48 protein-coding genes and 1 riboswitch (1 of these 49 only partly in view) are annotated in these 55,821 nt (G+C 74.9%); of the genes, 18 read left to right on the top strand and 30 right to left on the bottom strand.

The annotated features are described in order from the left end of the window. The first annotated feature begins 569 nt into the window (after nt 1–569). On the top strand, nt 570–1,019 hold the full coding sequence (locus ACIA5F_RS16490; RefSeq protein WP_399353406.1) for a PTS glucose transporter subunit IIA: 450 nt from the start codon (nt 570–572) through the stop codon (nt 1,017–1,019). 74 nt (nt 1,020–1,093) lie between these two features. Next, nucleotides 1,094–2,764, top strand: a complete 1,671-nt coding sequence (ptsP, locus tag ACIA5F_RS16495) for a phosphoenolpyruvate--protein phosphotransferase (protein WP_399353408.1) — start codon at nt 1,094–1,096, stop codon at nt 2,762–2,764. An 87-nt stretch (nt 2,765–2,851) separates the two neighbouring features. On the opposite strand, the gene ACIA5F_RS16500 is transcribed toward ptsP, so the two are convergent. Then, nucleotides 2,852–3,763 (bottom strand): hypothetical protein, encoded by a 912-nt coding sequence (locus ACIA5F_RS16500; protein WP_399353410.1) that lies wholly within the window; start codon nt 3,761–3,763, stop codon nt 2,852–2,854. A 63-nt stretch (nt 3,764–3,826) separates the two neighbouring features. Next, nucleotides 3,827–5,803: an acetoacetate--CoA ligase gene (locus tag ACIA5F_RS16505; RefSeq protein ID WP_399353413.1), complete on the bottom strand. Its 1,977-nt coding sequence runs from the start codon at nt 5,801–5,803 to the stop codon at nt 3,827–3,829. Nucleotides 5,804–6,024: 221 nt separating this feature from the next. Here ACIA5F_RS16505 and ACIA5F_RS16510 point away from each other — a divergent pair, with 221 nt between their 5' ends. The 4 genes from ACIA5F_RS16510 to ACIA5F_RS16525 all read left to right on the top strand — a co-directional run bounded on the left by ACIA5F_RS16510 (nt 6,025) and on the right by ACIA5F_RS16525 (nt 11,012). Next, entirely contained in the window at nt 6,025–8,424 is a 2,400-nt protein-coding gene (locus ACIA5F_RS16510; RefSeq protein WP_399353415.1) for a glycoside hydrolase family 31 protein, read from the top strand. Nucleotides 8,425–8,484: 60 nt separating this feature from the next. After that, on the top strand, nt 8,485–9,249 hold the full coding sequence (locus ACIA5F_RS16515; RefSeq protein ID WP_399353704.1) for a M15 family metallopeptidase: 765 nt from the start codon (nt 8,485–8,487) through the stop codon (nt 9,247–9,249). A 66-nt stretch (nt 9,250–9,315) separates the two neighbouring features. Further along, nucleotides 9,316–9,825 (top strand): Zn-ribbon domain-containing OB-fold protein, encoded by a 510-nt coding sequence (locus tag ACIA5F_RS16520; protein ID WP_399353417.1) that lies wholly within the window; start codon nt 9,316–9,318, stop codon nt 9,823–9,825. After that, nucleotides 9,822–11,012, top strand: a complete 1,191-nt coding sequence (locus tag ACIA5F_RS16525) for a lipid-transfer protein (protein WP_399353419.1) — start codon at nt 9,822–9,824, stop codon at nt 11,010–11,012. The genes ACIA5F_RS16520 and ACIA5F_RS16525 overlap by 4 nt, the downstream gene beginning before the upstream one ends. Nucleotides 11,013–11,123: 111 nt before the next feature. Here ACIA5F_RS16525 and ACIA5F_RS16530 read toward each other — a convergent pair whose 3' ends face one another. From ACIA5F_RS16530 to ACIA5F_RS16545, 4 genes are read right to left on the bottom strand one after another with little or no spacing between them, the layout of a single operon-like run. Then, the gene (locus tag ACIA5F_RS16530) at nt 11,124–11,750 is read right to left on the bottom strand and encodes a GTP-binding protein (RefSeq protein WP_399353421.1); all 627 of its coding nucleotides are present in this window, start codon (nt 11,748–11,750) and stop codon (nt 11,124–11,126) included. After that, entirely contained in the window at nt 11,731–12,177 is a 447-nt protein-coding gene (locus ACIA5F_RS16535; RefSeq protein WP_399353423.1) for a DUF742 domain-containing protein, read from the bottom strand. Before ACIA5F_RS16535 ends, ACIA5F_RS16530 begins: the two co-directional genes overlap by 20 nt. A gap of 10 nt (nt 12,178–12,187) precedes the next feature. Beyond that, a complete protein-coding gene (locus tag ACIA5F_RS16540; protein WP_399353425.1) occupies nt 12,188–12,625 on the bottom strand; it encodes a roadblock/LC7 domain-containing protein in 438 nt (145 codons plus the stop codon). After that, the gene (locus ACIA5F_RS16545; RefSeq protein WP_399353427.1) at nt 12,622–15,360 is read right to left on the bottom strand and encodes a nitrate- and nitrite sensing domain-containing protein; all 2,739 of its coding nucleotides are present in this window, start codon (nt 15,358–15,360) and stop codon (nt 12,622–12,624) included. The genes ACIA5F_RS16540 and ACIA5F_RS16545 overlap by 4 nt, the downstream gene beginning before the upstream one ends. 427 nt (nt 15,361–15,787) lie before the next feature. Between ACIA5F_RS16545 and ACIA5F_RS16550 the strand changes: the two genes are divergently transcribed. Next, the gene (locus tag ACIA5F_RS16550) at nt 15,788–16,255 is read left to right on the top strand and encodes a hypothetical protein (protein WP_399353429.1); all 468 of its coding nucleotides are present in this window, start codon (nt 15,788–15,790) and stop codon (nt 16,253–16,255) included. A 44-nt stretch (nt 16,256–16,299) separates the two neighbouring features. Here ACIA5F_RS16550 and ACIA5F_RS16555 read toward each other — a convergent pair whose 3' ends face one another. The 4 genes from ACIA5F_RS16555 to ACIA5F_RS16570 all read right to left on the bottom strand — a co-directional run bounded on the left by ACIA5F_RS16555 (nt 16,300) and on the right by ACIA5F_RS16570 (nt 23,752). Then, on the bottom strand, nt 16,300–20,988 hold the full coding sequence (locus tag ACIA5F_RS16555; protein ID WP_399353431.1) for a hypothetical protein: 4,689 nt from the start codon (nt 20,986–20,988) through the stop codon (nt 16,300–16,302). Nucleotides 20,989–21,096: 108 nt separating this feature from the next. After that, on the bottom strand, nt 21,097–22,005 hold the full coding sequence (locus tag ACIA5F_RS16560; protein WP_399353434.1) for a hypothetical protein: 909 nt from the start codon (nt 22,003–22,005) through the stop codon (nt 21,097–21,099). Continuing rightward, nucleotides 22,002–22,247: a hypothetical protein gene (locus ACIA5F_RS16565; RefSeq protein ID WP_399353436.1), complete on the bottom strand. Its 246-nt coding sequence runs from the start codon at nt 22,245–22,247 to the stop codon at nt 22,002–22,004. The genes ACIA5F_RS16560 and ACIA5F_RS16565 overlap by 4 nt, the downstream gene beginning before the upstream one ends. Continuing rightward, nucleotides 22,244–23,752 carry a hypothetical protein gene (locus ACIA5F_RS16570; protein ID WP_399353438.1) on the bottom strand — a complete coding sequence of 503 codons (1,509 nt, stop codon included), beginning with the start codon at nt 23,750–23,752 and terminating at the stop codon, nt 22,244–22,246. Before ACIA5F_RS16570 ends, ACIA5F_RS16565 begins: the two co-directional genes overlap by 4 nt. 117 nt (nt 23,753–23,869) lie before the next feature. Between ACIA5F_RS16570 and ACIA5F_RS16575 the strand changes: the two genes are divergently transcribed. The 3 genes from ACIA5F_RS16575 to ACIA5F_RS16585 are packed head-to-tail and all read left to right on the top strand — an operon-like array spanning nt 23,870 to nt 26,171. After that, complete coding sequence (locus ACIA5F_RS16575; protein WP_399353706.1) at nt 23,870–24,664, top strand: LamB/YcsF family protein; 795 nt, start codon at nt 23,870–23,872, stop codon at nt 24,662–24,664. Beyond that, nucleotides 24,661–25,284 (top strand): allophanate hydrolase subunit 1, encoded by a 624-nt coding sequence (locus ACIA5F_RS16580; protein WP_399353440.1) that lies wholly within the window; start codon nt 24,661–24,663, stop codon nt 25,282–25,284. The genes ACIA5F_RS16575 and ACIA5F_RS16580 overlap by 4 nt, the downstream gene beginning before the upstream one ends. Further along, a complete protein-coding gene (locus ACIA5F_RS16585; RefSeq protein ID WP_399353442.1) occupies nt 25,281–26,171 on the top strand; it encodes a biotin-dependent carboxyltransferase family protein in 891 nt (296 codons plus the stop codon). The genes ACIA5F_RS16580 and ACIA5F_RS16585 overlap by 4 nt, the downstream gene beginning before the upstream one ends. A 510-nt stretch (nt 26,172–26,681) precedes the next feature. Here the strand turns inward: ACIA5F_RS16585 and ACIA5F_RS16590 are convergent. Then, a complete protein-coding gene (locus ACIA5F_RS16590; RefSeq protein ID WP_399353444.1) occupies nt 26,682–28,079 on the bottom strand; it encodes a HEAT repeat domain-containing protein in 1,398 nt (465 codons plus the stop codon). A 320-nt stretch (nt 28,080–28,399) separates the two neighbouring features. After that, a complete protein-coding gene (locus tag ACIA5F_RS16595; RefSeq protein ID WP_399353447.1) occupies nt 28,400–28,822 on the bottom strand; it encodes an ankyrin repeat domain-containing protein in 423 nt (140 codons plus the stop codon). Between the two features lie 300 nt (nt 28,823–29,122). Between ACIA5F_RS16595 and ACIA5F_RS16600 the strand changes: the two genes are divergently transcribed. Both ACIA5F_RS16600 and ACIA5F_RS16605 read left to right on the top strand, forming a co-directional pair. Further along, nucleotides 29,123–29,317: a hypothetical protein gene (locus ACIA5F_RS16600; protein ID WP_399353449.1), complete on the top strand. Its 195-nt coding sequence runs from the start codon at nt 29,123–29,125 to the stop codon at nt 29,315–29,317. Between the two features lie 117 nt (nt 29,318–29,434). Next, entirely contained in the window at nt 29,435–31,072 is a 1,638-nt protein-coding gene (locus ACIA5F_RS16605) for a hypothetical protein (protein WP_399353450.1), read from the top strand. A gap of 28 nt (nt 31,073–31,100) precedes the next feature. On the opposite strand, the gene ACIA5F_RS16610 is transcribed toward ACIA5F_RS16605, so the two are convergent. Further along, the gene (locus ACIA5F_RS16610) at nt 31,101–32,603 is read right to left on the bottom strand and encodes a PLP-dependent aminotransferase family protein (RefSeq protein ID WP_399353452.1); all 1,503 of its coding nucleotides are present in this window, start codon (nt 32,601–32,603) and stop codon (nt 31,101–31,103) included. 182 nt (nt 32,604–32,785) lie between these two features. Here ACIA5F_RS16610 and ACIA5F_RS16615 point away from each other — a divergent pair, with 182 nt between their 5' ends. Then, complete coding sequence (locus tag ACIA5F_RS16615; protein ID WP_399353454.1) at nt 32,786–33,556, top strand: glycerophosphodiester phosphodiesterase family protein; 771 nt, start codon at nt 32,786–32,788, stop codon at nt 33,554–33,556. Nucleotides 33,557–33,997: 441 nt separating this feature from the next. Further along, nucleotides 33,998–34,372 (top strand): RNA polymerase-binding protein RbpA, encoded by a 375-nt coding sequence (locus tag ACIA5F_RS16620; RefSeq protein WP_007262928.1) that lies wholly within the window; start codon nt 33,998–34,000, stop codon nt 34,370–34,372. A 119-nt stretch (nt 34,373–34,491) separates the two neighbouring features. On the opposite strand, the gene fxsA is transcribed toward ACIA5F_RS16620, so the two are convergent. From fxsA to ACIA5F_RS16640, 4 genes are all read right to left on the bottom strand, one after another. Beyond that, nucleotides 34,492–35,067 carry an FxsA family membrane protein gene (fxsA, locus tag ACIA5F_RS16625; RefSeq protein WP_399353456.1) on the bottom strand — a complete coding sequence of 192 codons (576 nt, stop codon included), beginning with the start codon at nt 35,065–35,067 and terminating at the stop codon, nt 34,492–34,494. A gap of 144 nt (nt 35,068–35,211) precedes the next feature. After that, nucleotides 35,212–36,030 (bottom strand): polyprenol monophosphomannose synthase, encoded by an 819-nt coding sequence (locus ACIA5F_RS16630; RefSeq protein WP_399353458.1) that lies wholly within the window; start codon nt 36,028–36,030, stop codon nt 35,212–35,214. A gap of 331 nt (nt 36,031–36,361) precedes the next feature. After that, entirely contained in the window at nt 36,362–37,981 is a 1,620-nt protein-coding gene (locus tag ACIA5F_RS16635) for an amidohydrolase (RefSeq protein WP_399353460.1), read from the bottom strand. Between the two features lie 135 nt (nt 37,982–38,116). Further along, nucleotides 38,117–38,557, bottom strand: a complete 441-nt coding sequence (locus tag ACIA5F_RS16640; protein WP_399353708.1) for an Lrp/AsnC family transcriptional regulator — start codon at nt 38,555–38,557, stop codon at nt 38,117–38,119. 216 nt (nt 38,558–38,773) lie between these two features. Between ACIA5F_RS16640 and ACIA5F_RS16645 the strand changes: the two genes are divergently transcribed. Further along, nucleotides 38,774–39,220 carry a hypothetical protein gene (locus ACIA5F_RS16645; protein WP_399353462.1) on the top strand — a complete coding sequence of 149 codons (447 nt, stop codon included), beginning with the start codon at nt 38,774–38,776 and terminating at the stop codon, nt 39,218–39,220. An 89-nt stretch (nt 39,221–39,309) separates the two neighbouring features. Here ACIA5F_RS16645 and ACIA5F_RS16650 read toward each other — a convergent pair whose 3' ends face one another. The 3 genes from ACIA5F_RS16650 to ACIA5F_RS16660 all read right to left on the bottom strand — a co-directional run bounded on the left by ACIA5F_RS16650 (nt 39,310) and on the right by ACIA5F_RS16660 (nt 42,732). Then, nucleotides 39,310–40,485, bottom strand: coding sequence for an acyl-CoA dehydrogenase family protein (locus ACIA5F_RS16650; RefSeq protein WP_399353464.1), 1,176 nt, complete (start codon nt 40,483–40,485; stop codon nt 39,310–39,312). A 324-nt stretch (nt 40,486–40,809) separates the two neighbouring features. Further along, nucleotides 40,810–41,244 carry an SPW repeat protein gene (locus ACIA5F_RS16655; protein WP_399353466.1) on the bottom strand — a complete coding sequence of 145 codons (435 nt, stop codon included), beginning with the start codon at nt 41,242–41,244 and terminating at the stop codon, nt 40,810–40,812. Between the two features lie 123 nt (nt 41,245–41,367). Further along, nucleotides 41,368–42,732, bottom strand: coding sequence for a C39 family peptidase (locus ACIA5F_RS16660; RefSeq protein ID WP_399353468.1), 1,365 nt, complete (start codon nt 42,730–42,732; stop codon nt 41,368–41,370). A gap of 124 nt (nt 42,733–42,856) precedes the next feature. Here ACIA5F_RS16660 and ACIA5F_RS16665 point away from each other — a divergent pair, with 124 nt between their 5' ends. Further along, nucleotides 42,857–43,492: a uridine kinase gene (locus tag ACIA5F_RS16665; protein ID WP_399353470.1), complete on the top strand. Its 636-nt coding sequence runs from the start codon at nt 42,857–42,859 to the stop codon at nt 43,490–43,492. 380 nt (nt 43,493–43,872) lie between these two features. Then, nucleotides 43,873–45,819 carry an AAA family ATPase gene (locus ACIA5F_RS16670; protein ID WP_399353472.1) on the top strand — a complete coding sequence of 649 codons (1,947 nt, stop codon included), beginning with the start codon at nt 43,873–43,875 and terminating at the stop codon, nt 45,817–45,819. A gap of 43 nt (nt 45,820–45,862) precedes the next feature. Here ACIA5F_RS16670 and ACIA5F_RS16675 read toward each other — a convergent pair whose 3' ends face one another. The 10 genes from ACIA5F_RS16675 to ribD form a co-directional block, all read right to left on the bottom strand. Beyond that, nucleotides 45,863–46,939 carry a hemolysin family protein gene (locus ACIA5F_RS16675; protein ID WP_399353474.1) on the bottom strand — a complete coding sequence of 359 codons (1,077 nt, stop codon included), beginning with the start codon at nt 46,937–46,939 and terminating at the stop codon, nt 45,863–45,865. Next, nucleotides 46,936–48,285, bottom strand: coding sequence for a hemolysin family protein (locus ACIA5F_RS16680; RefSeq protein WP_399353476.1), 1,350 nt, complete (start codon nt 48,283–48,285; stop codon nt 46,936–46,938). The genes ACIA5F_RS16675 and ACIA5F_RS16680 overlap by 4 nt, the downstream gene beginning before the upstream one ends. Before the next feature lie 239 nt (nt 48,286–48,524). Continuing rightward, nucleotides 48,525–48,998: a PH domain-containing protein gene (locus ACIA5F_RS16685; protein ID WP_399353478.1), complete on the bottom strand. Its 474-nt coding sequence runs from the start codon at nt 48,996–48,998 to the stop codon at nt 48,525–48,527. 52 nt (nt 48,999–49,050) lie between these two features. Next, nucleotides 49,051–49,899, bottom strand: a complete 849-nt coding sequence (gene hisG, locus ACIA5F_RS16690; RefSeq protein ID WP_399353480.1) for an ATP phosphoribosyltransferase — start codon at nt 49,897–49,899, stop codon at nt 49,051–49,053. 56 nt (nt 49,900–49,955) lie between these two features. Beyond that, nucleotides 49,956–50,237 carry a phosphoribosyl-ATP diphosphatase gene (locus ACIA5F_RS16695; protein WP_399353482.1) on the bottom strand — a complete coding sequence of 94 codons (282 nt, stop codon included), beginning with the start codon at nt 50,235–50,237 and terminating at the stop codon, nt 49,956–49,958. A gap of 82 nt (nt 50,238–50,319) precedes the next feature. Beyond that, nucleotides 50,320–50,805 carry a 6,7-dimethyl-8-ribityllumazine synthase gene (gene ribH / locus ACIA5F_RS16700; protein WP_399353484.1) on the bottom strand — a complete coding sequence of 162 codons (486 nt, stop codon included), beginning with the start codon at nt 50,803–50,805 and terminating at the stop codon, nt 50,320–50,322. A 116-nt stretch (nt 50,806–50,921) separates the two neighbouring features. Then, on the bottom strand, nt 50,922–52,274 hold the full coding sequence (locus ACIA5F_RS16705) for a bifunctional 3,4-dihydroxy-2-butanone-4-phosphate synthase/GTP cyclohydrolase II (RefSeq protein ID WP_399353486.1): 1,353 nt from the start codon (nt 52,272–52,274) through the stop codon (nt 50,922–50,924). After that, nucleotides 52,271–52,924: a nicotinamide riboside transporter PnuC gene (locus tag ACIA5F_RS16710; protein ID WP_399353488.1), complete on the bottom strand. Its 654-nt coding sequence runs from the start codon at nt 52,922–52,924 to the stop codon at nt 52,271–52,273. The genes ACIA5F_RS16705 and ACIA5F_RS16710 overlap by 4 nt, the downstream gene beginning before the upstream one ends. Next, nucleotides 52,921–53,580 carry a riboflavin synthase gene (locus tag ACIA5F_RS16715; RefSeq protein ID WP_399353490.1) on the bottom strand — a complete coding sequence of 220 codons (660 nt, stop codon included), beginning with the start codon at nt 53,578–53,580 and terminating at the stop codon, nt 52,921–52,923. The genes ACIA5F_RS16710 and ACIA5F_RS16715 overlap by 4 nt, the downstream gene beginning before the upstream one ends. After that, nucleotides 53,581–54,738: a bifunctional diaminohydroxyphosphoribosylaminopyrimidine deaminase/5-amino-6-(5-phosphoribosylamino)uracil reductase RibD gene (gene ribD, locus ACIA5F_RS16720; RefSeq protein ID WP_399353492.1), complete on the bottom strand. Its 1,158-nt coding sequence runs from the start codon at nt 54,736–54,738 to the stop codon at nt 53,581–53,583. Nucleotides 54,739–54,891: 153 nt separating this feature from the next. After that, nucleotides 54,892–55,022, bottom strand: a riboswitch (FMN riboswitch). 278 nt (nt 55,023–55,300) lie between these two features. Between ribD and ACIA5F_RS16725 the strand changes: the two genes are divergently transcribed. After that, nucleotides 55,301–55,821, top strand: the start of a protein-coding gene (locus ACIA5F_RS16725) for a chitinase C-terminal domain-containing protein (RefSeq protein WP_399353494.1). It continues 1,792 nt past the right edge of the window; 521 of the gene's 2,313 nt are visible here — the first part of the coding sequence; the start codon lies at nt 55,301–55,303; its stop codon lies beyond the right edge, outside the window.

The raw sequence follows: 55,821 nt of genomic DNA on the forward strand, positions 1-55,821 counted from the left end.
GTTGATTTTTGGCACGCTGTTGAGTTCTCAAGGAACGGACGCTTCCTTTGTACTCACCCTCTCGGGCTTTCCTCCGGGCTTTTCGTTCAGTTCTTGCTGTTTCCTGCTGTTCCTGCGTTTCCGACTCTATCAGACTCTTTCGTGTCCGACTTCCCCGGCGCTTTCCAGATCCAGCACTTCCGCGCTTTCCCTTTCCGGCGAGTCCGACTCTACCAGTCCTTTTCCGTCTCCCTGACCACTCGCCGTTCTGCCGAAAGGCAGACGGAAGCACGCAGGAATCAAGATCAGTAATGAAGAGGAGGAGGTGCCCGTCACGAGCTGTTCGCGAGATGTTCACGCGGTGCGTCCTGGCGGGAGTCACGACAGTACAGGCCGACCGGTGCCCAGGCAAATCGTTTCAGGCGTATGGTCTAGTCCACTACGTCGTCGCGGGCGCGCGTCGCGACCTTCCCAAAGAGGTCTACTTCGTGCGGAACCGGGACGTGTCATGACTTACCCTTCTCAAAGTACGCCGTCCAGGACAGGTAGTGACGGCGACACGAAGAAGCCCCACCCCTGGGAGGCCCCCCATGACCAGCGTGACGTCCCCACTTGCCGGGCGTGCCATCGGACTCGCGGCAGTGCCCGATCCCGTGTTCTCCGGCGCGATGGTAGGACCGGGCACCGCTATTGACCCCGTGCGCGAACCCTCGGAGGCCGTGGCCCCCGTCGACGGTGTGATCGTCTCTCTGCACCCGCACGCGTACGTCGTCGTCGACGGTGAAGGCCACGGGGTGCTCACGCACCTCGGGATCGACACCGTCCAGCTCAACGGCGAGGGCTTCGAGCTGCTCGTCAACAAGGGCGACACCGTGACCCGCGGCCAGGCCGTCATCCGGTGGAACCCCGCCGCGGTCGAGGCCGCCGGCAAGTCCCCCGTCTGCCCCGTCGTGGCACTTGAGGCGACTCCCGACTCCCTCTCCGACGTTGTCGAGTCCGGTGACGTCAAGGTCGACGACGCCCTCTTCAGCTGGCAGTGACGTGTCCGCCTGCAAAGGCGAGTCGGACATCCATCGCGGCGGCTGGGCCCGCCGCTCAATCGGAGACGGGTGAAATGGAGACAACGCTGCGAGGCGTCGGCGTGAGCCACGGTGTGGCGATCGGCGAAGTCCGGCACATGGGTACGGCGGTTCTCGAACCGCCGGCCAAGCAGATCACCGCGGACGAGGCGGAGCGCGAACAGGGGCGCGCCCGTCAGGCCGTGGAGGCTGTCTCGGCAGACCTGATCGCACGCGGTCAGCTGGCCGGTGGCGAAGCCCAGCACGTGCTCGAGGCCCAGGCGATGATCGCCACGGACCCCGAGCTGATGGCTGACGTCGACCGCCGGATCGCTGTCGGCAGCACCGCCGAGCGCGGTGTGTACGACGCGTTCGCCGCCTACCGCGTCCTGCTCGCGGGGGCCGGCGAGTACATGGCCGGACGGGTGGCCGACCTGGACGACGTCCGGAACCGCATCGTGGCGCGCCTGCTCGGCGTGCCGATGCCCGGGGTACCGGACAGTGACGAGCCGTACGTGCTGATCGCGCGGGACCTGGCCCCCGCCGACACCGCTCTGCTCGACCCCGCGCTCGTCCTCGGTTTCGTCACCGAGGAAGGCGGCCCGACCAGCCACAGCGCGATCCTCGCGCGGGCGTTGGGCGTGCCGGCGATCGTGGCGCTGCCGGGTGCCGGTGAGATCGCCGAGGGCACCCTCATCGCCGTGGACGGCAGCACGGGTGACCTGTTCGTGAACCCGACCGCGCAGAAGCGGACCGAGCTGGAGGCCGCCGCGGCGGCGCGCAAGGCCGCGCTCGCCGCGTCGTCCGGTCCGGGCGCGACCTCCGACGGTCACAAGGTGCCGCTGCTGGCCAACGTCGGCGGTCCGGCGGACGTGCCGGCGGCCGTCGAGGCGGGGGCCGAGGGTGTGGGCCTGTTCCGCACCGAGTTCCTCTTCCTGGACGACAGCAAGAAGGCTCCGTCCGAGGAGAAGCAGGTCGAGTCCTACCGCAAGGTGCTCGAAGCCTTCCCCGAGGGCCGTGTCGTCGTGCGTGTGCTGGACGCCGGGGCCGACAAGCCGCTGGAGTTCCTCACCCCGGCGGACGAGCCGAACCCGGCGCTGGGCGTGCGTGGTCTGCGCGCGCTGCTGGACCACCCGGAGGTGCTGCGTACGCAGCTCACCGCGCTGGCCAAGGCGGCCGAGGGGCTGCCGGTCCACCTTGAGGTCATGGCCCCGATGGTGGCCGACCGGGCCGACGCCAAGGCGTTCGCGGACGCGTGCCGCGAGGCCGGTCTGCAGGCGAAGTTCGGCGCGATGGTGGAGATCCCCTCCGCCGCGCTCCGGGCGCGCTCGATCCTCCAGGAGGTCGAGTTCCTCTCGCTGGGCACCAACGACCTGGCGCAGTACGCCTTCGCCGCCGACCGTCAGGTCGGTGCGGTGTCGCGGCTCCAGGACCCGTGGCAGCCGGCGCTGCTCGACCTGGTCGCCCTGTCGGCCGATGCCGCCAAGGCGGAGGGCAAGAGCTGCGGTGTCTGTGGCGAGGCGGCTTCCGACCCGCTGCTGGCCTGTGTGCTGACGGGTCTGGGTGTCACCTCCCTGTCCATGGGTGCCGCTTCGATCCCGTACGTGCGGGCGACGCTCGCCACGTACACGCTGGCCCAGTGCGAGCGCGCCGCCGCGGCGGCGCGTGCGGCGGACAGCGCCGAAGAGGCCCGTGTGGCCGCGCAGGCGGTGCTGTCCGGGGAGTAGCCCGGCAGCGCGTGCAGTCGATCGAGGGGCCTTCGCCGGTGGCGGGGGCCCCTCGGTCGTTTCCCGGGGCGGGGCTGCCCGGCCGGCTCAGTGGTGGGGGCCGGGATCGTCCACCTCGTAGCCCGGGCAGTACTCGACACCCGGTTCGGGCGGTACGGGGTCCCCGGTGTCGGCGTCCGTGCAGTAGGCGTTGAAGACGGCCGCCGTCGAGAGCGGGACCAGGCGGCCCCGGTCCAGGCGCCAGCCGTGGACCCGGTCCCGGCCGGTCCCGGAGGTGGTGCGCAGCACCAGTCCCCCGGAGCCGCCGAGGGCGAGCCCGGCGGCGAGGACCGTCACGAAGTCGAGGCTGTCGCGGCCCTCGGTACGCGGTGGGGTCCGGGGAGCGGCGGCCGTGTCGGCGTGGAGGGCGGCGACGAGTTGCTGTGCCTCGGCCGGGACGCTGCACACCAGGTGGTGGTGGCCGGGGCGGGCCCCGGCCAGGAGTCGTTCGAGGGCTGCGGCGGCGCGGTCGAAGGAGGCGTGGCCGATGTCCTCGCCGCAGTCCGCGCAGGCCCCGACCCCGGCGAGGAGCGAGGTGGCGTACTCCCAGGTGGCCTGGCGGACGGCCTCGCCGACCAGGAGCGGGACGAGTGCGTCGATGGGCTGGCCGGCGTAGGGCAGGGCGGCGGCGGTTCCGGCGAGTTCCGCGGTGAAGCGGGTGCGGGCCCCGGGGGTGTCCGGGTCGAGGCCGTGTTCCGCGCAGTAGTCGGCGTACTCCTCGGGGTCGAAGAGGGCGACGGTGGTGTGGATGCCCTGGGCCGCGAGGGACCTCAGGAGCCCTTCGACCTGGCGGAGGTAGTCCCGGTGGTCGTCGAAGGTGAAGCTGCGGTAGCCGCGCATGGCCGCGAAGTCCCCGGCGTCGGCGACGAGGCCGACGGTGCTGGGGACCTCGCGGCGCAGCATGCGGCGCCGGGTGGTGCGGCCGGCGCGGCCCGCGCGGGTGTGGTCCGTCTGTGGCATGGCTCCCCCTGAGTGTCGCGATCGAATGCTCACTCAGCGTAACCATGGCCACTGACAACGGGCTCAGCGCCGGGTGCGGGCCAGTTCCTCGTAGAAGGGCAGGAGGCCGATGTCGTCGACCGAGCCGGGGTTGACCGCCTTGGCCATCGGGGTGCCCTGGAGGAGGCGTTTGACGGGGACCTCGATGCGCTTGCCGGTGAGGGTGTGCGGGATGGCGGGGACCTCGATGACCTCGTCGGGGACGTGGCGCGGGGAGAGCTGTTCGCGGATGACGGCCTTGATGCGGGCGCGCAGCGCGTCGTCGAGGGTGGCGCCGGGGGCGAGGTGGACGAAGAGGGGCATCCAGTAGCCTCCGTCGGCTTCCTCCAGGCCGATGACCAGGGATTCCTTGATCTCGGGGAGGCGTTCGACGGCCTCGTAGATGTCGGCGGAGCCCATCCGGACGCCCTGGCGGTTGAGGGTGGAGTCGGAGCGGCCGTGGATGATCACCGAGCCGTGGTCGGTGACGGTGATCCAGTCCCCGTGGCGCCAGACGCCGGGGAACATCTCGAAGTAGCTCTCGCGGTAGCGGCTGCCGTCGGGGTCGTTCCAGAAGCGGACCGGCATGGAGGGCATGGGGGTGGTGACGACCAGTTCGCCGACCTCGCCGACGACCGGTGTGCCGGTGGGGTCCCATGCCTGGAGGTCCGTGCCGAGGCAGGCGGCCTGGAGTTCGCCGATGTGGACGGGGAGGGTGGGGACGGCGCCGGCGAAGCAGCTGCAGACGTCGGTCCCGCCGCTGACGGAGGCGATCCAGAGGTCCTTCGCGACCTCGTCGTGCAGCCAGCGGAAGCCGTCGGGCGGGAGCGGGGAGCCGGTGGTGGCCACGCAGCGCACGGTGGAGAGGTCGAAGTCGCGGGAGGGGTGGACCCCGGCCTTGCGGCAGGCCATGACGTACGCGGCGGAGGTGCCGTAGAGGGTGGCGCGGGTGCGTTCGGCGATCCGCCACTGGGCGCCGGTGTCGGGGTGGCCGGGGCTGCCGTCGTACAGGACGACGGTGGTGCCGGTGAGCAGGCCGGAGACGAGGAAGTTCCACATCATCCAGCCGGTGGAGGTGTACCAGAAGAACCGGTCCCCGGGGCCGAGGTCGCAGTGCAGGCCGAGCTGTTTGAGGTGTTCGAGGAGGATGCCGCCCTGGGACTGGACGATGGCTTTGGGGAGGCCGGTGGTGCCGGAGGAGTAGAGGACCCACAGCGGGTGGTCGAAGGGGACCGGCTCGAAGACGGGCTCCGCGGCGCCCTCGGTGAGTGCGGACCAGTCGAGGGCGCCCGCGGGGGTTTCCGTGCCGAGCAGGGGGATGTGGACGACGGCGCGCAGGGAGGGGAGTTCCGCGCGGAGTTCCGCGACGGTGTCGCGGCGGTCGTGCTCCTTGCCGCCGTAGCGGTAGCCGTCGACGGTGAAGAGGACGACGGGTTCGACCTGCTGGAAGCGGTCCAGGACGCTGCGGGCGCCGAAGTCGGGGGCGCAGGAGGTCCAGACGCCGCCGACGGCGGCGGTGGCGAGGAGGGCGACGGCGGCTTCGGGGATGTTGGGCAGGTAGCCGCTGACCCGGTCGCCGGGGCGTACGCCGAGGGCGCGCAGCCGGGCGGCGAGCGCGCCGACCTGGCGGCGGAGTTCGGCCCAGGTGACGGTGGCGGGTTCGTGGGTCTCGTCCACGTACAGCAGGGCGGCGTCCTGGGCGCGGGCCGGGTCCTCGGCGGCGCGCAGGGCGTGCTCGGCGTAGTTGAGGGTGGCGCCGGTGAACCAGCGGGCGCCGGGCATGGACCGGTCGGCGAGGACGGAGGTCCACGGGGTGGTGAAGCGGACGTCGAACCACTCGGCGACGGCCTGCCAGAAGGTGTCGAGTGCGGTGACGGACCAGTGGTGCAGGGCCGGGTAGCCGCCGTCGGCGGGGGCTCCGTACCGTTCGGCGGCCCAGTTCTGGAAGGCGGTGATCCGGGCCGCGGCGATCCGGTCGGGGCCGGGGGCCCAGAGGGGTTCCGGCTGCGTGGCTGAGGTCATGGGTCGGCTCCCGGTCGGGTCTGCGGCTCACGGTGCGTGTGCGTGCGGTGCCGTCGCGCGGGGGTGTACGCGCCGGTTCACAGGGACCATGCCATGTGATCGACATCCGCACCAGGTCCCTTCCGGGCGGCCGGGGGTGGTGCGGTGGCGGGTGCCACCACCGGGTGAACGGCTGCTGAACGCCCCTTCCCGGGCCGGGTGCCGGTGACAGGGTGGGCGCCATGGACGGTCGTGAGCTGGTGCGTGCGGTGAGGGAGCTCGGTACGGCGCGCGGGCGGCGCGCGTGGCGCTCGGCCTGGCGCGCACGGCGCGCGGACGCGGTGGGGCTCCCGCGCCGGGGCGCCCAGCGGGCGCGGGTGCCGGGTCCGCTGGCGGGTGCGCGGCCGTGTCCGGGCGGGGGTGTGCTGCGGTTCGCGCGGGCGGAGCTGCTGGTGCGGGTGACGGTGGGCGGGGCGGTGTTCTGGGGGTGGGACGGGGCGGGGCCCGGGCCGTCGTACGCGGTGCTGGGCGGGGGGCCGGAGCCGGACCCGCGGGCGGTGCTGGAGCCGGACACCGGGGGCGGCTGGCGGGTGGTGTCGGAGCGGGTGACGGTGGCGGTGTCGCGGGAGGGGGCGGTGGAGGTGCGGACCCCGGGCGGGGCGGTGCTGCGGCGGGAGCTGCCGCCGCGGTGGTGGGAGCCGGTGGTGGGCGGCGCGGAAGCGGGCGGGCCGGGTGCCGGGGGGCCGGGTGCGGTGGTTCCGGGCGGGCAGGGCGGGGCGCGGTGGTCGCAGCGGAGCGAGGTGGCGGCGGACGCGCGGTTCTTCGGGCTGGGCGGGCGGGCGTCGGGGCCGCGGCTGCGGGACGGGTCGTACCGGCTGTGGAACACGGACCCGAAGGGCGGGTTCGGGCCGGGTGACGACCCGTTGTCCCTGACCATGCCGGTGCAGCTGGTGGTCGCGGACGCGGGGACGCACCTGGTCTTCCACGACAACTCCTGGGACGGCCTGGTGGTGCTGCGCGAGGGCGAGGAGGGGGCGGGCTCGGGGGCGGATGCGCCGGGGACGGCCGAGCTGCGCATGGAGGGCGGTCCGGCGCGCTGCTGGGTGCTGGTGGGGACGCCGGCCCGGGTGCTCCAGGGGTGGGCGGGGCTGACGGGCGGCGCCGCGGTGCCGCCGGAGTGGGCGCTGGGGTACCAGCACGCGCGGTGGGGGTTCGGGAGCGCGGCGGAGGTCCGCCGGGTGGTCGCCGGGTACGCGGAGCGGGGGCTGGCGCTGTCGGCGGTGCACCTGGACAGCGACCACTACGACGGGCACCGGGTCTTCACGGTGGACGAGGAGCGTTTCCCGGATCTGGCGGGGCTGGCGGGCGAGTTGCGGGAGGGGGGCGTGCGGCTCGTGTCGATCGTCGATCCGGCGGTGAAGGCGGGCGACGCGGTGCACGTGTCGGGGCGGGCCGTGGGGGCGGGCGGGGCCTTCGTGCGGGACGCGCGGGGCGAGGAGGTCCGCGGGGAGGTCCGGCCGGGCACGTGCGTGTACCCGGACTTCACCGATCCGGCGGTGCGCAGCTGGTGGGGCGGGCTGTACGAGGAGCGGCTCGCGCGGGGGTTCGCCGGGTTCTGGCACGACATGAACGAGCCGGTGTCCTTCGTGCCCTTCGGTGATCCGACGCTGCCCCGTTCGGCGCGGCACGCGATGGACGGGGCGGGCGGGGACCACCGGGCCGCGCACAACGTGTACGCGCTGGCGATGGCGCGGGCCGGCTGGGAGGGGCTGGTGCGGCTGCGGCCCGCCGAGCGGCCGTTCCTGTTCTCCCGGTCGGGGTGGGCGGGGATGCAGCGGTACGGGGGCACCTGGTCGGGTGATGTGGAGACCGGCTGGGAAGGGCTGCGGGCCTCGCTGGCGCTGGTGCTGGGCCTGGGGCTGTGCGGGGTGCCGTACTCGGGCCCCGACATCGGGGGCTTCGACGGTTCGCCCTCCCCGGAGCTGTACCTGCGGTGGTTCCAGCTCGGCGCGTACCTGCCGCTGTTCCGGACGCACTCGGCGATCCGGGCCGGGCGGCGGGAGCCGTGGGAGTTCGGGGCCGGGGTGGAGGAGCACGCGCGGGCCGCGCTGGTGGAGCGGGAGCGGCTGCGGCCCTACTTCATGACGCTGGCCCAGCTGGCGCGGAGCACGGGGGCCCCGTACGTCCGGCCGCTGTGGTGGGGGGCTCCGGAGGACCGGGCGCTGCGGGACTGCGGGGACGCCTTCCTGCTGGGGGACGCGCTGCTGGTCGCCCCGGTGCTGGAGCCCGGCGCGGACCGGCGGGCGGTGCGGCTGCCCCGGGGGCGGTGGTACGACACGGCGACCGGGGTGGCGTACGAGGGGCCGGGCCAGGTGCTGCTGGACGCGCCGCCGGGCCGGGTCCCGGTGCTGGCGCGGGCGGGTGCGGTGCTGCCGGTGCGGGGCGGGGACGGGCGGGTGGTGCTGGAGGTGTGGGCTCCGGCGCGGGGGCGGACGGGCGGCGGGGTGGTGGTCCGGGACCCGGGGCCGGGCTTCGGGCCGGGCGCGGCCGAGCGGTACGCGGTGCGGTGGGCCGGGGACGCGGTGGTGGTGACGGACGGGGCCGGGGCGCCGGTGGCGGACGTCGTCGTACGGGGGCTCTGAGTGCGGACGGCGGTGGCGGCGGTGACCACGCTGGGACTGGTGCTGGTGCTGGGTGCGGTGATGGTGTCGGACGGGGCGGGCGGGGTGCGCGGGGCGGGCGGGGCGGGCGGGGTGGCTCCGCCCGGTTTCGTCGTGCTGCGGGAGGTGGAGCCGGGCATCCGGCAGGACATGCGGTACGCGGGGGCGCGGAACTTCACGGGCGCGGTGGTGGACGGGTACGAGGAGCCCGTCTGTCTGCTGGCGCGTCCGGCGGCCGAGGCGTTGCGGCGGGCGCAGCGGCGGCTGTCGCGGCGCGGGTACGCGCTGCGGGTGTACGACTGCTACCGGCCGCAGCGGGCGGTGGACCGGTTCGTGCGGTGGGCCCGGGAGGCGGAGGGGGAGGACGCGCGGGAGCGCGGGCCGGGGTCCTGTCCGGGGGTGGAGCGGAGCCGGCTGGTCCCGGAGGGGTACATCGCCGAGAGGTCCGGGCACAGCCGGGGGAGCACCGTGGACGTGACGGTGGAGGAGCTCTCGGGCCGGGCGCTGGACATGGGGACGCCGTTCGACTGTTTCGATCCGCTCTCGCACACCGCCGATCCGCGGGTCGGCGCCGCCGCGCGTGCCGACCGGCTGTTGCTGGCGGAGGTCCTCGGGGAGCAGGGGTTCGTCGGTCTGCCCGAGGAGTGGTGGCACTTCACCCACCGGCCCGAGGCGTTCCCGGACACGTACTTCGACTTCCCGGTCTCCGTCGCCGCCGTACGGGACCCGGAACCGGGAGCCGGACACGGCCACGGCCACGGCCCCGGAAGCGGCCGTGGAAGCGGTCCGCGGGGGACGGACCGGTGACCTGCCGGGCCTGCCGTGACAGACTTCTGACGATACGTCAGTTCTCTGGCAGGCAGGGGAGGGGTCATGGCACGTACCCGCACACCCGTGGTGAGCGGATGGTTCACCGACGCCGCGACGGAGGGGGAGGCGGGGGCCGGGGCGCCGGAGGGGGGCGGGGGCTTCCGGCTGCTCGGTACCCGGTGTTCGGCCTGTACCGCGGTGTTCTTCCCGCGCGAGGACGCGTCCTGCCGCAACCCGCGCTGTCCCGGCGGCGGGGAACTCGCCGAGGTGCCGCTCTCCCCGCGCGGCCGGGTCTGGTCCTACACCGACGGGCGGTACCGGCCGCCCGCGCCGTACGTGTCCGACCCGGCCGTGCCCTGGGAGCCGTACACGCTGGTCGCGGTGGAGCTGGAGGCGGAGGGGATGGTCGTCCTGGGGCAGACGGTTCCCGGGGTGGGCGTCGCGGACCTGGCGGTCGGGATGGAGGTCGAGGTGGTGGGCGGGGTACTGGAGGGGATGCCGGACGAGGACGCCGGGGCGGGCCGCGCCACCTGGCGGTTCCGGCCGGTGCCGGGCGGGGGGGCGGGGGCGTGAGCGCCGATGTCGCCGTCCTGGGCGCGGGCATGCACCCCTGGGGCAAGTGGGGCCGCGGCTTCGTCACGTACGGGCGGGCCGCCGCGCGGGCGGCGCTGGCGGACGCGGGCCTGGAGTGGACGGACGTGGACTCCGTCGTCGGCGCGGGCACCGTGCGCGCGGGGTACCCGGGCCATGTGGCCGGGGCGGCCTTCGCCCAGGCCCTGGGCTGGCAGGGCGCGCGGGTGACCACCGTGTACGCGGCCTGCGCCTCCGGCGCCCAGGCGATCGCGGCGGCGCGGGCCCAGATCCTGGCCGGGCTGGCCGAGGTGGTCCTCGTGGTGGGCGCGGACGCGGCGCCCAAGGGGTTCTTCGCGCCCGCCGGGGGCGAGCGGCCGGACGATCCGGACTGGCTGCGGTTCCGGGTGCTGGGCGCCACCAATCCGGCGTACTTCGCGCTGTACGCGCGGCGGCGGATGGCCGTGTACGGGGACACCCTGGAGGACTTCGCGCGGGTCAAGGTGAAGAACGCGGCGGCCGGGGCGCTCAACCCGCGCGCCCGCTACCGCAGGGCGGTGACCGCGGGCGAGGTCGCGGCGTCGGCCGTGGTCGCCGATCCGCTGCGGCTGCTCGACATCTGCGCCACCTCCGACGGGGGCGCGGCGCTGGTGCTGAGCAGCATGGACTTCGCCCGCTCGCGCGGGGCCGGCCGGCCGGTGCGCGTGCGGGCCGTGTCCACGGTGACGCCCGTCTACCCCCGGACCACCCTGGACCTGCCCGACATCGCCACCGACTCCGCGCCCGCCGGGACGCGGCCGCCCGCCCCGTTCCGGGCCTCGATCGCGCGCGCCGCCTACGAGGAGGCGGGGATCGGCCCGGAGGACCTCTCGCTCGCCGAGGTGTACGACCTCTCCACCGCGCTGGAGCTGGAGTGGTACGAGGACATCGGCCTCTGCGGGCCGGGTGAGGGGGCGAAGCTGGTGCGGGAGGGGGTGACGGCCCTCGGTGGGCGGGTCCCCGTCAATCCGAGCGGTGGGCTGGCCTCCTTCGGGGAGGCGGTACCGGCGCAGGCCATCGCCCAGGTGTGCGAGCTGACGTGGCAGTTGCGCGGTACGGCCGGGGGGCGGCAGGTTCCGGGGGCGCGGGCCGGGATCACCGCCAACCAGGGGCTGTTCGGGCACGGGTCGGCGGTCGTCGCCCTGCGCTGAGCGCCGGGTGCCCTCGCGGCCCGTACCCCCACGGTCCGCGGGGGTACGGGCCGCGTCCGGAGGGCGCGGGTGGGCCGGGGCGTCCCGGCCGGTGGGCTCGGGCCGGTGGGCTCAGGCCCCCGCCGACATGCTGTGGCGCCGGGCCCGGGCCAGGGACATCGCGTGTTCCACCACCCCCACCAGGACGTCCTTGACCGACTCGCGGTCCCGCGCGTCGCACAGCAGCACCGGTACCCCGGGGTCGAGGTCGAGTGCCTCCCGTACGGTCACCACGGGGTGGCGGTCGGCGCCGTCGAAGCAGTTGACGGCCACCACGAACGGGAGCCCGCGCCGCTCGAAGTAGTCGACGGCCGCGAAGCAGTCGGCGAGGCGGCGGGTGTCGGCGAGGACGACGGCGCCCAGCGAGCCCTGGGCCAGCTCGTCCCAGAGGAACCAGAAGCGGTCCTGGCCGGGGGTGCCGAACAGGTACAGCACCAGGTCGTCGCGGAGCGTGATGCGCCCGAAGTCCATGGCCACGGTCGTCGTGTTCTTGCCCTCCACTCCCCCGGTGTCGTCGATGCCGATGCCCGGTTCCGAGAGACGTTCCTCGGTCCGCAGCGGTCTGATCTCACTCACCGCACTGACCAGGGTGGTCTTTCCCACCCCGAAGCCGCCCGCGACCAGGATCTTCAAGGTCAGCGGTTCGACCGGCGACACGGCATGCATGGCACCGGTGCGGCTAGAGCGCCCGAAGGCCATCGATCACCTCACGCAGAATGGATTCGTCGGGCAGTTCGGCCGGAGGTACCGGCCGGGTCACATGGACCAGTTCCTCGTCGACCAGGTCCCCGATCAGGACCCGCACGACCCCGACCGCGAGGTCGAGTTCCGCCGCGAGTTCCGCGACCGACTGCGGCCGGTCCCGGCACAGGCCGAGGATGTGGGCGTGTTCCGGGGACAGGGTCAGGTCCCAGACCGGATCGTCGGCCGCCGATTCGGCGACGACGAGCGCGATCAGGTCGAGCCGGTGCTGGCCCGCGTGGCTGGTCCGGCCGCGGGTCATCGCGTACGGGCGGACGACGGGACCGGCTTCGTCGTCGAACCAGTGGGGGTGGCCGGGGGTGGCGGGGCCGGACGGGAGGTCGGCGGGGGGGCGGGAGGGGTGGTCCTGGCCGGAATCGCTCATACCGTCCGACTCACCCTCCGGCTGGCAGCCCGGTGCGCGGAGCGGTCGCCAGGTGGTCCCCCACGCGCTTGACCATCAGCGTCATCTCGTACGCGACCTGCCCGACGTCGGAGTCGGCGTCGGACAGCACCGCGAGACAGCTTCCGTCACCGGCCGCCATGACGAAGAGGAACGCCTCGTCCAGCTCGACCACGGTCTGGCGGACCGTGCCCGACTCGAAGTGCCGGCCGACGCCCTTGGCCAGGCTGTGGAAGCCGGAGGCCACGGCCGCCAGGTGCTCGCTGTCCTCACGGGTCAGGTCCTTGGAGGTGCCGGTGGGCAGGCCGTCGCCGGAGAGGACCACCGCCTTGCGGATGCTGGCGACCTTGTCGACGAGTTCGTCGAGGAGCCAGTTGAGCGGGCCGGAGCCGCGGCCCCTGGTGTCGTTGCCGGTCTGCGGTGCGGTCATCGACCGTCCCCTTCGTTCTCGTTCGCGGGACCGTTGGCGGCGGAGGTGCCGGCCGCGGTCTCGGACTGCTGCTGTGCGTGCTGGTTGCGCCCGGCCGTCCAGCCGCGCTGGAGCGCGGACATGCGCGTGCGCACGTCCTCCGCGTCGCGGTCGTCCACCGGTCCGGCGGTGTCCTCGGTGGGCGCCGGGGCCGGGGAGTTCTTCAGCTGGGGCGCGAGGCTGGCCTGGCGGACCCGGCGGGGCAGGGCGGAGGCGCCCCGGCCCGGGTCCCCGTCCCCGGCCTTCCCGGACGGGGACGGCCGGGCGGGCTCGGGGCCGCGGACCACGGAGACCGGGCGGGGCTCCACGCGGCGGCCGTGCTCGGCGACCAGGGTCGGGGCGGTGCGGCGGCGCGGGAGCGGTACGGGTCCGGCGGCGCGGGAGCCGTCGGTGCCCGGGGCGTCCGCGCGGACGGGGCCGGTGGGGCCCTGCGGCTCCCGCTCGCCGCGGCCCTCGGTGTGCCGCAGCCCCAGCAGGGAGCCGCGCGGGGTGCCGTTCGGCGGGGTCTCGTCGTCCAGCGTGGCCATGGCGGGACGGCCGCCGACCCCGGTGAGGCCCGTGATGCCGGGGGCGGCCTCCTCCAGGGCGGTGTCGTCGGGGCCGAGGGCGCCGAGCGGGGCCTCCAGTTCGACGGGTCGGCGCAGTTCGGCGGTGGGGAGCGTGCGGGCGGCGGAGGCGTGGGCGGCCTGCGGGCGGCCCGGGGAGGTGCGCCCGGCGGCGGAGGCTGTGGAGACGGCGCGGGCGGGAGCCGGCCGGGCGTCCTTGGCCCCGTCCAGCCGCAGACCGGCGCCGTCGGTCTCGGGGGCCTCGGTCAGCAGGGTCACCGGGAGGAAGACCACCGCGGTGGTGCCTCCGTAGGGGCTGGGCTGGAGGACGATCCGGACGCCGTGGCGGCGGGCGAGGCGGCTGACCACGAAGAGGCCGAGCCGGTCGGTGTCGGAGAGTTCGAACTCGGGGTTCTCGGCGAGCCGCAGGTTGGCGTCGAGCAGGGCCTCGGGGGTCATGCCGAGACCGCGGTCGTGGATCTCCAGGGTGAAGCCGTTGGCGACGCGCTCGCCGTGCACCTGGACCGCGGTGTGCGGGGGCGAGAACACGGTGGCGTTCTCCAGGAGTTCGGCGACGAGGTGGGTGACGTCGGCGACGGCCGGGCCGGCGATGCCCAGGCGCGGCAGGCGGCGCACCTCGATGCGCTCGTAGTCCTCGACCTCGGCGACGGCGGCCCGTACGACGTCCATCAGCTGGACGGGCTTGCGCCACTGGCGGGAGGGGGCCGCGCCGGAGAGGATCACCAGGCCCTCGGCGTGGCGGCGCATCCGGGTGGTCATGTGGTCGAGGCGGAAGAGGTCGGCCAGTTCCTCGGTGTCCTCGGTGCGGCGCTCCATGGTGTCGAGGAGGGTGAGCTGGCGGTGGAGCAGCACCTGGTTGCGGCGGGCCAGGTTGACGAAGACCTCGGAGACCCCGCGGCGCAGTTCGGCCTGTTTGACGGCGGCCTCGACGGCGGCGCGCTGGAGGGTATTGAGGGCCAGGCCGACCTGGCCGACCTCGTCCTTCTCGTACTCCAGGCGGGGCGCCTCGGTCTCGATGTCCACGTGTTCGCCCGCGGCGAGGCGGCGCATCACGCCGGGCAGCCGGATGCCGGAGACCTCGTGGGCCTCCTTGCGGAGCCGGGACAGGTCGCGGATGAGGTCGCGGCCGATGCGTACGGACAGGACCAGGGAGACGATCAGGGCGATGAAGCCGAGGACACCGGCGCCCGCGGCCTGGATCATGACGTTCTCGGCGACGGGCTCGACGCGGTTCTGGTAGCGCTGGCCGGAGGCGGTGCCCATGGCCTCCAGGTCGTCGACGACCTTGTTCACGGCCTCGTCCCACTGGGCCGCGGTGAGGGTGCGCGGGTTCTTGACGGCGCCGCCGGCGATGAACCGTTCCTCGGCGTCGCGCAGCGCCTTGGTGTCGGGGCCGGTCCAGTAGTGCTCGAAGGCCTCCCGGTCGGTGGACGGGAGGATCGCGAGGTTGATCTCGTAGAGCAGGCCGCGGTGGGCGGCGAGGTCCGAGACGCGCCGGACGTCGGTGGCGCTGATGTTGCGGGCGGCGAGGGCGGCGGCGATGACGGCGTCCTCGCGCGAGAGGGTCTCACGGGCGCGGGTGACGCTGATGAGGGCGCGGCCCTGCTTGTCCATCTCGACGTCCTCCAGCGCGTGGAGGTTGATCAGGAAGTCGTAGCAGGTGTCGACGAGGCGGCTGTAGAGGTCCAGGGCCCGGCCGGGGTCCAGGGTGTTCTGGTCGACGGCGCGGCGCAGGGCGCTGATGTCGTGGAAGGCGGTGAGGACGGAGCGCAGGCGGTCGGCGTCGGGGGGCCGCAGCTCGTCGAGGGCGTGGGCGTCGCGGGCGCTCGCGGCGACCCGCTCGACGATGGCGTCCGTGGCGGCGCGGCGCTTGACGAGTTCGGCCGTGGCGGTGGCGGCGCGGGGGTCGCCGAGGACGACGAGGGTCTGGCGGCGTTCGCGCTGGATGACGCGGACGACGTCCTCGACGGGGTAGCCGACCTTCTCGATGACGTAGGCGACGTCGAGGAGCTGGACCGCCTGGCGGCCGGTGATGATCGTGGCGAAGCTCCAGAGCGCGGTCAGGGAGACGAGCGGCACAAGGAGCAGCGCCACGATCTTCCGGCGGATGGACTTCCCGCGAAAGCGCATGGCCTCCCCAGCCTCCCCCAGCTTCAACCCCGTCGGCGGGGGTCGGTGTTCCGTCATTTAAACGGCGTGAGCCTACTACTGCCACGGAGCGTGTTCGAAGGCGTGTCCGGACGTTTTCGGCCTGACCCCCGGGTGAAGATCATGAGTTGTCCGGTACTTCCGGTCAAGTGCGGCCCGATATGCGGCAGATGGCACCGGCTGGAGTGTCGGATTCCCGTACGGGACGGATGGCTGGAACTCTTCGTTCCGCGAGCATAGGGGAAGGGAACAAGGGTCCGTGACACGGGTACATGTGTGGGAATCTCTGACGACCCCCGGACGTCTATCTGTTCGAGGGGACACGTCGGGCACGGGGTGGGCGTGGTCCGGGTACGGGGTAGGCGTGGCCGAGGGCACGGCGGACCGCGCGGTGGGGAGTGAGCGCACCATGAGAACGCATGAGGGCACAGGGGCCGGGGGCGGAGCCGGTGGGGGCGGACCGGGGGGCCGGGGCGGCCCGGGGGCCGGGCGGGGGCTGTGGGTGGAGGAGCCGGCCCGGCGGCGCCGGATGCCCGATCCGGTGCGGGCGGCGGCGGTACGGGCGGTACTGATCGTGTCCGTGACGCTGATCCAGGCGACGGTCGCCTTCTTCCTCACGCTCACCGGCTCCTGGCTGGCCCTGCCCATGGCGCTCGGCGCCATAGCGGGGACGGTCGTGGCCACCTGGGGCGTGCTGGACGTGTGGATCACGCGGCAGACGTGGAACCAGCGGGACGGGGTCCTGTCGGAGCCGGGCAGTACGGCGCGCGGGCGCCGCGAGACCCGGCGGCGAGGCCGCAGGGCGGGGCGGGAGCCCGCCTCCGGCCGAATACCGCAGGGCGACGGCTCCCGCCTGGCGGCCCCCGGCCGGGGGTGAGAACGGGCCGGGGCGGGCCCGGCCGCCCCCGGCGGGGGCGGCCGTCAGGAGGCGGCGGTGCGGCGGAACATCCGGGTCGCCGTGATCTCGCCGTGGACGGGCTCGCCCTCGGCGGACTGCTGGGGCAGGCCCGGCCGCAGGTGCTCCTCGACGCTGATGTACTTCAGCCCCGCCCGCAGGTCCGCGTCGTTGCGCAACCGGACGACCAGCGGGAACTCGGCGAGGGCCGTGGTGTCGAACAGGCCCGTCGTGTAGAGCAGCTGGACGCCGAGCGCGTCCGAGACGGCCCGCTGGAGCTCCAGCAGGTACGTGGCGTTGGCGCGCCCGATCGGGTTGTCGAGGAAGAGCGTGCCCGCGTGGCGGTGCCGCTCCCGGCCGCGGTCGTTGCTGCGCAGCGCCGCCATCGTGCAGTAGAGGGCGATCGCGGCGGTGAGGAGCTGACCGCCCGAGAAGACGTCGCCCATCTGGCCCACGGGGACCCGCTCGGCGCGCAGCACCGCGTCCGGCTTCAGGATCTCGACGGCGATGCCCTTGGGCTCCAGGGCCGCCTGGACCCCGCGCAGCAGCAGGGACATGCCGTCGCGGCGGCCCTCGCCGAAGGAGGCGCCGCTGTTCTTCCTGACGGCGGTGCGGGTCGCCTCGTCGATGACCTCGCCGAGGCGTTCGGTCAAGGTGGCCTGGTCCGGTTCCTCGAAGCGGATGCGCAGGAACTCCTGTCCCGACCACTCCCCCAGGCCCTCGGGGAGCTGGGAGAGCCGCTGGGCGGAGCGGAGGGTGGCCAGGGCCGACTCGACCAGGCCGCGCAGGCGGTCGACGATGCTGTCGCGGTTGCGTTCCAGCTGCGCCAGCTCGTCGGTGAGGACCCTCAGCCGGGGTGCGAAGGCCGTGGCCCAGGCCGCGGCGTGCTCGGGCAGGGCGGAGGCGGGCAGTTCGCGGATCTGCTGGCGGGCGGGGGTGCGCACCGGTTCGTAGCGGTTGGCGTTGGCGTGCCGGACCAGGGTGTCGCTCGCCTCGCGCACCGCGGACTCGGCGGCCGAGAGGTCCGCGGCGCAGGCGCGCACGGAGCGGCGGGCCTCGGCGGCCGACCGGCGGGCCTCCTCCAGGGTGCCCGCGTGGGGCACCGGTTCCCGCTCGTCGTCCTGGTGGGCGGGGTCCTCGGCGGCCGGGCCGCGCAGCAGGTCCCGCAACAGGGACGCGGCCTCGTCGAAGCCGCCGGCGCCGTCCTCGGCGACGCGGTGGGCGCGCAGCAGGTCGGTGTGGGCGGCGCGGGCGGTCTCGACGGCGGCGCTGTGGGCGGCGAGCCGTGCGGTGGCGGTGCGGAGCAGGCCCTGGGCCTGCTCGACGTCCTCGGGGACGAGCGCGTCGGGGAGTTCGGCGTGGGCCCCGCCCTCGGCGGGGGCGTGCCGTTCGGCCTCGCCGCGCAGCCGGCCGAGCTGTTCGCTGGCGGTGGAGGCCCGGGTCTCCAGCATCTGCACGAGGGACTCGGCGCGGGCCGCGGCGGCCTGCCGGGAGGGGCCGTCGGCGCCGTCGGTGGATTCGAGGAGCTGGGCGGCGCGGGTGCGGACCTTGTTGGTGAGGCGGTCGAGTTCGGCGCGGGCGGCGCTCTCGTCGCTCTCGGCACGGGCCTGTTCGGCGCGCAGGTCGGCGCCGACGCCGACCTTCTCGTAGAGCTGGGAGGCGGCCCGGTACGCCTCGCGGAGGTCGGGGAGCGGCGCGCGCGGGGCGCCGTCGTCCTCGGGGAGGGGTTCGGGGGCGCCGGCGATCTCGGCGCGTTCGGCGCGCAGGGCGCGGGCGGTGCGGCGGGCGTCGTCGGCGGCGCGCTGGACGGCGCGGCGGTCCTCGTCGGCGGCGCGGGCCCGGTCGAGGCAGACCTCGGCGCGGGCTTCGGACTCGGTCGCCTCGTCGGCGAGTTCGCGCAGCCGGGCCTGCCAGCCGGCCCGTTCGCGCAGGCGGAAGGCGAGTCCGGCGAGGGCGTCGGCGACGCGGCGGGCGCGCTGGGCGTTCTCCTGGCGCTCGTCGCGGACGCGGGTGGCGTCGGCGGCGGCCTCGTCCGCCTCGGCGCGTGCGGTACGGGCCTCGGCGAGTTCGGTGTCGGTCTCCTCGGCGAAGCTCCGGGCGGCCCCGGCCTGCCGGGCGAGTTCGGTGAGGCGGCCGGGCGGGCAGCCGGTGCGCCAGGAGGCGAGGCGGGCGGCGAGCGTGCGGTCACCGGAGAGGCGGGCGGCCAGCTCGCGGATCTCGGTGTCCCGGGCGGTGGCGCGGGTGCGCAGCGCCCGGCGCTCCTCGTCGGCGGCGTGCTCGTCGTGCATGGCCGGGTTCGGCGGGACGATGAAGACGCCGGATACCGCGGAGCCGTCGTCCCCGGCCGGGGGTACGGGGGTCAGCAGGGCGGCGGCGGTGCCGACGGCGACGGTGGAGCGGGGCAGCAGGGCGGCGCCGGAGAGGACCTCGCGGGCGCGGGTGTGGGTGTCGGGGTCGGTGATGACGACGCCGTCGACGAGTTCGGGGCGGGCGGCGAGGACGGCGGCGTGGTCGGCGGGGTCCACGGACTGGGCGAGGTAGCGCCAGCCGGGCAGGGCCGGGATGCCGTGTTCGCCGAGGTACTCGACGGTGGCGAGGACGTCGGGGCCGGGCGGCAGCAGGCCGCCGTCGCCGAGGGCGCCGAGGATGCGGGCGTCGTCGGCGGCGGCGGTGCGCAGCGCGAAGAGCTGGCGTTCGGCGGCGGCGACGTGGGAGTCGAGGAGTTCGCGCAGGTCGTCGGCGTTGCGGTCGAGTTCCGCGGTGGTGAGCGCGCTGTCGGGGGCTGCCGTACGGCCGGGGTCCGGGGCTCCGCCGGGGCGGGGCCCGGTGGAGGAGGAGCCGCGCTGGTGCGGGACGGCGGGGTCCGGGGCCTGCGACAGGCCCAGGACGGCCGCCAGCCGGGGGGCGGCGGCCAGGGAGGCGGCGGCGCGGTCCTCCGCGTCGTGGGCGGCCTCGGCGGCGTCGGCGGCGTCGGCCGCGCGGGCGGCGGTGAGTTCGGCGCGGGATTGCGCGGTGGCGGCGTCGCGGGCGGACTCGGCCGCGGTGCGGGCGGCCTCGCGGGACTCGTCCCAGGCGGCCACGGCGGTCTTCTCCGCGTCGGCGGCGGCGAGGGCGGCGCGGGCCGGGTCGGCGTCGGGCGCGGAGTCGTCGAGCCAGCCCGCGCGGACGGCTTCGGCGGTCTCCTGCTGGACCTCGCTCAGGCGCGAGCGCAGGTGTTCGGCCTCGCTGCGGGCCCGCTGGGCGGCGGTGGCCGCGGCGGTGGCGGCGCGGTGGGCGGCCTCCCCCTCGGCCTGGAGGACGGCGGACCGCTCCTCCTGCGTGTTGGCGGCCTGTTCGCCCTGGTCGGCGGCGGTGTGCAGGGCCCGTACGAGGGCGGTGGCGGCCGTGGCGCGGGCGGCGAGGGCGGGGGCGGCGTCCCGCTCGGCCTCCAGGATCGCGGCGGCGACCCGGGCGGAGCGGTCGGCGGCGGCGCGGTGGCGCAGGACGTTCTCGGCGGCCTGCCAGGCGGAGTGCAGCGTGCGGGCTTCGAGGAGTTCGCGGCGCTGGGCGGCGGCGGCCCGGTCGGCGACGGTGAGGGCCAGCGAGGCGTGCCGGTAGGCGAGTTCGGCGCAGACGGCGGCGGCGCGGTCGCGGGTGGACTCGGCGGCGGTGACCGCGTGGGCGGCTCCGGTGACGCGCTGGGCGAGTTCGGCGGCCAGGCCGCGTTCGCCGGTGGCGCGGGCGGAGAGCCGCCGGGCGAGGCTTCGGGTGCGGCGTTCCGCGCCCGCGTGGACGTCACGGAGGCGGGCGCGGGCCGCGGCGGCCTCGACGATCCGGCCGAGCAGTTCCACCGAGCCCGCGGTGAAGTCCCGTTCGGCCATCAGTTCGGAGCGGCGGCCGAGCTTGTCGCCGAAGCCGTGGACCAGGTCGGCGAGTCCGTCCGTGTCGCGGGTGTCGGTGACGGCGCGCAGCAGGAGGTCGGTGAAGTCGGAGTCCTTCTTGACCGCGAAGAGGCCCGCCGCCTCGCCCTCGTCGGCGTTCATCTCGCGCTGGTAGCGGAAGAGTTCGGGGTCGAGGCCGAGTGCGGTGAGGTGCTCGTTCCAGCGGTCGTGGATCTCCTCCCAGACCACTTCCAGGTGCGGGTACGCCTTGCCCGCCTCGGTGAGGGCGTCGCGGAAGCCCTTCATGGTGCGGCGGCGGCCCTGGGCGCCGGAGACCCCTTCGGCGGGCGGGCGGACGGCGGTGGCCTCGGCGACGGGCAGGCTGTCCAGGCTCAGGCCCGGTCCGGGGCGGAAGGAGTACCACGCCTCGGCGAACTTGCGCGGGTCGTGGGAGACCTGCCGGCCGCGCCATTCGCTGACCTTGCCGACGACCAGGCACTCGCCGGTCCGGGTGTGCTGCCACTCCAGGGCGACGTGTCCGCAGTCGTCGGCGAGGAGGAACTTGCGCAGGACGCCGGAGCTGGCGCCGCCGAGGGTGTTGCGGTGGCCCGGGAGCATCACCGAGAAGATCAGTTTGAGGAGGACGGACTTGCCGCCGCCGTTCTCCAGGAAGAGGACGCCCGCGGGGGCGGGGCGGCGCGGCGGCCCGGACGGCTCGGCCGCGAAGAACTCCGCCTGGGCGGGCGCCGGGTGGGGCACCGGCTCGCCGACTCCGCGCAGGTCGAGCACGGTGTCGGCGTAGCGCGCGCCGGCGGGCCCGATGGAGTAGAGGCGGATTCGGGACAGCTCGTACATGGCGGCGGACTCTCGTGGTCTCTCGTGGGTCGTACGCGGGACAGGTGGCGCGGGGCCCCGGCGGCGGGGCGGGACCGGCGGTCGGGGGCGTCGGGGGCGTGAGGGGCGTCAGGCGTGGAACGGGAGCCCGGCGTCGGCGGCCAGCTCCAGGTCGTCGCCCTCGGGCGGCGGCAGCAGGGTGGCGGAGCCGTCGGCGACGGGGACCACGCCGAGTTCCAGGAGTTCGGCCATGGCCGCGCCGCCCGCCAGGTCGCGGACCTGGAGCTGGTAGCGCGGGGTGGTGCGGTAGGTGCCGCCGGACTCGTCGCCGGTGCGCTGGAGGAAGCCGGATTCGGTGAGGAAGGCGGCGGCCTTGCCGACGATGCCGGTGGTGGAGCCGGCCAGGCGGCGGGAGTCCTTGGTCGCCCCGGTCGCGCTGCGGCGGGCGTAGACGCGCCAGGCGGCCTCCAGGCCGGGGGCGTCGGTGGCCGGGTCGGTGTTCTCGCCGAGTTCCCCGGCGCGTTCCTCCAGGCGGCGGCAGGTCTGCCGGACGAAGGCGTCGACGCCGTTGACGGTGATCCGGCCGATGTAGCCGTCGTCGGCGAGGTCCTCGGGGCGGGGGAAGGCGAGGGCGGCGACGGCGAGGTGGGCGAGGCCGTGCAGGAAGCGGTCGGCGGAGTCGGCGGCGGTCCGGCGGGCGTAGTCGCCCATGCGGACGGCGAAGACGGAGTCCTCGTCGGCGGCGACGGCCATGCCCGCGCGCGGGGACACCTCCAGCACGACGAGGCCCAGGCCGGTGGCGACGGCGTCGGCGAGACGGCCGAAGGCGGGGTCCTCGCGGTAGCGGCGCAGCAGTTCGGCGTAGTCGGCGTCGCGGGCGGGGAGCAGCTTGGGCTGGAGTCCGAAGGCGACGAGCCGGGCCGCGTCGGCGGCGTCCGCCGGGGTCACCGCGGGGGCGGCCGGGGCCGGTGCGGGGGCGGCCGGCTGCCCGGCGTCGGGCCCGTTCCACGCGGGGTGCTCGGCGTGGTGGTCGCTCACAGGTCCTGCTCCTCGGCGGTGGTGACGGTGGTGGCGGTGACGGTGGACGCGCGGGTGGCACGTGGTGCGATGGCGGCGGGAGGGACGCCCGGGACGGGTGTGCCGACCGGGACGGGTGCGGCACCCTGCGTGGAAGCGTCCGCCGGGACGGGTGTGCCCCCGGCACCGGCCCCCGCCCCCGCCCCAACCCCGGCACCCGCACCCGCACCCGCACCCGGCGTGGAAGCGTCCGCGCCGTTCATGACGCCTCCGCGCGGTCCGCCGCCATGCCCGCGGCGTCCAGGAGGGCGGTGCCGACGATCAGGTCGGCGCCGCCGAACTCGGGGTCGTCGAGCGCGGTGCCGTCGTCCACCGCGAAGAGCAGCCGCTCCTCGCCCTGCCGGTAGGCCGTGCCCACCGCCGGGCTCGCCGCATGGACGGCGAGCAGGGCCACCAGGTACGGCAGCTCGTGGTCGCCGCCGTCGCGGGCCTGCGCGAGCAGGCCCGACAGGCGGCGCGGGGCGTCGTGCGGCAGGTCCAGGAGTTCCTTCGCACGGGCGAGCTGCTCCTCGCTGAAGCGGCTGTCGTCCGGGGTCGCGATCAGGTCCGGCTCCGGCATGGGCGCGCCGAGGTGCTCCCGCTCGACGGGCGGGGTCAGCAGGATGTCGACCAGGTCCGCGACGCGCACCGAGACGGGGGTGCGCAGTCCCGCGCCGGCGGCGAAGAAGGCGTCGGTGACCCGTCGGGCCCCGGCCAGCGGCAGCGGCAGCAGCGGGGCCACGAGCTGCCCGTACAGGTCGATGCCGGAGCGCGGCACGGGGGCGGCGAACGCCTGACGGTCCTGTTCGGCGCGGAAGAGGGGGCCCGCGTCCAGGAGCCGGGACTGGAGCTGGGTGTGGCGGCGGATGCAGTCCTTGACGATGTCGACGAGCTCGGCGGCGCGCCGCTTGTTGTCCGGTTCCGCGGCCTCGTCGCGCGCCTTGCGGATGTTGGTCAGGATCGCGTTCTCGTGGCGGTAGCGGTCGGCCACGTGGTCGAGGGCCTCCGCGATCATGTCGGGGACGGTCCGGAGCCAGTCCACCGCCCGGACGTTGCGCCGGGTCGCGTCGAGGGTCCGGCGCAGGGTCTCGGCGTACTGGACCGTGCGGTAGCGGGCCTGTTCGGCGGCGAGCTGGGCGTCGGCGAGGCGGCCCCGGCTGATCAGCACCTCCAGCTTGACCTCGGCCGCGATCTGGGCGCTGGTGACGTCCGTGTCGAGGGCGCCGACCAGGACGTTGACGGCCTCGTCGGTGGTGCGCAGGTAGACGACGCCGCCGGGGCCCGGGACCTCTTCGATCAGCTTGAAGTCGTAGTCCCGGCGGACGTAGACGCCGTCCGGGCCGAAGGTGCCGTAGATCGCGCGGAAGCCGCGGTCCACGCTGCCGACGTTGATCAGGTTCTCCAGCACCCAGCGGGCCACCCGCTCGTGCTCGGCGGCCGGGCGGGCGGGGGCCTGGGCGGCGGCGCGCGGCAGCAGTCTGGCCACGATCTGCTCGTGGTCGGCGCCGGTGTCGAAGTCCATGGTGAGGGTGACGAGGTCGATCGCGCAGAGGGCGACCTCGGCCATGGCGTAGATCCCGTACTCGCCCGCCAGGTTGGCCTTGCGCACGTCGAGGTCGTGGAGCGGGGCGGTGCAGGCGAGGGCGCGCAGCCGCCGGGCCAGGCCCTCGTCGGCTGCCGGGCCCGGCGCCGGGGACGGAAGGGTCTTCGCCGGGGCGGGGAGAGTCACGGGCAAAGAGTAGGCGCTGACCCGGACAACATCCCAAACGGCATGGTTCGGCCGGATCGTCCCCGGCGGCGGGGGCCGGGGCCGGGCGCGCTGTTCTACGCTCACCGCATGGCTCCCATGATCACACCTGCGGTCACCGCCGGGGACACCGCCCCGATCGACCTGAACGCCGATCTCGGCGAGGGGTTCGGGCGCTGGACGCTCACCGACGACGAGGCCCTGCTCTCCGTCGTCACCAGCGCCAACGTGGCCTGCGGTTTCCACGCCGGGGACCCGTCCATCATGCGCCGGGTCTGCGAGCTGGCCGCGGCGCGCGGGGTCCGGATCGGGGCGCAGGTCTCCTACCGCGACCTGGCGGGCTTCGGGCGGCGGGCCATGGACGTGCCCGCCGCCGAGCTGGCGGACGAGGTGGCCTACCAGATCGGGGCACTGGAGGTGTTCGCGCGGGCGGCCGGCTCCCGGGTGTCGTACGTGAAACCGCACGGCGCGCTGTACAACCGCACCGTGCACGACGCCGGTCAGGCGGGCGCGGTCGTCGCGGGGGTCCGGCTGGCGGCCGGTCAGGCGGGGCTGCCCGTCCTGGGGCTGCCCGGGTCGCTGCTGCTCCGGGCGGCCGGGGAGGCCGGGCTGACCGCCGTCCCGGAGGGCTTCGCCGACCGGGCCTACACGCCCGCCGGGACGCTGGTGCCGCGCGGCGCGGCGGGGGCCGTCGTGGACGACCCGGACGCGGTGGTGGCGCGGGCCGTGCGGATGGCCGCCGGGTCCGTGGTGACGGCGGCCGACGGCTCCACCGTGCCGGTGGCCGTGCGCTCGCTGTGCCTGCACGGGGACACCCCGGGCGCGGCGGGGCTCGCCCGGCGGGTCCGCCGGGCGCTGGCCGCGGCCGGAATCCGGGTGGAGGCGTTCGCGTGAGGGCGCGGGTGCTGCCCGCGGGCGACGAGGCCCTGCTGATCGAGGTCGGGTCGGCGGCCGAGGTGGCCGCGCTCCACGCGGAACTGGTGCGGCGGCGGGAGGCGGGCGAGCTGGACGGCGTACGGGACATCGTGCCGGCGGCCCGGACGGTGCTGCTGGACGGCGTACGCGATCCCGTGGCGCTCGCCGCCGAGGTCGCGGGCTGGGAGCCGGCGCCCCTGGCGGAGGGCGAGGGGCCGCTGGTCACCGTCCCCGTGCGGTACGACGGGCCGGACCTGGCCGAGGTGGCCCGCAGGTGGGCGGTGACGGAGCGGGAGGTCGCGGAGATCGTCGGCGCGACCGTGTTCCGGGTGGCCTTCTGCGGGTTCGCGCCCGGCTTCGGCTATCTGACCGGGCTCCCCGAACGGCTGCGCCTGCCCCGCCGGGCCACGCCCCGTACGGCCGTCCCGGCGGGCTCGCTGGCGCTGGCCGGCGCGTACGCGGGGGTGTACCCGCGCTCCTCCCCCGGCGGCTGGCAGCTGATCGGGTCCACGGACGCCGTGCTCTGGGACCCTCGGCGGGAACCGGCGGCGCTGTTCGCGCCCGGGGTGAGGGTGCGGTTCACCGGGGCGGGGCCGTGAGCGCGCTGGAGGTGGTCCGGGCGGGGGCGCTGACCACGGTCCAGGACCGGGGGCGGCCCGGGTACGCGCACCTGGGCGTGGGCCGGTCGGGCGCCCTGGACTCGGGGGCGTACGCCCTGGCCAACCGGCTGCTGGGCAACCCGCCGGACGCGGCGGCGCTGGAGACCACCCTGGACGGGGTCGGGCTGCGGGCCCTGACGGCGGTGACGGTGGCCGTGACGGGCGCGCCCTGTCCGGTACGGGTGGCGGGGCGCCCGGTGGCGTGGGGGGCTCCGGTGCGCCTGCCGGCCGGGGCGGAGCTCGACGTGGGCCGGGCGGAGCGGGGGCTGCGCGGCTATGTCGCGGTGCGGGGCGGCCTGGACGTGACGCCGGTGCTGGGCAGCCGCGCGACGGACCTGCTGTCGGGGCTCGGCCCGGCCGTGCTGGCGGAGGGGATGCTGCTGCCGGTGGGCCGGCCGGGGCCGGAGCCGGTCCCGGGGGCGGACGTCTGGGGGCCGGCGGGGGTCCTTCCCGAGCTGGTGCTGCCGCTGCGGCCGGGGCCGCGGGCGGACTGGTTCACCGGGGCCTCGCTGGCCGGGCTGTGGCGTGCGGTCTTCCGGGTGTCGGACCGGTCCAACCGCATCGGCCTGCGCACGGAGGCGGGGACCCCGCTGGTCCGCGCCCGGGAGGGCGAGCTGCCGAGCGAGGGCATGGTGCTGGGCGCGGTCCAGGTCCCGCCGGACGGCCTGCCGGTGGTCTTCCTGGCCGATCACCCGGTGACGGGCGGCTACCCGGTGGTGGGCGTGGTCCCGGCGGGCCCGGCCCTGGACCGGGCGGCCCAGGCCCGCCCGGGAACCCCCCTGCGGTTCACCCCGGCCCGGCGCGGCCCCCGCCCCGGGAGGCGGTGACCTCGGCGGCCCGGACCGGGGTGTGCGTACGCCGCCCCGGGGTGGCGTACGCACAGGGCCCTCGCGTAGGGCCCCGGCCCCGGCGGCCGGGCTTCGGCGGCCGGTGACGCGGCGTCCCCCGCCGTCGGCGAGCGGGCGGCCCGGGAACCCGGGGCCCGGCCACGGCGGGGCCCCGGGGAGCCGGGGGCCCGCCGCAGGTCCGCCGTCCGTACAGGGCTCGCGTCGGCCGGGCCTTGGCGGGGGCCGGTCCGGGACCCCGGTGACCTGCACGGGGTCCGCGCATGTACGGGGCCTCGCTCCGGACGCTGCCGGGCCCGGCAGCGTCCGGAGCGGGACCGGGCCGACGTGCCGCGTCCGGGCGGGACGGGGCTTCTGCGGCAGGCGACCCGGGAACCCGGGCCGGGCCGCGGTCCCGGCACCGTCCGGGCGGGACGGCGCCCGGAGTGCGGCCCGGCCCCGGGGCCCGCCCGTTCCCCGCGCCCGCCTCCGGGGCGGCCCCCGCCCCGCCACCTACACAGTGGACTCCGGTGCGATCCGGCTCCGGACCGCCGACTGGACGTCCTCCTCCTCGGCCGGGTCCGCCGCCAGGCGGCGCAGGCGCGGGGCCACCCGGGCATCGGCCGTCTCCGCGTGGTGGGCCGCCACTTCGCGGGTGGTCTCCTCGCAGTCCCAGAGGCATTCGACGGCGAAGCCCGCCGCGAAGGACGGGTCCGTGCTGGCCAGGGCGCGGGCGGCGCGGCCCCGCAGGTGGGAGGAGGCCGTCTCGCGGTAGATGTGGCGCAGGACCGGTGCGGCGCAGCCGATCGCCAGTCGGCCGGCCCCGTCGACCAGGGCGAAGAGCCGCCGGGTGTCCGGGCCGGAGCCGCGGACGGTGGAGCGCAGGGCGCCCAGGACGAGACCGGCGTCCGCGGCCCGGCCTCGGGCGGCCAGTGTGGCGGCGGCGGCGGCGCCCAGGGCGTCGGGGCGGTGGACCCAGCGCCGGGCCCGTTCGACGGCGGCGGGGCCGCACATCCGCGCGTAGGCGGCCACGGCGGGCTCGTCGGCGGCGGCCTCGATGAGGTCCAGGACCGCCGGGTTCTCCGGTTCGGCGAGGGCCAGGTGGTGCAGGGCGGTGGCGCGGGCGGCCTCGCCCGAGGCTCCGGCGGCGGCGGCGAGGATGGCCCGGCGGTCCTCGGGCGCGGCGACGGCGGCGAGGCAGCGCGCGGCGGGCACGTGCAGCGGGGTGCCGCGGCGCAGTCCGTCGGAGGCCCAGTCGAAGACGGCCTGGACGCCCCAGCCGGGCTGGGGTCCGCTGGGGGTCAGCTGGCGCTGCCAGCGGTCGAAGGAGCCCTGGAGGCGGGCGGCGCGCAGGCGCTCCCCGTGCACCGGGGACTCCTCCCACAGGCACCACGGCCGGGGCTCGTAGGCGTCACGGACGGCGGCGGCCAGCCGCGCCCCGCCCTCCTGCGTGCCGGGGAACCGGGCGAGGACGGGCGCGGCGAGGCCGCGCAGTCCTTCGTCGTCGTCGCGCAGGGCGAGTTCGTCGAGGGCCCAGGCCCAGTTGGAGCCGGAGGCGGCGTAGCGGCGCAGCAGCATGAGCGCGTCGTCGCGTCCGTACGAGGCGAGGTGGCCCAGGACGGACAGGGCGAGGCCGGTGCGGTGGTCCTCCTCGTCGACGAGGTCGTCGGCGCAGAAGAGGTGGTCGTCGATCGCGCCGAGGGGGCCGTCGAGATCGAGGTACAGCCGCGCGTAGTACAAGGAGCGGTTCTCGACCTGCCAGTCCTGGCGCGGATCGCGGAGCACGCACTGGTCGAGGGCCGCGAGGGCCTGTGTCCTGGGCGCCGCGAGGGCGTGCAGCGTGCCGTCACCGCGGCCCCGCTGGAGGAGCCCGAGCAGGGTGCCGCTCGGCGCTATGACTGGTTCGAACATGGGAATGGCCTCACATCACGCTGGGGACGCAACCGGGAATCGGGATTCACAGGGCCGCGTAACAGCATGTGAGGACGTCCGCCGTCATGTTCCGCTCGATGTTGACCATTGCCTTCTCACTCTCGTCGATGCTTCGTGACCCGTACGCCCGGACCGGGCGGGACATCTGTCGTGTCCTGCCCGCTTCTGCCCGTCCGTCGTGCTCGCGAATCGAATCCGACGCCATGATGACCCAGCCGGTTTGTGTGCCGCGACCACATTTACGGCTGCCGTGACCCTTCCGTGCGCCACGCACCGGTCAGGGCCCGGCAAAAAGCGGACTACTTGGCTCCGAATAGTTCCAGCAGGTCGGCCTTGGCGAACATGCGTGCGGTGTCGATCGCGGAGGGGGTTCCGGCCGCCGGATCGGCGCCTCCGGCGAGCAGGGCGCGGATGACGGCCGCCTCACCCTTGAAGACGGCTCCGGCGAGCGGGGTCTGGCCCCGGTCGTTGGCGCGGTCGGCCGAGGCGCCGCGGGCCAGCAGCGCCGTGACGGCCTCGGCGTGGCCGTGGTAGGCGGCCAGCATGACGAGGGTGTCGCCGCGGTCGTTGGTGAGGTCCGCCGGGACCCCGGCGTCGAGGTAGGCGGCGAGCGTCTCCGTCTCGCCCTGCCGGGCGAGGTCGAAGATCTTGGTCGCCAGTTCGATGACGTCCTCGTCGGGGACGTCCTGGGAACCGGGGCCGCCGTCGGTGTGCTGGCTCATCGGTGGTGCCGCCTTTCGCTCGTTGCTGGCACGGAGTCTCCCGGGCGGGCCGGCAAGGGGCCGCACCGCTCTTCGCCCGTACGGGTGAATCGTCAGAGTAACGCCCGGACCTGCACATGTCCGGGACGGACGGAGGCAAGGATCACCCGTGCCCGATCTGCGGCGGACGCGCCAGCGGAACTGGGCCGGTCAAGTGAAAAACGCATCGATTCACCCATACGCACCTTTTATCGCATTGATACTTTCTGTGAGCCTGGAAGGACTGTTGGTGACCGTCCCCACCCATCAGGAGAACTCGCCATGGTCCTGTCCATCTCAGGTGTCGTCCTGCTCGGCATCATCTGCTTCCTCTTCTTCAAGAAGGACGGGATGAAGCTGACGCACGCGTTCGTCTGCGCGCTCTTCGGCTTCTTCCTCGCCGGCTCCGCCATCGCCCCGAGCATCACGGCGGGCACGGCGAGCTTCGCGAGCCTCCTCGGCGGGATCAAGCTCTAGTGCCGTGGGCGGGAAGGCCTGCGGGCCGGGGAACCCTTCCGGCCGCAGCACCAGCCCCGCCGGCACCCGTCGCACCACCCGAACGACCCGTCATCCCACCCCATCCAGGAGACGCCCGTGGCCCGGCGCCCACTTCCCCGCATCCTCAGCAGCGGCACCGCGTCGCTGGCCCGGGGCCGCGACCTCGCCCGCACGGCCGCCGACAGCGCCACGGACGTCCTCCATCCCCTTCTCGTCATCGGGCGCGGCCTGCGCGTCCTGGCCTCGGCCGGGCGGCGCAGATGGGCCGACACCCCCAGGGACAGGCGCGGTCCCGCGCTCTTCCTGGGGGCGGCCTGCGTCCTGGTCGTCGCGCTCGTCCCCTACGGCCCGGCCCTCACCCTGGTCACCCTGATGGCGGCGGCGGCCTGGTACGGCCGCGACCGCACCCCGGTGGACACCGGGCCGGGCGAGGCCGCGGCCGAACGGCTCGGCTCCCTGTACGAGGCCCTGGTCCCGTACTTCTCCATCCCGGAGGACCCGAATCCGATCTTCGCCCACGGCGGGGACTGGGAACGGGCCTTCAGCGAGTACGAGTTCGACGGGGCGGACCGCATCACCCGGCTGCGCATCCGCTACCCGGCCTACTTCACCGACGGCGAGTCCTCCTCCCGGGCCCGGATCGAGGCCCTGCTGCACGCCAAGTCCGGGCGCGGGCGGGAGTACCTCTTCGACTGGGACGAGGAGGGCAACCAGCTCGACCTGAGCGTGCTCGCGGCGCTGCCGACGGGGATCGCCGCCCAGCCGTTCGTCACCTCGCCCGGCGAGACCGTCCTCGGCTTCACCGACGCGGGCGGCGTCCGGCGCACCCTGCCCGTCCTGGACGGCGACGAGCCCCGTGACGTGCCCCCGGTGATCTGGCGCACGGGCCCCCGTTCCGCCGAGCCGCACCTGCTCGTCGTCGGCCAGCCCGGCAGCGGCACCTCCTCGCTGCTGCGCTCGATCGCCCTGCAGGCCCTGCGGCACGGGGGCGACGTGCTGATCGTCGAGGGCGGCGGCAGCGGGGAGTACGCGTGCCTGTCCGGGCGCAGCGGCGTCCTGGCCGTCGAGTGCGGGCCGGCCGGGGCCCTGGCCACCCTGGAGTGGGCCGCCCACGAGACGGAGCGGCGGCTCATCGCCACCCATCACGCGCGCGAGGCCGGTCTCCCGGCGCCCGAGGACGCCCGGCGCCCGCTGTGGATCCTGCTGGACCGGCCCAGCGTGCTGGCCCACCTCGCCGCCGCCGAGGGCCGCCCCGACCCGCTCGCCCAGCTCCAGGTGCCGCTGCGGCACGGCCGCGCCGCCTACCTGACCGTGGTGGTGGCGGAGCAGTTCGACCACCTGGAGCTGCTGCACGACGCCGTCTGGCAGCACACCCGGGCCCGGGTGGTCCTCGGCCCCGCCGCGATCCAGCAGATCAGCGACGTGCTGGGGCTGCCCCCGCACACCACCCCCACCACCCAGGTCCCGCCGGGCCGCGGGTACGCCCGGCTCGGCACCGGGCCCGTCCACCGGCTCCAGGTGCCCGCCACGCCCGACCCGTACGACGACGCCACGCACCCGGGCCACCGCCAGGCCGTACTGGAGCTGCTGCCCGAGCGGCAGCGCAACGCCGGGGCCCCGGACCGGCTCACCCTGGTCAAGCCGTTCCAGGGCCAGGGCCAGCCACCGGCCCAGGCGCAGGGCCCGTCCGTCGGAGCCCCGGAGTTCCCCGAGGTCCCGGCCGAAGCCCCGTAGGCCCTGCCCCCTGCCCCGTGACCCGGCGCTACGCGACGAAGGTGCGCGGGGGCTCCGCGCCGCTGCCGCCCGCGCCCGTGCGGACCAGCCGGGCCGCCGCCGCCAGCCGGGCGGCGGCCTCCGCGGCGACCGGGCCGCCGACGGTGAACGGCAGCCGGACATAGCCCTCGAAGGCCCCGTCCACGCCGAACCGGGGCCCCGAGGGGACCCGTACGCCGACCCGCTCGCCCACCTCGGCCAGCCGGGAGCCCGAGAGTCCGCCCGCGCGGGCCCACAGGGTCAGCCCGCCGTGCGGGACCGCGAACTCCCACTCCGGCAGTTCCCGGCGGACCGCCGCGACCAGCGCGTCCCGGTTCTCGCGGGCCTGGTCGCGGCGGAGCGCGACGGCCTGCTGCCAGCCGCCGGTCCGCATCAGCCAGTTCACCGCGAGCTGTTCCAGGACCGGGGTGCCCAGGTCGGCGTAGGCGCGGGCGGCGACGAGGCTGCGGATGACGTCGGGGGCCGCGCGGACCCAGCCGATCCGCATCCCCGCCCAGAACGCCTTGCTGGCGGAACCGACGGTGATCACCGTGGAGCCGGCCGGGTCGAAGGAGCAGACCGCGCGGGGCATGGTGATCTCGGGGTCGAGCTGGAGTTCGATCATGGTCTCGTCGACGACGAGGACGGTGCCGGCCGACCGGGCCGCCTCCACCATGGCGCGGCGCTGCTCCTCGGAGGCCAGGGCCCCGGTCGGGTTGTGGAAGTCGGCGACGACGTAGGCCAGGCGGGGGGCCGCGTCGCGCAGGACCTGGCGCCAGACGGACATGTCCCAGCCGGCCAGGCCGTCGGCCATGGCGACCGGCACCAGCCGGACCCCGGCGGCGCGCATGAGCTGGAGGATGTTGGCGTAGGAGGGGGACTCGACGGCGATCCGCTCCCCGCGCCCGGCGAAGAGCGAGCAGATGGCGTCGATGGCGCCCATCGCGCCGGTGGTGACCATGATCTGCTCGGGCATCGTCGGGATGCCCTGCTCGGTGTAGCGGTCGGCGAGCATCCGGCGCAGCGCGGGCAGCCCCGCCGGGTAGTCGCCGTGGGTGTGGGCGTAGGGCGGGAGTTCCTCCAGCGCGCCCTGGACGGCCTTGGTCAGCCAGGGTTCGGGGGCGGGGAGGGCGGCGCAGCCGAGGTCGATCATCGAGCCGAGGGACTCGGGCGGCAGCGGTTCGAGGCCCCGGGCGGGCAGCGGGTTCCCGGCCGGGACGGAGGTCCAGCTCCCGGCGCCCCGGCGGGACTCCAGGAACCCCTCGCCGCGCAGGGCCTCGTAGGCGGCGGCGACGGTGGTGCGGCTGAGGGAGAGGGCGGCGGCCAGTTCCCGTTCGGCGGGCAGCCGGGCGGCGACCGCGACCCGGCCTTCGAGGACGAGGAGCCGGATGCCGTCCGCCAGGGTGCGGTAGGCGGGCAGCCTGCGGGCGCCGGGCACGGCGGGCCGCTGCTGCTGGGAGGTGATCAGCCGGGCGAGCTGCGCGGCGCCGACCGCCGAGGTCCACTGAGCCATGGTGCGGGGTCCACCTTCGTCGAATTGGCCTGCCCCGGTCCCGTGGGACCGGCATTGGATCGCTTCTTCCGTCACAGGGTGTCACGCGGCGGGCCCGGCGGACCAGGAGGGTCCGGGCCCGGCGGGCGCACGGCGCCCGGCCGGCCGCCGCGGCGCGCCGGGTCCCGGGGGATACTGCGGCGGTGACGCACGGACGCCTTCGCCACCCGTATCTGGACCATCCGGCCCCGATCCCCTTCGCGCACCGGGGAGGGGCGGCGGACGGGCTGGAGAACACCGCCGCCGCCTTCCGCCGGGCCGCCGCGGTCGGCTACCGGTACTTCGAGACCGATGTGCACGCCACGGCGGACGGAAAGCTGGTGGCCTTCCACGACTCCACGCTGGACCGGGTGAGCGACGGCCGGGGCCGGATCGCCGCGCTGCCCTGGAGCCGGGTCCGTGAGGCGCGGGTGGCGGGCGCCGAGCCCCCGGCGCTCTTCGAGGAGCTGCTGGAGGAGTTCCCGGACGCGCGCTGGAACATCGACGTCAAGGCCGAGGCGGCGCTGCGCCCGCTGGTCGCCCTGATCGCGCGGGCCGGGCTCTGGGACCGGGTCTGCGTGGGCTCCTTCTCGGAGGGCCGGGTGGCCCGCGCCCACCGGATCGCCGGGCCCCGGCTGGCGACCTCGTACGGCGTCCGCGGGGTGGTCGGCCTGCGGCTGCGCTCGTTCGCGATCCCGGCGGCGCTGCGCGCCGGGGCGGTGGCGGCGCAGGTGCCGCAGTACCAGGCCGGTGTCCGGGTGGTGGACCGGAGGTTCGTGCGGACCGCGCACGAGCGGGGGCTCCAGGTGCACGTGTGGACGGTGAACGAACCGCGGCGCATGGAGGAGCTGCTGGACCTGGGGGTCGACGGCATCATGACCGACCGGATCGACGTCCTGCGCACGGTGCTGGAGCGGCGCGGGTCCTGGGCCTGACGTCCGGCCCGGCCGGACCCGCCGGGTCACCGGCGGCCTTCTTCGCACTGGGTTTCGTGCCGTCGGCGAGGGTGCCGGTGCGGCGCGCGGCGGAGGCGGCAGGCGATCCTGTACCCGCACGGATGTGACGAGATCCGCGCGGGCTCCCGGCCCGGACCCGCGAACGAATTCCGAACAGATTTAGACGTTGAAGCGAAGGGCCGGTAGTGTACGCCTTTGCCCTGCCAGCCGGACCGTTACTGCGTGCTCGAAAAACATGGACGTTGGGTGACATCTGCTGCCAGATGTGACAAAACGGGCACTGGTGGGTACAACAAGGGGCGGCACGACGGGCGACGCACGACCCGGAGCGGGAATCTATACCGCCGACCGGACGTTGACCGGATGACGACGACAGCGACACCTGTCCTGTGGGCGACAAAAGCCCGGGAGGCACGATTCATGAGTGAGCGAGCTCTCCGCGGTACGCGCCTCGTGGTTACCAGCTACGAGACGGACCGCGGCATCGATCTGGCCCCGCGCCAGGCGGTGGAGTACGCATGCCAGAACGGACATCGATTTGAGATGCCGTTCTCGGTTGAGGCAGAGATTCCGCCGGAGTGGGAGTGCAAGGCGTGCGGCGCCATGGCACTCCTGGTGGACGGGGACGGGCCCGAAGAGAAGAAGGGCAAGCCCGCACGAACGCACTGGGACATGCTCATGGAGCGACGCACCCGCGAGGAGCTGGAGGAAGTGCTGGCCGAGAGGCTGGCGGTCCTTCGTTCCGGCGCCATGAACATCGCCGTGCACCCGCGGGACAGCCGCAAGTCCGCGTGATCCGCGGGCGCTGAGCACGAAAAGCCGAGGGGCCCCGCCACACTGTCGTGGCGGGGCCCCTCGGCTTTTCGCGTTCCCCTCCCGCCGGGCTGCCGACGGGAGGGGGAAGAGGAAGAGGACTACGGGGTGAGCGGCGGGCGGTAGGCGTCCGGGCCCGGGTGCTGTCCGGGCCGGTCCTCGCGGATGACCTCGCCCTGGACGACCTTGCCGTCGGGGTAGTGGATGCGGGCCTGCTGGAAGGCGTCGCCGAAGGTGCCCGCGGGGGCCGAGGCCATCTTGCGCTCCAGCGAGCGGGCCGCGCGGCGGCCGATCCAGGCGCGGACGGGCGGGAGCAGGAGGACCAGGCCCGCCACGTCGGAGAGCAGGCCGGGCACGATCAGGAACAGACCGGCCAGCATGGTGAGGCCGTTGCCCGAACCGGGCTGCTGCGGGGTGGGCTGCCGGCCCTGCTGGGCCTGCTGGAAGGTTTCCGTCAGGTTCTTGAAGGCACGCCGCCCGGCCCGCTTGACGACCATCACCCCGAGGGCCGCGCCGCCCAGGACCAGCGCGGCCACGGCCAGCCCGCCGGCCTCCCGGGCGACCAGGCTGAGCAGCCAGATCTCCAGGATCAGCCAGGCGGCGACCGCCAGGGGGAGGAACGTACGGGCGGGCGAGCGCCGCCGGGGGGCCGTCGGAGTGGGAACGCCGGTCGTCATACTCCCCAGTGTGCCCGGTGCGGCGTAAAAACGACCTCAGTCGGAGGTACCGGACACCCCCTAAGGGACGTCCGGGGTCGTGGAGGCCGGGTCCTGGAAGCCGGGTCCTGGAAGCCGGGGTCGTACGGGCCGGGACCGCGGGGGTCAGGCCCCGCCGCCGCCGGACGCGCCCCTGCCCCGGCCGCTGCCCCTGCCCTGCTTCCCGCCCTTGCCGGTCAGCTTCGCCGTACGGGTCCTGATCCCCCACTGCGTGACCCGCCAGAGGGCCTCCACCACGATGTCCTTGCTCATCTTGCTGTCGCCGAACTCCCGCTCGACGAAGGTGATGGGCACCTCCACCACGTGGAAGCCCTTCGCCACGGCCCGGCGGGCCAGGTCGACCTGGAAGCAGTAGCCGGCCGAGGCCACCTCGTCCAGGCCCAGCCCCTCCAGGGTCTCGCGCCGGAAGGCGCGGTAGCCGCCGGTCACGTCACGGATCGGGACGTCCAGCATCAGCCGGGAGTACGTGGAACCGCCGCGCGAGAGGAACTCGCGGCTCTTGGGCCAGTTGACCACCCGGCCGCCCGGCACCCAGCGCGAGCCCAGGACCAGGTCGGCCCCGGCCAGCGCGGTGAGCAGACGGGGCAGTTCCTCCGGCTGGTGGGAGCCGTCGGCGTCCATCTCGACGATCACGCCGTAGCCGCGCTCCAGGCCCCAGGCGAAGCCCGCCAGGTAGGCGGCGCCGAGCCCCTCCTTGCCCTTGCGGTGCAGGACGTGCACGTGGTCGTCGTCCGCCGCCAGCTCGTCGGCGAGCTTGCCGGTGCCGTCGGGGCTGTTGTCGTCCGCCACCAGGATGTGGGCCTCGGGCACCGCGGCCCGGACACGGCCGACGATCGGCCCGATGTTCTCCGCCTCGTCGTAGGTCGGAATGATCACCAGGACCGTGCCGAGCGGTCCATGGCTCCGCTGTCCGCCGTCACTCACTGAATCCCCTTGTGTGTTCTTGTACGTCCTGCTCGCAGAGGACGATGTTAGAACAGCGATCGGGGCCCGTGGTCCTTCGGGCCGGTCCGGTTCCCGCTGGCCGCGGGGGGTGTCCTGACCGTTGTCTACTGGACCGCCGGGCCCCGACCCGGGGCCACCCCGCCCCCACGCTCCTCCGGAGCAGGGGGGACCCCCGTCCGGCGAAACCTTCCCTCGCCCCCGAGGCGCGGGTGCGTTGAAGCAGACCGGTCCGTCCGGCACGGACGTCCTGGGGTGGACCCGGCCGAACCTATCGGGTCGGGCCGCCCGTACCGAGCCGAGGCCCGCCGGATCACCCCTGTGGGCGTACGAATACCTCCTGGCCGCCGACGACGGTGGCCAGGCACACCGGCAGATCGGCGCCGGGGCTCAGGTCGGGCAGGCCCGGCGTCCCGGAGCGCGGATCGGTGGACCAGCGCGCGACCCGGTCGTCGGGGGCCTGGACGATCAGCTCGGAGGTCTGCCAGACGGCGTAGTCGGCGGGGGCCCCGGGGACCAGGACGCCCGCGTCGTCCCGGCCGAGGGCGCGCCAGCCGCCGCGGGTGTGGGCGGTGAAGGCGGCGCGGACGGAGATGCGGTGGGCCGGGGTGCGGTGGAAGGCGGCGGCGCGGACGGTGCCCCAGGGGTCGAGCGGGGTGACGGGCGCGTCGGAGCCGAAGGCCAGCGGGACCCCGGCCTTGAGCAGGGCGGCGTACGGGTTGAGGGTGCGGGCGCGGTCGGCGCCGAGCCGGTCGGCGTACATGCCGTCCTCACCGCCCCAGGCGGCGTCGAAGGCGGGCTGCACGGAGGCGGTCAGGCCGAGGTCGGCGAAGGCGGCGATGGTGGCCGGGGTCATCATCTCGGCGTGCTCGACGCGGTGCCTGGCGGCGCGGACGCGGGCCGGGCCCACCTTCCGCGCGGCGGCGCGGACCCCTTCGACGACGGCGGTGACCGCGGCGTCGCCGATGGCGTGGAAACCGGCCTGGAGCCCCGCCTCGGTGCAGGCGGCCACATGGGCGGCGATGTCGGCGGCGTCGAGGTAGCCGGTGCCGGTGTGGGCGGCGTCGGCGTAGGGGGCGTGCAGGCAGGCGGTGCGGGAGCCGAGGGCGCCGTCCACGAAGAGGTCCCCGCCCGCGCCGACGGCGCCGAGCGCCCTGGCCCGTTCGATGTCCCGGTCGGCCCAGTAGCCGAAGACCCGGGGGCCGGGCCGATGCGCCGCGAGGGCGAGCAGTGCGGTGAAGTCCTCGGCGGAGGAGATGTCCGGCCCGCCGCACTCGTGCACGGAGCCGATGCCGAGGGAGGCGGCCCGGTCCAGGGCGGCCCGCTGGGCCTCGGCGCGCCGGGCGGGCGTGACGGCGGCGAACGCGACGGCGCGCACGGCGTGGTGGGCGTCGCGGGTCAGCGGCTCGTCGCCGTCCGCGGTCACCGCGGGGACGAGGTCCAGCAGGGCGGTGGTGACCACGGCCGAGTGCACGTCGACGCGGCTGAGGTAGAGCGGACGGCCGCCGGTGGCCAGGTCGAGCTCCTCGCGGCGGGGGGCGCGGCGCTCGGGCCAGCGGGCGGCGTCCCAGCCGTGGCCGAGCAGGACCCGGTCGGCGGGGCGGCCCGACGCGTACGCCCGGACCAGGGCCAGGGCCTCGGGGAGCGAGCGGGCGCCGGTGAGGTCCAGCCCGGTGAGGGCGAGGCCGGTGGAGGTGAGGTGGACGTGGGCGTCGGTGAAGGCGGGGGTGACGAGCGCCCCGCCGAGGTCGACGACCTCGTCCACGCCCTGCGCGAAGGCGTCGGCGGCGCCTTCGGAGCCGACCCAGGCGATGTGGCCGCGCTCGACGACCATCGCCGTGGCGAAGGGGTCGGCGGGGCTGTGGACCTCACCGCCGCGCAGGAGGACGGTGCGGTGGGTTTCCGTGGGGGCGAAGGGCGCGTGCTCGGTCATGCGGACCAGTCTCGCCCCTGGCCGGACCGCCGGCGCACGCGGGTGAGGCCGGGGCCGGCGGACGGGGTCCGGCGCGGCGGCGCGCAGCCGGGCGGTCGGCCCGGCGCCAGGCCGTGCGAGCGGCGCGGAAAGACGTCAGACGCGGGGCGGGCGGGCCTCGTACGGGGTGGAGAGGACCACGGTGGTGCGGGTCGCGACGTGGGCGAGGGCGCGGAGGCGGCCGAGGAGGTCCTCCAGTTCCAGCGGGGTCGCGACCCGGACCTTCAGGATGTAGTTCTCGTCACCCGCGACGCTGTGGCACGCCTCGATCTCCGGGACACCGGCCAGCCGGTCGGCGATGTCGTCCGGGGCGCTGGGGTCGAACGGCTTGACGGAGATGAACGCCGTCAGCGGCAGCCCGACCGCCTCGGGGTCCACCACGGCCGCGTAGCCGCGGATCACCCCGCGCTGCTCCAGCCGGCGTACCCGCTGGTGGACCGCCGACGTGGACAGTCCGGTGGCCTTGCCCAGGTCGGTGTAGCTCATCCGGCCGTCCCGCACGAGCAGTTCCACGATCTGGCGGTCCAGCTCCTCCATTGCGCTCATAGCCGCTCAACCTACGGCCCCGGGAGCCCCAGGCCCAGCGGTCGCCGCCGGTACACGGCACCTGCGGCGGGCATGTGACCAAAGCCACAGGGGCAAGAAGGCGTATGGCGTGCTGTGGTGGTTACTCGTGCCGTACGGCGGGAAGTGCTTGCTGTGGCCGAGGCAGAAGAACCAGACAGCCCGGTCCACTCAAGGGGGAGTACATCCATGCCGAACACCACGCGCGCCGGTCGCACCCGTCCCGAGCCCCTGGAACCGCTCGACGCGGACGACGGCGAGTACCTCGAATACCTCGACGACGGGGAGGGGTTCGAGGTCCACCACGCCGTCTGCCCCGACTGCGACCAGGCCATCGCCCTCGTCGCGGACGAGGAGTTCCTGCCGCAGCACGCGTTCTGCCTGACCCCGTGGAACCCGTTCGGGCTCACGGTGTGCGCGGGTACCGGGCGGCCCGCCGGGGACGCGCTGCCGACGGCCGCCGCGGACCGGTCCGGGGAGGTCCCGGAGCGTGAGGCCGCCGTGGTCCTGGACCTGCCCCAGGGGCTGGACTGGCGGACGCAGCCCTTCTCGCACGTCGGCGGCCCGGGATCGCGCCCGGTGCGGATGCCGGCGGCCCCGCTGCCCCGGATGCGGGACCACGCGCAGGCGGCCTGACCGCCCCGGCCGGCCGGGCCCGCCCGTGAGGGTGCGGCGGTGTCCGCCGGGGACCGCCCGGCGCAGGCCGGTGAGCCGGGTGGGGTCCGTCAGCCGCGGGTCTCCGGGCCGGCCAGGTGGCGGGCGATGACCATGCGCTGGATCTGGTTGGTGCCCTCGACGATCTGGAGCACCTTCGCCTCGCGCATCAGCCGTTCCACCGGGAAGTCCGCGGTGTATCCGTAGCCGCCGAGGACCTGGACGGCGTCCGTGGTGACGGCCATCGCCGCGTCGGTGCAGAACAGTTTGGCCATGGCCGCCTGCCGGGAGAACGGCTTGCCCGCGTCCCGCAGCCGGGCCGCCGCGAGGTACAGCGCCCGGCCCGCCTCGATCCTGGTGGCCATGTCGGCCAGCATGAACCGCAGCCCCTGGAAGTCGGCGATCGGGTGTCCGAACTGCCTGCGGTCCAGGGCGTACGCGAGGGCCTCGTCCAGGGCGGCCCGGGCGACGCCGACGGCGCAGGCGGCGATGCCCAGGCGGCCGGCGTCGAGCGCGGCCAGGGCGATGGTGAAGCCCTGGCCCTCCTCGCCGATGCGCCGGGTGTCGGGGACCCGGACGCCGTCGAAGTGCAGCTGTGCGGTGGGCGAGCCCTTCATGCCCATCTTCTTCTCGGGCACGGCCGCCGTCAGGCCCGGCGCGTCCCCGGGGACCAGGAAGGCCGTGATGCCCTTGGGGCCCTGGGCGCCGGTGCGCGCGAGGACGGTGCAGAAGTCGGCGATGCCGCCGTGGGTGATCCACGCCTTGGTGCCGGTGATGATCCAGTCGTCGCCGTCGCGGACCGCCCTGGTGGTCAGCGAGGCCGCGTCGGAGCCGGCGGCGGGCTCGGAGAGGCAGTAGGCGCCGAGCAGGCCGCCGCCGAGCATCGCGGGCAGGTGGGCGGCCTGTTGTTCCTTGGTGCCGTACCCGGCCAGGCCGTGGCAGGCCAGGGAGTGCACGCTGACGCCGAGTCCGACGGTCAGCCGGGCCGCGGCCAGTTCCTCCAGCACCTGGAGGTAGACCTCGTACGGCTGGTCGCCGCCGCCGTGGGCGCCGTCGTAGGGGAGGCCGAGCAGTCCGGCGCCGGAGAGCAGGGTGAAGACCTCGCGCGGGAAGCGGCCGGACTCCTCCTCCTCGGCGGCCCGGGGGCGGATCTCCCGCTGGGCGATCTCGCGTACGAGCGCGAGGAGTTCCCGGGACTCCTCGGTGGGCAGCTGACGGTCCACCGGCTGCGGGGCGCGGTCGGTCATGGCGGCGCTCTCCTCCCTCGTCGGGCACGGCGGCGGCGCGCGAGGTGTGGGCGCCGCCGGTCTCGGTGCTCTCGCAGCCGATAGTGCCTCCCGGGTCACGGAAGGGCCTGTTCAGCGGCTGCGGTGGTCGAGTATGCCCGATGCGGGGCCTCCCGTCACCGGTACGGGATCGGCCCTTCGGGCGGCCGATTTCACGGGTCCGTGCCGGAGCGGGACACTCCGGGACGAACCCTCCGGCGCCCGCCGCGGACCGGTCCGGCGGCCGCGCGCGACGGGGCCCGGACCTCTCGCGGTCCGGGCCCCGCGGTGGCTCCCGCCGGCCGGTCAGGCGGTGGAGTCGCGCTCCCCCTTGCGGCCCATGGCGACCACGGCGAGGCCGAGGCAGAGGGCCACGGCGCCCGCGATGACGTTGCTGAGCACCATCCGGGTGGTGTGGACGTCCCCCACGACCACCCACGGGGCCACGATCGTGAACGCCCCGATCACGGCCGCCGTCCAGGCCATCGCGTGGGTGCGCTCGTACGCGGAGCCGCGCGCGCCCGTGCACAGGAAGTACGCGATGCCGCCGATCAGGTTGGTGACGGCCAGCGGGGTGAGGGCGCCGAGCCCGGCGATCCAGGGGGACGCCGCGATGTACAGGCCCGTGAGCAGGGCCAGTGTCTCGATCGCCTGGGCGCGCGGGCTGGTGGTGACCCGCTCGAACCGGGTGCGCATCTCGGCGAGGTCGGGGTGGAGCTCGATTCTGGGATGAGTGGTCATGACGGGCGCCTCCTAGAGACATTTATCTGCCCTTTAAGTCACTATGTTCCGCTTGTCCGGTCCGCTTTTCAACACGTCCCGGCGCCGCACCCCTCGGCACCGGCCCGCGGCCCGGTGCCGCCCTCACACCACGCCCACCGCCCGCAACGCCCGGACCTGGGCCGGGGCCGGGCGGACGGGGACGTAGAGGTAGCAGACGCCCCCGGTGCCCGGGACGGTCCCGCCGGTGGCGTCGAGGCGCTTGGTGCGCAGCCAGACGTTCTCCCATTCGCGGCGCCGGTAGACGCGGCGGACGGCGGCGTTGTCGGGTGCGTGCGGGTCGTTGGCGATCACGTCCCCGGCCGCGGTGAAGCCGACGACGGTCATCAGGTGGCCGGCCGTGCCGTAGCCCGCGCCGGTGAGCTCGTCGGCGCGGAAGGACTGGGAGGTGATGACCGGGACACCGGCCCGGACCAGGGTCTCCACGTCGGTGAGGGAGGTGAGGCGGGTGACGACCCCGGCGAGCTGCCGGTGGGTGGCGGCGTAGGCGGCGTTGAAGGACCAGTTGCCGCAGCCCTGGTAGGCGGCGTCGTAGGTGGCGCGGGCCGCCTGGCAGATCTGGGGGTCGGGGAAGGCCGGGTCGACCCAGGCCAGGGAGGCGGCGCTGGTCCTGCGGCCCCAGAACTCGACGACCATCTGGGAGGAGGTGGGACTGCACCACGCCTCGCCGCCGTTGTCGTACTCGGGGTAGCGGCCGGTGTGGATCTCCTGGGAGTAGCGCGGGACCGCCAGCTCGTGGGGCGGCCCGGGGACCGAGGCGGGGACGGTGAAGCGGTCCGGGACGTCGGAGACCATGGCGCCGGCCAGCCGGACCGTCGGCCCCCGGTCCGCCCCGGGCCTGCGGTGGAGGGTCAGGCGCAGCTGCCATCCGGTGATCCGCAGCCCGCTCGCGGGGGCGTCGACCGCCAGGGTGTCGGTCCGGACGGTGGACCTGCCGTCGCTCTGGCCGTCGACGGAGGTGCGGCGGATGTCCTCGTCGCCCGAGGCCCAGCGGCCCATCACGTACCAGGGGGTGCTGGTCCCGTCGGAGTAGGCGCAGCGCAGTTCCGTCTGCGTCCAGGTGCCGGCGGGGGTCCGGGCGTTCCAGGAGGTGACGGCCTCGGTGGCGGGCACGGTGGAGCGGTGCACCGGGGAGGTCCAGGTGGCGTACTCCCACTCGCCGCCGCGCCCGGTGTGCGGGTCGGTGTACGTGGTGCGGCCGGCCGGGGCCCCGAACTCCAGGCCGGGACGGGCGCCGCCGACGGCGGTGGTGCCCTGGTGGTGGCCGGCCTTCCAGTGGCCGTACGCGTACCAGAACCGGTTGTCGACGGTCCGGGGGGGCCGGGCCGGGCTCCGGCGGGCCGGTCCGGCGGCGGAGGCGGAGCCGCCGGACACGGTGGCGGCGGTGGCTGCCGTGGCCACCGCGAGCGCGGCGGCGAGTACGGCCCTGCGCGGGGTGGGTGCGGTCATCGCGGGGTTCCCCCAGGGTGGGTCGGTGGGTCGGTGGTGCCACCCTTCCAGTTCCCCTCGGCCGGGTGTCCACGCCCCGGGCCCGTGTCGGCGGCGACGACCGGTCCGGCCGTAGGCTGGCGGGGTGGAAGCGGACCGGTCACTGGAACCCCTCGCGCGGGAGCTCGCCGCCCTGCCCCCCTCGCTCGGCCTCGTGCGGCTGATCGGTGTCGACGGGCACGCCGGGTCCGGGAAGACCACCTTCGCCGGGCGGCTCGCCGGGGCGCTGGGCGGGGCGGCGGTGCTGCACCTGGACGAGGTCGCCACCCACGAGGAGCTGTTCGGCTGGCCGGAGCGGCTGCGGGCGCAGGTGCTGGAGCCGCTCGCGGCGGGCCGGCCCGCGCACTGGACCCCGTACGACTGGGTGGAGCGGCGCTTCGGGCCGCGGCGGGTGCTGGAGCCGGCGGCGGTGCTGCTCGTCGAGGGGGTCGGGGCGGGGCGGCGGGCGCTGCGGCCGTACCTGGCCCGGCTGCTGTGGATGGAGACCCCGCGCGCGACGGCCTGGGGGCGCGGGCGGGACCGGGACGGGCGCGAACTCTCCGGCTTCTGGGACGGATGGGAGCGCGCGGAGCGCGCGCACTTCGCGGATGACCCCTCACGCCCCTTCGCGGGCACCTTGGTGCGTCAGAGCGGTACGGGATACGAGTGGACTTCCGGGGTCGGTGCGACCGCAGGAACGACCGGTTCCGTCACCGAAGGTGACGGACTCCCCCGGGCCTGAGCGGCCTGCGGAATCCGCTCCGCCGGTACTCCACCGACATGCTTGACCCCGGGACGGCGGCGGCCTTACGTTCTCACTGCGCGGCCTCCACCGGCCGCAGCGGGCGCGGAGCCCCCGGTTGTTCCCCCGTGACCGGGGGCTCCGTTCTGCCCCCGGTCACGGGCCCGCGCCACTGCCGCGCGGGGGAAAACACCCCCGGTCCTTCACCCTGTGTCACCTCGCCGTTCCGGGGCGCACGCCCGGACCGCCCCCGTCGCGCCCTGGGTAAGGCGCGGGACCGCAGGTACGATGCACCCCTGATTTCATCGGCGCGGCGGACAACTCACGTGCGCGACGCGGGGGTTGCGGCGTACCACGGGGGCAGGCTTGTGGGGGATGTGATGGACTTCGGCACGCCGGGCAGTACGCACGCCCCGGCCGAACTCGCCTGGCTGCGCGGGGTGGACGCCTGCACCATGGGTGCCTATCCGCAGGCCGAGGAGGAGTTCCGGGCGGCCGTACGGCTCGATCCCTCGATGGCCGACGCCTGGCTGGGCCTGCACGCGCTGCGGGTGGACACCGCCACCGCCCTGCTGCGGATGTACGCGCACCGGGACCGTTTCGGCGAGCAGCGCGCCCGGCACCGGCGGACGCTCAACTCCTGGTACTGGCTGGGCTGGTGGGTGCAGCCGGTGCTGGAGAACCGGCGGGACCTGCTGCTGGCCCACGCCTCGCACTGGCTGGACGGCCGCCACGTGCCCGAACTGGACCAGGCGCTGGCCGCGCTGCCGCCCGTGGACACCGACGCGCAGGTGCGGTTCCTGCACGCCTGCCGGGCCTATCTGGTCAAGGACTGGGAGCGGTTGGTCCGGCACACCGAGCCGCTGGTGGACGATCCGCTGCTGGGCATCGAGGCGGGGCTGTTCGGCGGCATGGCCCGGGTCCGGCTGGAGATGTACGGGCAGGCCGAGCCGATGCTGTCGGCGGCGCTGATGCGCTGCCGCAGCGAGCAGCCGCAGCGCAAGGAGCTGCGGTACTGGCTGGCGCGGGCGCACGAGGGCACCGGGCGCAGCGCGGCGGCGCTGCCGCTGTACCGGGCGGTGCACCGGGTGGACCCGGCGTTCATGGACACGGCGGCGCGGCTGACGGCGATCGCCGACGGGGACGACATGGCCGGGCTGGCCGGGTACTCCGGGTACGGGACGTACGGCGGGCCCGGTCTGCCGCCGGCCGGCGGGGACTTCGCGGCGGTGGCGCTGGGCGGCGGTCCCGTGCAGGACGTCGCGGCGGACGGCCAGGTGGAGCCGGACCCGCTGCCGGTGCCCGAACCGCCGGAGCCCCGCTACGGTCCCGGGGTCCCGCCGCAGGCCCCCGGGGGCCGGAGGGAGGGTGTCCGGCGCAAGGTGTCGGTCCCGCCGCAGGCCGTGCCCCCGGGGCTGCCGCCGGGGCCGGCCGATCCGCGGGCGCTGACCGAGGCGCTGGCGGAGCTGGAGCAGATGGTCGGGCTGGAGCCGGTCAAGCGGCAGGTGAAGGCCCTGTCGGCGCAGTTGCACATGGCGCGGCTGCGGGCGGGTCAGGGGCTGCCGGTGCAGCCGCCCAAACGCCACTTCGTCTTCTCGGGCCCCTCCGGCACGGGCAAGACCACGGTGGCCCGCATCCTGGGCCGGGTCTTCTACGCGCTGGGCCTGCTGGGCGGCGACCACCTGGTGGAGGCCCAGCGCTCCGACCTGGTGGGCGAGTTCCTCGGGCAGACCGCGGTGAAGGCCAACGAGCTGATCGACTCGGCGATCGGCGGGGTCCTCTTCGTGGACGAGGCGTACAGCCTCTCCAACTCGGGTTACAGCAAGGGTGACGCGTACGGGGACGAGGCCCTCCAGGTGCTGCTGAAGCGGGCCGAGGACAACCGGGACCACCTGGTGGTGATCCTGGCGGGGTACCCGGCCGGGATGGACCGGCTGCTGGCCGCCAATCCGGGGCTCTCCTCCCGGTTCACCACCCGGGTCGACTTCCCGAGCTACCGCCCGTCGGAGCTGACCGCGATCGGCGGGGTGCTGGCGGACGCGGACGGGGACCGCTGGGACGAGGAGGCCCTGGAGGAGCTGCGCAGCATCAGCGGGCACGTGGTGGAGCAGGGCTGGATCGACGAGCTGGGCAACGGCCGTTTCCTGCGCACCCTGTACGAGAAGAGCTGCGCCTACCGGGACCTGCGGCTGGCGGGGTTCACGGGTGAGCCGTCGCGGGACGACCTGGCGACGCTGCGGCTGGCGGACCTGATGCAGGCGTACGGGGAGGTGCTGTCGGGCCGGGGCCCGCAGGACCGCGACCGCCCGGAGCCGCCGCCGCAGTGACCGGCCCGGCGGGTACCGCGCCCGGGGGCTCCCGGGCGCGGGGTCAGCCCGTCGTCGCTCCTCCGGTCACCGGGGGGCGGCGGGCCGGTGGGGCCGTGCGGTGCGCGGGGTCGCGCACCTCCCCCACCAGCATCTCCAGGACGTCCTCCAGGGCCACCAGGCCCAGTACCCGCCCGGCCGGGTCGGCGACCTGGGCGAGGTGGGCGGCGTCACGGCGCATGACGCCGAGGGCGTCGTCCAGCGGGAGCGTGGCGGGCAGGACGGTCATCCGGCGCCAGACCCGCCGGGGCACCGCCCGTTCCCGGTCCTCCAGGTCCAGGACGTCCTTGACGTGCAGGTAGCCCAGGAAGGCGCCTTCGGCGGAGCGGACCGGGAAGCGGGAGTAGCCGGTGCGCACGGTCAGCTGCTCGATCTGGCGGGGGGTGACACGGGGGCCGACCGTGACGAGCCGGGCGGGGTCCAGCAGGACGTCGGTGACCGGGCGGCTGCCCAGTTCGAGGGCGTCCTCCAGCCGCTCCTGCTCACCGGCTTCCAGGAGCCCCGCCCGGCGGGAGCCCTCGACGAGCCGGCCGAGCTGGGCACGGGTGCAGACGGCCTCGACCTCGTCCCTGGGCTCGACCCGGAAGAGCCGCAGGACCAGGGTGGCGCAGGCGCCGAGCGCGGTCGTCACCGGTCCGCAGAGGCGGGCGAAGGCGACCAGGCCGGGGCCGAGCCACAGGGCGGTCCGTCCGGGGGCGGCCATGGCGAGGTTCTTGGGGACCATCTCGCCGATGACCAGGTGCAGGAAGACCACGGCGGCGAGCGCGACGGCGAAGCCGAGCGGGTGCACCATGCCCTGCGGGACGTGGACGGCCCGGAAGAGGGGTTCCAGCAGCCGGGCCACGGTGGGTTCGGCGACCGCGCCGAGGGTCAGCGAGCAGACGGTGATGCCGAACTGCGCGGCGGCCATCATGCGGGGCAGGTTCTCCAGGCCGTGGAGCACCTGGCGGGCCCGCCTGGAGTGCGCGGCCAGGGGTTCGACCTGGCTGCGCCGTACGGAGACGAGCGCGAACTCGGCGCCGACGAAGAAGCCGTTGGCCAGGACCAGGAGGAGGGCGAGGAGGAGCTGGAGCGCGTTCACCGGCCCGCCCCCACCGGCTCGGCCGGGGTGGTGGCGGGGGCCGTGCGCACCAGCCGGACGCGCTCGGCCCGGTAGCGGCCGACCTGCCGTACGGAGAGCTTCCAGCCGGGCAGTTCGGCGCGGTCCCCGGCGGCGGGGATGCGGCCGAGGAGGTCGGCGACGAGACCGGCGACGGTCTCGTACGGTCCTTCGGGCAGCTCCATGCCCATCCGGCGCAGGGTCTGGACCCGGCAGCTGCCGTCGGCCTCCCAGGAGGGGTGGCCGTCCTCGGCGGGGGCGGGGGCCAGCTCGGGGCCGTCGTCCTCGGCGCGGTCGTGCTCGTCGCGGACCTCGCCGACGAGTTCCTCGACGATGTCCTCCAGGGTGACGACCCCGGCGGTGCCGCCGTACTCGTCGACGACCACGGCCATCGGCTGTTCGCTGCGCAGCCTCTCCAGCAGCGGCTGCACCGGCAGGGAGCCGGGCACCAGCAGCGGCAGGACGCAGATGCGGCCGACGGTGGTGCGGGCGCGGTCGGCCTCGGGCACGGCGAGGGCGTCCTTGAGGTGGACCACTCCGGTGACCTCGTCGATGCGTTCGCGGTAGACCGGGAACCGGGACAGGCCCGTGGCCCGGGTCAGGTCGAGCACGTCGGCCGCGGTGGCCGTGTGCCGGAGGGCGCTGACCCGTACCCGGGGGGTCATGACGTGCTGGGCGGTCAGCTCGCCCAGCGAGAGGGTCCGGACGAAGAGGTCGGCGGTGTCCTGTTCGAGGGCTCCGGCCTGGGCCGAGCGGCGGGCCAGGCAGACCAGTTCACCGGGGGTGCGGGCGGAGGCCAGTTCCTCGGCGGGCTCCACGCCGAGCGCCCGCACGAGGCGGTTGGCGACGGCGTTGAGGCCGGCGATGACCGGCCGGAAGGCGCGGGAGAAGGCGTGCTGCGGGCCGGCGACGAACCGGGCCACCTGGAGCGGCCGGGAGACCGCCCAGTTCTTCGGGACCAGCTCGCCGACGACCATCTGGACGGCGGAGGCGAGCAGCATGCCGAGGACGACGGCGACGCCGTGGACGGCTCCCCCGGGCAGGCCGGTCGCCGCGAGCGGCGGGGCCAGCAGGGCGCCCAGGGCCGGTTCGGCGAGCATGCCGACCACGAGGGAGGTGAGGGTGATGCCGAGCTGGGTGCCGGAGAGCTGGAAGGACAGCTCCCGCAGGGCCCCGACCACGGCGCGGGCACGGCGGTCGCCGTCGGCGGCGGCGCGTTCGGCCTCGGCGCGTTCCACGGTGACCAGGCCGAACTCGGCCGCCACGAAGAAACCGTTGGCGAGGATGAGGGCGAAGGCCGCCAGGAGCAGGAGGAGCGGGGTGGTCATGGAGCCGCCTCCGGGGGGAGGGCGGCGCACGTACTGCCGGACGATCCGTCCATTGCTGGAGGGAGTCACTCCTCTTAAGTCGCGGCTGCCCGCGGGCCCACGGGGTCCCGGGGCCGGCGGGAGGGCGCGGGGGCGCGTCCCGGCACCAGGGTAGTCACTGGGGCCGCCGCCGGGGCGGTACGCGGCGGTCCGCGTCCGTCAGCGTCCGTGCGCGGGGCCGCCCGGGGGCACCGCGCGGCTCAGTGGGTGTGCGGGCTGGTGCCGCGGGCCTCGGCGAGCGCGCGCAGGGCGCGGGCGTCGTCGACGGCCTGCTTCCTGGCCACACCGGGCTGGATGCCGAGGACGGGCAGCCTGGTGCCGTCGCTCAGGTCCAGGAAGACCCACGGGTCGCCGGGGCGGAGGCTGACGCGCAGGATCTGCGCCCATTCCAGGCGGCGGGTGGTGGTCAGGTTGACGACGGTGACTCCGGCGTCGTCCGCGACCACCTTGGGGCGGCTGAGCAGGACGAGGACGGAGGTCATCAGGGCGGCGGTGAAGACGAAGCTGATCCGCTCGCCCGGGTCGAGCTTCTCCAGCATCAGGGCGACCGTCGTGATGGTGGCGAACATGACCAGCCCGACGCTCAGCAGGACGACCCGGGTGAGGGTCGGCCGGAAGGTGACGGGCAGGACCGGCAGGATGGACGGAGCGGACGGGGCGGCGGACTCGGCCATGGTGCTCAGGTGCCTTCTGGAGGTGACGTACGGATCGAGGAGGGCGTACGGGTCAGAGCCGGCAGGCGTGGATCGAGGTGGTGAGGATCGCGCGCGCGCCGAGTTCGTACAGGTCGTCCATGATCCGCTGGGCCTCCTTGGCGGGGACCATCGCGCGGACGGCGACCCAGCCCTCGTTGTGCAGCGGGGAGATGGTCGGCGACTCCAGGCCCGGGGTGAGGGCGACCGCGCGCTCCAGGTGTTCGGCGCGGCAGTCGTAGTCCATCATCACGTAGCTGCGGGCGACCAGGACGCCCTGGAGGCGGCGCAGGAACTGCTGGGCGCGCGGGTCCTCGGGGTCGGCGTTCTCGCCCCGGACGACCACGGCCTCGGAGGTGAGGATGGGTTCGCCGATGACTTCGAGGCCCGCGTTGCGCAGGCTGGTGCCGGTCTCGACGACGTCCGCGATGATCTGGGCCACGCCGAGCTGGATGGCGGTCTCGACCGCGCCGTCGAGGTGGACGACGGAGGCGGCGATGCCCTGGTCGGCGAGGTGCTTGGCGACGATTCCCTCGTAGGAGGTGGCGATCGTCATCCCGTGGAAGTCCTCGGGACCCCTGGCCGTGCCGGGCCGGGTGGCGTAACGGAAGGTGGAGCGGCCGAAGTTCAGCGGGAGGATCTCCTCGGCGCTGGCGCCGGAGTCGAGCAGCAGGTCACGGCCGGTGATGCCGATGTCGAGCTTGCCCGAGGAGACGTAGATCGCGATGTCCTTGGGGCGGAGGTAGAAGAACTCGACCTCGTTCTCGGGGTCGACGACCACGAGTTCCTTGGACTCCTTGCGCTGGCGGTAGCCGGCCTCATGGAGCATCGCCGACGCCGGTCCGGAGAGGGAACCCTTGTTGGGGACGGCGATGCGCAGCATGGGTCTTCCTTTTGGTGCGTGGATGCGGGAAGGGGGGAGCGGGGGTGCGGGCCGGCTCAGAGGTGGGCGTACACGTCGTCGAGGGAGATCCCGCGGGCGACCATCATCAGCTGGACGTGGTACAGCAGCTGCGAGATCTCCTCGGCGGCGGCTTCCTTGCCCTCGTACTCGGCGGCCATCCAGACCTCGGCGGCCTCCTCGACGACCTTCTTGCCGATGGCATGGACGCCCTTGCCGACGAGCTCGGCGGTACGGGAGGTGCTGGGGTCGCCGTGGGCGGCCTTGAGCTGGAGCTCCGCGAAGAGCTCCTCGAAGGTCTTGGGAGGGTTGTTCGCCATGATGGTCCTCAGAATACGGGGTCCCCCGGGACGGGCGCGCAGCGCCTCCCGCGGGGGTGACGGCGGGAGGCGGGCGGGCCGGTCAGCGCCAGGGTTCGCTGACGGTCCGCAGGGTCATGGCGGTGGCGACGGCGGCGGTGACCGCTTCGTGCCCCTTGTCCTCGTTCGACCCTTCGAGGCCCGCCCGGTCGAGGGCCTGTTCCTCGTTGTCGCAGGTCAGGACCCCGAAACCGACGGGTACGCCGGTGTCCACGGAGACCTTGACCAGGCCGTCGGTGACGCCCTGGCACACGTATTCGAAGTGGGGGGTGCCCCCACGGATGACCACGCCGAGCGCGACGACGGCATCGTAGCCGCGTTCGGCGAGGACCTTGGCCACGACCGGCAGCTCGAAGCTGCCGGGGACGCGGAGCAGGGTGGGCTCGTCGATGCCCAGCTCGTGCAGGGCCCGCAGGGCGCCGTCCACCAGCCCGTCCATGATCTTCTCGTGCCACTGGGCCGCGATGACGGCGACCCGGAGGTCTCCGCAGTTCTTCACGCTCAGTTCGGGTGCGCCCTTGCCGCTCACAGTTCTCCTCGGTGCGTTACGGGTGGTTCGGAACAGGTGCTTCGGTACGGGTGGTTCGTCTCGGTTCAGGTGGTGCGGGTGGGGCGGGTGGGGCGTGCGCCCGCCGTGGCCACCGGCTACCGGCCGCCGCCGTAGGCGACCGCGGGGACGGCCTCGTCCAGCCAGGGCAGGTCGTGGCCCATCCGGTCCCGCTTGGTGCGCAGGTACCGCAGGTTGTGCTCGCCCGCCGCCAGGGGCATCGGCTCGCGGCCGTGGACGGTGAGGCCGTGCCGGACGAGGGCGTCGGACTTGTCGGGGTTGTTGGTCAGCAGCCGGACGCCGCGCACACCGAGGTCGGCGAGGATCTGCGCGCCGGCCGTGTAGTCGCGGGCGTCGGCGGGCAGGCCCAGCTCCAGGTTGGCGTCGAGGGTGTCCCGGCCGCGCTCCTGGAGTTCGTACGCGCGCAGCTTGGACAGCAGCCCGATGCCCCGGCCCTCGTGGCCGCGGAGGTAGACGACCACCCCGCGGCCCTCGGCGGTGATGCGTTCCATGGCGGCGTGCAGCTGGGGGCCGCAGTCGCAGCGCAGGGAGTGGAAGACGTCGCCGGTCAGGCACTCGGAGTGCATCCGGACCAGGAGCCCCTCGTCCCCGCCGCCGTCGCCGAGGTCGCCGTGGACGAGGGCGACGTGCTCGGCCCCGTCGGTGGTGGAGCGGTAGCCGTACGCGGTGAACGCGCCGAAGGCGGTCGGGAGGCTGACCTCGGCCTCGCGGCGGACGGCCGGCCCGGTGACCGGGACCGCGGCTGCGGCTGCGGCCTCGCGGTGGGCGATCAGGGCCTCGATGGAGATGATCGTCAGGCCGTGGCGGCGGGCGAAGGGGATCAGCTCGGGCAGGCGCAGCATGACCCCGTCCTCACCGGCGATCTCCACGATGACCCCGGCCGGGCGCAGGCCCGCGAGGCGGGCCAGGTCCACGGCGGCCTCGGTGTGGCCGGGGCGGGTCAGGACCCCGCCGGGCTTGGCGCGCAGCGGGAAGACGTGGCCGGGGCGGACGAGGTCGCAGGGCCGGCAGTCGCCGTCCGCGAGGAGCCGCAGGGTCGTGGCGCGGTCGGCGGCGGAGATGCCGGTGGTGACGCCGTGGGCGGGGCTCGCGTCGACGGAGACGGTGAAGGCGGTCTGCATCGACTCGGTGTTGTTCCCGACCATCTGGGGGAGTTCGAGCCGGTCCAGCTCGGGGCCCTCCATGGGGGCGCAGATCAGGCCGCGGCACTCGCTCATCATGAAGGCGATGATCTCGGGGGTGGCCTTCTCGGCCGCGATGACGAGGTCGCCCTCGTTCTCGCGGTCCTCGTCGTCCACGACGACGACGGGCCGGCCGGCCGCGATGTCGGCGATGGCCCGCTCGACGGGGTCCAGGCGCAGGCGCTCCTGGGGGGCGGCGGCGGGCACGGGCGCGAGGGGGCTCGTGAGTACAGCGGTGAGGGGTGTCATGCCGTTGCTCCTTCGAGGGCCGGGGCGGGGGTGGTGCGCGAGCGGCGGTACCAGTCGTGGGCGCCCCACAGCACGAGGGCGAAGTAGACGACGTAGACGAGGCCGGAGAAGGCCAGTCCGTTGCTGAAGGCGAGGGGGACGCCGACCAGGTCGACGAGGAGCCAGGCGAACCAGAACTCGACCAGGCCGCGGGCCTGGGCGATCATCGCGACGACGGTGCCGACGAAGATGTAGGCGTCGGCCCACGGGCTCCAGGACAGGTGCGGGAAGAGGGTGAAGAGGCCGCCGACGGCGAGGGTGCCGAGGACCGCTCCGGCGAGGAGGAGTCCGCGTTCCTTCCAGGTGGCGGTGCGCACGGCGATGGAGCCGTCCTGGGCCCGGCGCCTGCCGCGCTGCCAGGAGCGCCAGCCCCAGAGGGCCACGCCGATGACGAGGAGCTGCTTGCCGACGCCGCCGGAGAGGTGGGCGGAGGCGTAGGCGGCGATGAGGATCAGGCCGGAGAGGAGCTGGGCGGGCCAGGTCCACAGGGAGCGGCGCCAGCCGAGGGCGAGGGCGGCCAGGCCGATCAGGTTGCCGGCCATGTCGGACCAGATGACCTTCTGGCCGAGGACGGTGAACGCCTCCGCGTTGAGCCAGGTCAGCGAGTTCACCGCGCCGTCTCCCCGGTATCGGACCCGGACCCGGACCCGGTGGGGGTCTGCCCGTGCAGCGGGTCCACCCCGGCGGCCAGCAGGCGTTCGACGTACTTGGCGAGGACGTCGACCTCCAGGTTGACCGGGTCGCCGGGCTGCTTGATGCCGAGCGTGGTCAGCGCGAGGGTGGTGGGGATGAGGCTGACGCTGAACCAGTCGGCGGCGGCCTCGACCACGGTCAGGCTGATGCCGTCGACGGTGATGGAGCCCTTCTCGACGACGTAGCGCGCCAGGTTCCGCGGGAGGGCGATCCTGACGAGTTCCCAGTGTTCCGAGGGGGTCCGGGAGAGGATCTCGCCGGTGCCGTCCACGTGTCCCTGGACCAGGTGGCCGCCGAGCCGGCCGCCGAGGGCCATCGGGCGTTCCAGGTTGACCCGGGAGCCGGTGGCGAGGGCGCCGAGGCTGGAACGGTCGAGGGTCTCGCGCATGACGTCGGCGGTGAACTCGCCGTCGGCGCTCTCCACCACGGTCAGGCAGACGCCGTTGACGGCGATGGAGTCGCCGTGCTTGGCGCCCTCGGTGACGACGGGGCCGCGCAGGCGGAAGCGGGAGGCGTCCGCGAGCTGCTCTACGGCGGCGACCTCGCCCAGTTCTTCGACGATTCCGGTGAACACTCAGTGCTCCTTGAGGGGTGCGGGGACGGGCGGGGCCGTGGGGACGGCGGTGACGCGGAGGTCGGTGCCGACGCGGTCGGCCGCGGTGACGCGGAGCCGGAGCGCCTCGGTGAGGGTGGTGACGCCCGCGTCGGCGAGGGCGGCGGGGCCCGCCCCGAGGAGGACGGGGGCGAGGTAGCCGACGACCTTGTCGACGGCGCCCGCGGCGACGAAGGCCCCGGCCAGGGTCGGGCCGCCTTCGAGGAGGACGGAGCGGACCCCGCGCCGGTGGAGTTCGGCGAGGAGGGCGGCGACGGGGATGCCGCGGGCGTCGGCCGGGAGCCGGACGAGGTCGACGCCGGCCAGGTGCCGGGTGTCGGCGTCCTGGCCCACGGCGATCAGGGTGGGGGCGGCGGCGTCCAGGACGCGGGCGCCGGGCCGGACGGTGGCGCGGGTGTCGAGGACGACCCGCAGCGGCTGGCGGACGCCCTCGGCCCCGCGCGCGGCGAGGTGCGGGTCGTCGGCGCGCAGGGTGCCGGAGCCGACCACGACGGCGTCGGCCTCGGCGCGCAGCCGGTGGACGTCGGCGCGGGACTCCGGGGAGCTGATCCAGCGGCTGGTGCCGTCGGCGGCGGCGACCCGGCCGTCGAGGGTGGCGGCGTACTTCCACAGGACGTACGGGCGGCCCAGCCGGACGGAGGTCAGCCAGGCGGCGTTGCCCTCCTCGGCCTCCTCGGCGCAGAGCCCGGCCTCGGTGGTGATCCCGGCGGCGCGCAGGACGGCGGCGCCGCCGCCGGCCTGGGGCGTCGGGTCGGGGACGGCGTAGACCACGCGGGTGACGCCCGCCGCGATCAGGGCCTGGGCGCAGGGGCCGGTGCGGCCGGTGTGGGAGCAGGGTTCCAGGGTGACGTAGGCGGTGGCGCCGCGGGCGGCGGGACCGGCCTCGCGCAGGGCGTGGACCTCGGCGTGCGGGCCGCCGGCCCGTTCGTGCAGGCCTTCGCCGACGACGGTGCCCGTGGCGTCGGTGAGCACGCAGCCGACGACCGGGTTGGGGCTGGTGCGGCCGAGTCCTCGGGCGGCGAGCGCGACGGCCCGGCGCATGGCGTGGGCGTCGGACGCGTGTGCGGCGTCGTCTCGTGCGGGTGCGGCGTGGTGCGCCACCGGGTCCTCCTGCCTCATCGGGCACGGACTCCGGGGCCTGTCGGGATACGACAGATGAAGCGGTACAGCACGTACGGAGACGCCGAGGCCGGAAGGAACGGTCCGTTCGGGCGCATCCCTGAGGGGATGCGCCGAAGGATCGCCGACGGCGGCGTACCGGTCACTGGCCCGCCGCGCACTGCCTCCCATCCGGACTTTAACCGTCGGTCCAGGAATCTCACCTGGTCAACCGGCCGCTGGCTGCGGACGGGTCGCGGACTGTAACCGCCGGTTCGGAATTACACCGACCCCGGAGTGCGCTGCTTACTGGTACGGGAGCCAGTTTGCCATGGGCGATCGGAGGCCATGCGAGTGAAGAGATGTGGCCTGGGTCACAGAGGCGAGCTCCAGGAGGACTCTGTCACCTGCACCCATGGTTGGTCCAGACCTATTGACGGGTTGGTCTAGTCCTCTTAACGTTCCCCTCACCTTCCCCTGGGAACAGCCCGCCAGATGTGCGCACGTCACGGGCCAACAAGCTTTCCCTTCTTGCATGTTGTGTCCTGTTGTGTCCTGCCACCTCCCCTCCCCAGGAGGCATAATGCTGTCCCCCACACGTACGAGAGCGATGCTCCTGGCATCCGGCGCGGCAATCGCCGGACTGCTGGTGGGCGGTCTCTCCACGGGCGTCTCGCACGCCGCAGACAATGAGAGCTGTCGACCCGACGGGCTGTACAAGACGGCCGGCGTGAACGTCCCCTACTGCTCGGTGTACGACGCCGAGGGCCGCGAGAAGATGGGCGCCGACCACCAGCGCCGCGTCATCGGCTACTTCACCGGCTGGCGTAACGGCAAGGACGGCACCCCCGCCTACCTCGCCCACAACATCCCGTGGTCCAAGGTCACCCACCTGAACTACGCCTTCGCCCACGTCGGCGCCGACAACAAGCTCTCGGTCGGCCCGGACGGCGTGAACAACGCCGCCACTGGGATGACCTGGCCCGGCGTCGCGGGCGCAGAGATGGACCCGGCCCTCCCCTACAAGGGCCACTTCAACCAGCTCACCAAGTTCAAGAAGCAGTACCCGGACGTCAAGACGCTGATCTCGGTCGGCGGCTGGGC

The organism is Streptomyces sp. NPDC051567, from assembly GCF_044454165.1.
Lineage (GTDB): Bacteria > Actinomycetota > Actinomycetes > Streptomycetales > Streptomycetaceae > Streptomyces.

Excerpts from the sequence above, each read along its gene's own strand:
- ACIA5F_RS16490 (WP_399353406.1), top strand. The coding sequence starts at position 570 with ATGACCAGCGTGACGTCCCCACTTGCCGGGCGTGCCATCGGACTCGCG.
- ACIA5F_RS16595 (WP_399353447.1), bottom strand. The coding sequence starts at position 28,822 with ATGAGCCAGCACACCGACGGCGGCCCCGGTTCCCAGGACGTCCCCGAC.
- hisG (WP_399353480.1), bottom strand. The coding sequence starts at position 49,899 with ATGCTGCGCATCGCCGTCCCCAACAAGGGTTCCCTCTCCGGACCGGCG.
- ACIA5F_RS16550 (WP_399353429.1), top strand. The coding sequence starts at position 15,788 with ATGAGAACGCATGAGGGCACAGGGGCCGGGGGCGGAGCCGGTGGGGGC.
- ACIA5F_RS16705 (WP_399353486.1), bottom strand. The coding sequence starts at position 52,274 with ATGACACCCCTCACCGCTGTACTCACGAGCCCCCTCGCGCCCGTGCCC.
- ACIA5F_RS16680 (WP_399353476.1), bottom strand. The coding sequence starts at position 48,285 with ATGACCACCCCGCTCCTCCTGCTCCTGGCGGCCTTCGCCCTCATCCTC.
- ACIA5F_RS16575 (WP_399353706.1), top strand. The coding sequence starts at position 23,870 with ATGATCACACCTGCGGTCACCGCCGGGGACACCGCCCCGATCGACCTG.
- ACIA5F_RS16600 (WP_399353449.1), top strand. The coding sequence starts at position 29,123 with ATGGTCCTGTCCATCTCAGGTGTCGTCCTGCTCGGCATCATCTGCTTC.
- ptsP (WP_399353408.1), top strand. The coding sequence starts at position 1,094 with ATGGAGACAACGCTGCGAGGCGTCGGCGTGAGCCACGGTGTGGCGATC.
- ACIA5F_RS16695 (WP_399353482.1), bottom strand. The coding sequence starts at position 50,237 with ATGGCGAACAACCCTCCCAAGACCTTCGAGGAGCTCTTCGCGGAGCTC.
- ACIA5F_RS16505 (WP_399353413.1), bottom strand. The coding sequence starts at position 5,803 with ATGACCTCAGCCACGCAGCCGGAACCCCTCTGGGCCCCCGGCCCCGAC.
- ribD (WP_399353492.1), bottom strand. The coding sequence starts at position 54,738 with ATGAGGCAGGAGGACCCGGTGGCGCACCACGCCGCACCCGCACGAGAC.
- ACIA5F_RS16590 (WP_399353444.1), bottom strand. The coding sequence starts at position 28,079 with ATGTTCGAACCAGTCATAGCGCCGAGCGGCACCCTGCTCGGGCTCCTC.
- ACIA5F_RS16565 (WP_399353436.1), bottom strand. The coding sequence starts at position 22,247 with ATGAACGGCGCGGACGCTTCCACGCCGGGTGCGGGTGCGGGTGCGGGT.
- ACIA5F_RS16545 (WP_399353427.1), bottom strand. The coding sequence starts at position 15,360 with ATGCGCTTTCGCGGGAAGTCCATCCGCCGGAAGATCGTGGCGCTGCTC.
- ACIA5F_RS16535 (WP_399353423.1), bottom strand. The coding sequence starts at position 12,177 with ATGAGCGATTCCGGCCAGGACCACCCCTCCCGCCCCCCCGCCGACCTC.
- ACIA5F_RS16650 (WP_399353464.1), bottom strand. The coding sequence starts at position 40,485 with ATGACCGACCGCGCCCCGCAGCCGGTGGACCGTCAGCTGCCCACCGAG.
- ACIA5F_RS16620 (WP_007262928.1), top strand. The coding sequence starts at position 33,998 with ATGAGTGAGCGAGCTCTCCGCGGTACGCGCCTCGTGGTTACCAGCTAC.
- ACIA5F_RS16685 (WP_399353478.1), bottom strand. The coding sequence starts at position 48,998 with ATGGCCGAGTCCGCCGCCCCGTCCGCTCCGTCCATCCTGCCGGTCCTG.
- ACIA5F_RS16635 (WP_399353460.1), bottom strand. The coding sequence starts at position 37,981 with ATGACCGAGCACGCGCCCTTCGCCCCCACGGAAACCCACCGCACCGTC.
- ACIA5F_RS16530 (WP_399353421.1), bottom strand. The coding sequence starts at position 11,750 with ATGGCCTTCGGGCGCTCTAGCCGCACCGGTGCCATGCATGCCGTGTCG.
- ACIA5F_RS16660 (WP_399353468.1), bottom strand. The coding sequence starts at position 42,732 with ATGACCGCACCCACCCCGCGCAGGGCCGTACTCGCCGCCGCGCTCGCG.
- ACIA5F_RS16500 (WP_399353410.1), bottom strand. The coding sequence starts at position 3,763 with ATGCCACAGACGGACCACACCCGCGCGGGCCGCGCCGGCCGCACCACC.
- ACIA5F_RS16515 (WP_399353704.1), top strand. The coding sequence starts at position 8,485 with ATGGTGTCGGACGGGGCGGGCGGGGTGCGCGGGGCGGGCGGGGCGGGC.
- ACIA5F_RS16520 (WP_399353417.1), top strand. The coding sequence starts at position 9,316 with ATGGCACGTACCCGCACACCCGTGGTGAGCGGATGGTTCACCGACGCC.
- ACIA5F_RS16610 (WP_399353452.1), bottom strand. The coding sequence starts at position 32,603 with ATGGCTCAGTGGACCTCGGCGGTCGGCGCCGCGCAGCTCGCCCGGCTG.
- ACIA5F_RS16670 (WP_399353472.1), top strand. The coding sequence starts at position 43,873 with ATGGACTTCGGCACGCCGGGCAGTACGCACGCCCCGGCCGAACTCGCC.
- ACIA5F_RS16640 (WP_399353708.1), bottom strand. The coding sequence starts at position 38,557 with ATGGAGGAGCTGGACCGCCAGATCGTGGAACTGCTCGTGCGGGACGGC.
- fxsA (WP_399353456.1), bottom strand. The coding sequence starts at position 35,067 with ATGACGACCGGCGTTCCCACTCCGACGGCCCCCCGGCGGCGCTCGCCC.
- ACIA5F_RS16555 (WP_399353431.1), bottom strand. The coding sequence starts at position 20,988 with ATGTACGAGCTGTCCCGAATCCGCCTCTACTCCATCGGGCCCGCCGGC.
- ACIA5F_RS16510 (WP_399353415.1), top strand. The coding sequence starts at position 6,025 with ATGGACGGTCGTGAGCTGGTGCGTGCGGTGAGGGAGCTCGGTACGGCG.
- ACIA5F_RS16645 (WP_399353462.1), top strand. The coding sequence starts at position 38,774 with ATGCCGAACACCACGCGCGCCGGTCGCACCCGTCCCGAGCCCCTGGAA.
- ACIA5F_RS16540 (WP_399353425.1), bottom strand. The coding sequence starts at position 12,625 with ATGACCGCACCGCAGACCGGCAACGACACCAGGGGCCGCGGCTCCGGC.
- ACIA5F_RS16655 (WP_399353466.1), bottom strand. The coding sequence starts at position 41,244 with ATGACCACTCATCCCAGAATCGAGCTCCACCCCGACCTCGCCGAGATG.